Origin of the sequence: Massilia sp. YIM B02443 (assembly GCF_030411955.1) — a bacterium.
Lineage (GTDB): Bacteria > Pseudomonadota > Gammaproteobacteria > Burkholderiales > Burkholderiaceae_D > Telluria.
This window is the reverse complement of record NZ_JASNRA010000012.1, coordinates 110,957-168,039: the sequence shown is the minus strand read 5'-3', so window position 1 is coordinate 168,039 and position 57,083 is coordinate 110,957. Positions and strand designations below refer to the sequence as shown.

The 57,083-nt window shown below is 67.0% G+C and carries 52 protein-coding genes (2 of these 52 running past the window's edge); 11 read left to right on the top strand and 41 right to left on the bottom strand.

The window, feature by feature from the left end; genetic code table 11:
- The 3 genes from QPK27_RS14250 to QPK27_RS14240 all read left to right on the top strand — a co-directional run.
- Positions 1-78, top strand: the end of a protein-coding gene (locus QPK27_RS14250) for a YfiR family protein (RefSeq protein WP_290418911.1). It extends 447 nt beyond the left edge of the window; 78 of the gene's 525 nt are visible here — the last part of the coding sequence; its start codon lies beyond the left edge, outside the window; its stop codon occupies positions 76-78.
- Positions 75-2,060 (top strand): bifunctional diguanylate cyclase/phosphodiesterase, encoded by a 1,986-nt coding sequence (locus QPK27_RS14245; protein ID WP_290418910.1) that lies wholly within the window; start codon positions 75-77, stop codon positions 2,058-2,060. Before QPK27_RS14250 ends, QPK27_RS14245 begins: the two co-directional genes overlap by 4 nt.
- Before the next feature lie 120 nt (positions 2,061-2,180).
- The gene (locus tag QPK27_RS14240) at positions 2,181-3,260 is read left to right on the top strand and encodes an SDR family oxidoreductase (protein ID WP_290418909.1); all 1,080 of its coding nucleotides are present in this window, start codon (positions 2,181-2,183) and stop codon (positions 3,258-3,260) included.
- Positions 3,261-3,288: 28 nt separating this feature from the next.
- Here QPK27_RS14240 and QPK27_RS14235 read toward each other — a convergent pair whose 3' ends face one another.
- The 6 genes from QPK27_RS14235 to QPK27_RS14210 all read right to left on the bottom strand — a co-directional run bounded on the left by QPK27_RS14235 (position 3,289) and on the right by QPK27_RS14210 (position 9,184).
- Complete coding sequence (locus QPK27_RS14235) at positions 3,289-3,783, bottom strand: hypothetical protein (protein WP_290418908.1); 495 nt, start codon at positions 3,781-3,783, stop codon at positions 3,289-3,291.
- Positions 3,784-3,803: 20 nt separating this feature from the next.
- Positions 3,804-4,529 (bottom strand): hypothetical protein, encoded by a 726-nt coding sequence (locus QPK27_RS14230; protein ID WP_290418907.1) that lies wholly within the window; start codon positions 4,527-4,529, stop codon positions 3,804-3,806.
- A 108-nt stretch (positions 4,530-4,637) separates the two neighbouring features.
- A complete protein-coding gene (locus tag QPK27_RS14225; RefSeq protein WP_290418906.1) occupies positions 4,638-5,255 on the bottom strand; it encodes a membrane integrity-associated transporter subunit PqiC in 618 nt (205 codons plus the stop codon).
- A complete protein-coding gene (locus QPK27_RS14220; protein WP_290418905.1) occupies positions 5,252-6,910 on the bottom strand; it encodes an intermembrane transport protein PqiB in 1,659 nt (552 codons plus the stop codon). Before QPK27_RS14220 ends, QPK27_RS14225 begins: the two co-directional genes overlap by 4 nt.
- Positions 6,903-8,234 carry a paraquat-inducible protein A gene (locus QPK27_RS14215; protein ID WP_290418904.1) on the bottom strand — a complete coding sequence of 444 codons (1,332 nt, stop codon included), beginning with the start codon at positions 8,232-8,234 and terminating at the stop codon, positions 6,903-6,905. Before QPK27_RS14215 ends, QPK27_RS14220 begins: the two co-directional genes overlap by 8 nt.
- A 92-nt stretch (positions 8,235-8,326) precedes the next feature.
- Entirely contained in the window at positions 8,327-9,184 is an 858-nt protein-coding gene (locus QPK27_RS14210; RefSeq protein ID WP_290418903.1) for a hypothetical protein, read from the bottom strand.
- Between the two features lie 237 nt (positions 9,185-9,421).
- Between QPK27_RS14210 and QPK27_RS14205 the strand changes: the two genes are divergently transcribed.
- Positions 9,422-10,480 carry an AI-2E family transporter gene (locus QPK27_RS14205; RefSeq protein ID WP_290418902.1) on the top strand — a complete coding sequence of 353 codons (1,059 nt, stop codon included), beginning with the start codon at positions 9,422-9,424 and terminating at the stop codon, positions 10,478-10,480.
- 85 nt (positions 10,481-10,565) lie between these two features.
- On the opposite strand, the gene QPK27_RS14200 is transcribed toward QPK27_RS14205, so the two are convergent.
- From QPK27_RS14200 to QPK27_RS14130, 15 genes are all read right to left on the bottom strand, one after another.
- Entirely contained in the window at positions 10,566-10,778 is a 213-nt protein-coding gene (locus tag QPK27_RS14200; protein ID WP_290418901.1) for a hypothetical protein, read from the bottom strand.
- Positions 10,779-10,911: 133 nt separating this feature from the next.
- Complete coding sequence (locus QPK27_RS14195) at positions 10,912-11,844, bottom strand: type II secretion system F family protein (protein ID WP_290418900.1); 933 nt, start codon at positions 11,842-11,844, stop codon at positions 10,912-10,914.
- A 20-nt stretch (positions 11,845-11,864) separates the two neighbouring features.
- Positions 11,865-12,839, bottom strand: a complete 975-nt coding sequence (locus QPK27_RS14190) for a type II secretion system F family protein (protein WP_290418899.1) — start codon at positions 12,837-12,839, stop codon at positions 11,865-11,867.
- 25 nt (positions 12,840-12,864) lie between these two features.
- Positions 12,865-14,214 carry a CpaF family protein gene (locus QPK27_RS14185; RefSeq protein WP_290418898.1) on the bottom strand — a complete coding sequence of 450 codons (1,350 nt, stop codon included), beginning with the start codon at positions 14,212-14,214 and terminating at the stop codon, positions 12,865-12,867.
- Positions 14,211-15,410: an AAA family ATPase gene (locus QPK27_RS14180; protein WP_290418897.1), complete on the bottom strand. Its 1,200-nt coding sequence runs from the start codon at positions 15,408-15,410 to the stop codon at positions 14,211-14,213. Before QPK27_RS14180 ends, QPK27_RS14185 begins: the two co-directional genes overlap by 4 nt.
- A gap of 20 nt (positions 15,411-15,430) precedes the next feature.
- On the bottom strand, positions 15,431-15,679 hold the full coding sequence (locus tag QPK27_RS14175) for a hypothetical protein (RefSeq protein WP_290418896.1): 249 nt from the start codon (positions 15,677-15,679) through the stop codon (positions 15,431-15,433).
- Positions 15,676-17,181, bottom strand: coding sequence for a type II and III secretion system protein family protein (locus QPK27_RS14170; protein ID WP_290418895.1), 1,506 nt, complete (start codon positions 17,179-17,181; stop codon positions 15,676-15,678). Before QPK27_RS14170 ends, QPK27_RS14175 begins: the two co-directional genes overlap by 4 nt.
- A gap of 29 nt (positions 17,182-17,210) precedes the next feature.
- Positions 17,211-18,056: a Flp pilus assembly protein CpaB gene (gene cpaB, locus QPK27_RS14165; protein ID WP_290418894.1), complete on the bottom strand. Its 846-nt coding sequence runs from the start codon at positions 18,054-18,056 to the stop codon at positions 17,211-17,213.
- Positions 18,049-19,440 (bottom strand): ATP-binding protein, encoded by a 1,392-nt coding sequence (locus tag QPK27_RS14160; protein ID WP_290418893.1) that lies wholly within the window; start codon positions 19,438-19,440, stop codon positions 18,049-18,051. Before QPK27_RS14160 ends, cpaB begins: the two co-directional genes overlap by 8 nt.
- Positions 19,437-20,009, bottom strand: coding sequence for a prepilin peptidase (locus tag QPK27_RS14155; RefSeq protein WP_290418892.1), 573 nt, complete (start codon positions 20,007-20,009; stop codon positions 19,437-19,439). The genes QPK27_RS14160 and QPK27_RS14155 overlap by 4 nt, the downstream gene beginning before the upstream one ends.
- Positions 20,010-20,089: 80 nt before the next feature.
- On the bottom strand, positions 20,090-20,257 hold the full coding sequence (locus QPK27_RS14150) for a Flp family type IVb pilin (protein WP_308633489.1): 168 nt from the start codon (positions 20,255-20,257) through the stop codon (positions 20,090-20,092).
- A gap of 47 nt (positions 20,258-20,304) precedes the next feature.
- Positions 20,305-20,445 (bottom strand): hypothetical protein, encoded by a 141-nt coding sequence (locus QPK27_RS14145; RefSeq protein ID WP_290418891.1) that lies wholly within the window; start codon positions 20,443-20,445, stop codon positions 20,305-20,307.
- Between the two features lie 364 nt (positions 20,446-20,809).
- Entirely contained in the window at positions 20,810-20,977 is a 168-nt protein-coding gene (locus tag QPK27_RS14140) for a Flp family type IVb pilin (RefSeq protein ID WP_290418890.1), read from the bottom strand.
- Positions 20,978-21,349: 372 nt separating this feature from the next.
- On the bottom strand, positions 21,350-22,006 hold the full coding sequence (locus QPK27_RS14135; RefSeq protein ID WP_290418889.1) for a response regulator transcription factor: 657 nt from the start codon (positions 22,004-22,006) through the stop codon (positions 21,350-21,352).
- Between the two features lie 22 nt (positions 22,007-22,028).
- The gene (locus tag QPK27_RS14130) at positions 22,029-23,834 is read right to left on the bottom strand and encodes a sensor histidine kinase (protein WP_290418888.1); all 1,806 of its coding nucleotides are present in this window, start codon (positions 23,832-23,834) and stop codon (positions 22,029-22,031) included.
- A gap of 120 nt (positions 23,835-23,954) precedes the next feature.
- On the opposite strand from QPK27_RS14130, the gene QPK27_RS14125 reads away from it, so the two are divergent.
- From QPK27_RS14125 to QPK27_RS14115, 3 genes are read left to right on the top strand one after another with little or no spacing between them, the layout of a single operon-like run.
- Positions 23,955-24,437, top strand: coding sequence for a TadE/TadG family type IV pilus assembly protein (locus QPK27_RS14125; RefSeq protein WP_290418887.1), 483 nt, complete (start codon positions 23,955-23,957; stop codon positions 24,435-24,437).
- 9 nt (positions 24,438-24,446) lie between these two features.
- Positions 24,447-25,067, top strand: coding sequence for a TadE/TadG family type IV pilus assembly protein (locus QPK27_RS14120; RefSeq protein WP_290418886.1), 621 nt, complete (start codon positions 24,447-24,449; stop codon positions 25,065-25,067).
- Positions 25,068-25,094: 27 nt separating this feature from the next.
- Positions 25,095-26,447: a pilus assembly protein gene (locus tag QPK27_RS14115; protein ID WP_290418885.1), complete on the top strand. Its 1,353-nt coding sequence runs from the start codon at positions 25,095-25,097 to the stop codon at positions 26,445-26,447.
- A 156-nt stretch (positions 26,448-26,603) separates the two neighbouring features.
- On the opposite strand, the gene QPK27_RS14110 is transcribed toward QPK27_RS14115, so the two are convergent.
- From QPK27_RS14110 to QPK27_RS14090, 5 genes are all read right to left on the bottom strand, one after another.
- The gene (locus QPK27_RS14110; RefSeq protein WP_290418884.1) at positions 26,604-28,925 is read right to left on the bottom strand and encodes a xanthine dehydrogenase family protein molybdopterin-binding subunit; all 2,322 of its coding nucleotides are present in this window, start codon (positions 28,923-28,925) and stop codon (positions 26,604-26,606) included.
- Positions 28,926-28,965: 40 nt separating this feature from the next.
- Complete coding sequence (locus QPK27_RS14105; RefSeq protein WP_290418883.1) at positions 28,966-29,958, bottom strand: xanthine dehydrogenase family protein subunit M; 993 nt, start codon at positions 29,956-29,958, stop codon at positions 28,966-28,968.
- Entirely contained in the window at positions 29,955-30,494 is a 540-nt protein-coding gene (locus tag QPK27_RS14100) for a 2Fe-2S iron-sulfur cluster-binding protein (protein ID WP_290418882.1), read from the bottom strand. The genes QPK27_RS14105 and QPK27_RS14100 overlap by 4 nt, the downstream gene beginning before the upstream one ends.
- Positions 30,495-30,730: 236 nt before the next feature.
- Positions 30,731-31,894, bottom strand: a complete 1,164-nt coding sequence (locus tag QPK27_RS14095; protein WP_290418881.1) for a glycerate kinase — start codon at positions 31,892-31,894, stop codon at positions 30,731-30,733.
- Positions 31,895-31,907: 13 nt separating this feature from the next.
- Positions 31,908-33,254, bottom strand: coding sequence for an MFS transporter (locus QPK27_RS14090; RefSeq protein WP_290418880.1), 1,347 nt, complete (start codon positions 33,252-33,254; stop codon positions 31,908-31,910).
- A gap of 201 nt (positions 33,255-33,455) precedes the next feature.
- Here QPK27_RS14090 and QPK27_RS14085 point away from each other — a divergent pair, with 201 nt between their 5' ends.
- The gene (locus QPK27_RS14085) at positions 33,456-34,604 is read left to right on the top strand and encodes a sugar diacid recognition domain-containing protein (protein ID WP_290418879.1); all 1,149 of its coding nucleotides are present in this window, start codon (positions 33,456-33,458) and stop codon (positions 34,602-34,604) included.
- On the opposite strand, the gene QPK27_RS14080 is transcribed toward QPK27_RS14085, so the two are convergent.
- Positions 34,591-35,952, bottom strand: a complete 1,362-nt coding sequence (locus QPK27_RS14080; protein WP_290418878.1) for an MBL fold metallo-hydrolase — start codon at positions 35,950-35,952, stop codon at positions 34,591-34,593. The genes QPK27_RS14085 and QPK27_RS14080 overlap by 14 nt on opposite strands.
- Before the next feature lie 88 nt (positions 35,953-36,040).
- Between QPK27_RS14080 and QPK27_RS14075 the strand changes: the two genes are divergently transcribed.
- The 3 genes from QPK27_RS14075 (at position 36,041) to QPK27_RS14065 (ending at position 39,341) form a co-directional block, all read left to right on the top strand.
- Complete coding sequence (locus QPK27_RS14075; protein WP_290418877.1) at positions 36,041-37,453, top strand: nucleobase:cation symporter-2 family protein; 1,413 nt, start codon at positions 36,041-36,043, stop codon at positions 37,451-37,453.
- Entirely contained in the window at positions 37,453-38,463 is a 1,011-nt protein-coding gene (locus QPK27_RS14070; protein WP_290418876.1) for a DUF4105 domain-containing protein, read from the top strand. The genes QPK27_RS14075 and QPK27_RS14070 overlap by 1 nt, the downstream gene beginning before the upstream one ends.
- A 152-nt stretch (positions 38,464-38,615) precedes the next feature.
- Positions 38,616-39,341 carry a penicillin-insensitive murein endopeptidase gene (locus QPK27_RS14065; RefSeq protein ID WP_290418875.1) on the top strand — a complete coding sequence of 242 codons (726 nt, stop codon included), beginning with the start codon at positions 38,616-38,618 and terminating at the stop codon, positions 39,339-39,341.
- Between the two features lie 24 nt (positions 39,342-39,365).
- On the opposite strand, the gene htpX is transcribed toward QPK27_RS14065, so the two are convergent.
- The 14 genes from htpX to QPK27_RS13995 form a co-directional block, all read right to left on the bottom strand.
- Positions 39,366-40,241 carry a protease HtpX gene (gene htpX, locus QPK27_RS14060; RefSeq protein WP_290418874.1) on the bottom strand — a complete coding sequence of 292 codons (876 nt, stop codon included), beginning with the start codon at positions 40,239-40,241 and terminating at the stop codon, positions 39,366-39,368.
- Between the two features lie 27 nt (positions 40,242-40,268).
- Positions 40,269-41,858: a TerC family protein gene (locus tag QPK27_RS14055; RefSeq protein ID WP_290418873.1), complete on the bottom strand. Its 1,590-nt coding sequence runs from the start codon at positions 41,856-41,858 to the stop codon at positions 40,269-40,271.
- 170 nt (positions 41,859-42,028) lie between these two features.
- Complete coding sequence (locus QPK27_RS14050; protein WP_290418872.1) at positions 42,029-42,373, bottom strand: hypothetical protein; 345 nt, start codon at positions 42,371-42,373, stop codon at positions 42,029-42,031.
- A 69-nt stretch (positions 42,374-42,442) separates the two neighbouring features.
- Positions 42,443-43,396 (bottom strand): glycoside hydrolase family 43 protein, encoded by a 954-nt coding sequence (locus QPK27_RS14045; RefSeq protein WP_290418871.1) that lies wholly within the window; start codon positions 43,394-43,396, stop codon positions 42,443-42,445.
- 93 nt (positions 43,397-43,489) lie between these two features.
- Positions 43,490-46,363, bottom strand: a complete 2,874-nt coding sequence (locus tag QPK27_RS14040; protein WP_290418870.1) for a TonB-dependent receptor — start codon at positions 46,361-46,363, stop codon at positions 43,490-43,492.
- A gap of 120 nt (positions 46,364-46,483) precedes the next feature.
- Positions 46,484-47,647 carry an ABC transporter ATP-binding protein gene (locus QPK27_RS14035; RefSeq protein WP_290418869.1) on the bottom strand — a complete coding sequence of 388 codons (1,164 nt, stop codon included), beginning with the start codon at positions 47,645-47,647 and terminating at the stop codon, positions 46,484-46,486.
- 36 nt (positions 47,648-47,683) lie between these two features.
- On the bottom strand, positions 47,684-48,529 hold the full coding sequence (locus QPK27_RS14030; RefSeq protein ID WP_290418868.1) for a carbohydrate ABC transporter permease: 846 nt from the start codon (positions 48,527-48,529) through the stop codon (positions 47,684-47,686).
- Complete coding sequence (locus tag QPK27_RS14025) at positions 48,526-49,455, bottom strand: carbohydrate ABC transporter permease (RefSeq protein ID WP_290418867.1); 930 nt, start codon at positions 49,453-49,455, stop codon at positions 48,526-48,528. Before QPK27_RS14025 ends, QPK27_RS14030 begins: the two co-directional genes overlap by 4 nt.
- Before the next feature lie 11 nt (positions 49,456-49,466).
- Positions 49,467-50,765: an extracellular solute-binding protein gene (locus tag QPK27_RS14020; RefSeq protein ID WP_290418866.1), complete on the bottom strand. Its 1,299-nt coding sequence runs from the start codon at positions 50,763-50,765 to the stop codon at positions 49,467-49,469.
- A gap of 189 nt (positions 50,766-50,954) precedes the next feature.
- On the bottom strand, positions 50,955-51,977 hold the full coding sequence (locus tag QPK27_RS14015) for a glycoside hydrolase family 43 protein (RefSeq protein ID WP_290418865.1): 1,023 nt from the start codon (positions 51,975-51,977) through the stop codon (positions 50,955-50,957).
- A 98-nt stretch (positions 51,978-52,075) separates the two neighbouring features.
- Positions 52,076-53,059 (bottom strand): LysR substrate-binding domain-containing protein, encoded by a 984-nt coding sequence (locus QPK27_RS14010; protein WP_290418864.1) that lies wholly within the window; start codon positions 53,057-53,059, stop codon positions 52,076-52,078.
- A gap of 261 nt (positions 53,060-53,320) precedes the next feature.
- Positions 53,321-53,908: an Imm26 family immunity protein gene (locus QPK27_RS14005; protein ID WP_290418863.1), complete on the bottom strand. Its 588-nt coding sequence runs from the start codon at positions 53,906-53,908 to the stop codon at positions 53,321-53,323.
- A 35-nt stretch (positions 53,909-53,943) separates the two neighbouring features.
- Entirely contained in the window at positions 53,944-54,645 is a 702-nt protein-coding gene (locus QPK27_RS14000; RefSeq protein WP_290418862.1) for an Imm26 family immunity protein, read from the bottom strand.
- 41 nt (positions 54,646-54,686) lie between these two features.
- Positions 54,687-57,083, bottom strand: partial view of an RHS repeat-associated core domain-containing protein gene (locus tag QPK27_RS13995; RefSeq protein WP_290418861.1) — the 3' portion only. The gene runs 1,854 nt beyond the window's last position; the window shows 2,397 of its 4,251 coding nt (coding positions 1,855-4,251); the start codon falls outside the window, past its right edge; it ends in the stop codon at positions 54,687-54,689.

The window sequence follows — 57,083 nt, the reverse complement described above, 5'->3', positions numbered from 1 at the left end:
ATCGACACCCGCGAAGTGGCGCGCGCGGGATTGCGCATCAGTTCCAAGCTGCTGCGCCTGGCCAGGACCGTAGAATGAATACTCGCATCCCCCATCCGCCGCGCATCGCGCGCACTCTGCGCGCCGGCCAGCTGCTGGCCGCCGCCGCCGGCCTGCTGGTGGTCGGCAGCATCGTGCTGTCGTACCAGTTCGTCACGCTGCGCCAGGGGCTGCAGGCCGATGTCGAGATCCACGCCCGCATGCTCGCAGAAAACGTCGTCGCGCCCCTCATGTTCGGCGACCGCGACGCCGCGCGCGACGTGCTGCGCGCGTTCCAGGCCGATCCGGTGATGGCCGAAGCCGTGGTGTACGACGCCGCCGGGCGCGAGTTCGCGGCGTTTCGCCGACCGATGCGCGCGCCCGGCGCACTGGCGCGCATGGCGCCACGCTGGTTCGGCCCGGCCACGCTGCGCCATCCGGTGGCCTGGCGCGATCGCGCGCTGGGCGGCCTGTTGCTGCGCGCCGAGACCATCGAGATCGACACCGCGCTGCGCAACTACGCCGCCCTGTTCGGGGTGGCGTCGCTCGGCGCCCTGCTGGCCAGCGCGCTGCTGCTGCGGCGCGGCCGCCTGCGCGTGGCGCGCGCCGAAGCCGACCTGGCATACCTGGCCTATACCGACCCGGTCACCGACCTGCCGAACCGGCGCGGCAGCCAGGAGCAGATCGCCGCTGCGCTGCGCCAGGCGCGCGCGGACGGCGCCCAAGCGGGGCTGGTCTTGATCGACCTCGACAACTTCAAGCTGGTCAACGACAGCGCCGGGCACGGCGCCGGCGACGCGCTGCTGCGCCAGGCCGGCGCGCGCCTGCGCGCCGCGGCCGGGGCCGACGACATGGTGGGGCGCTTTGGCGGCGACGAGTTCGTGGTGCTGGTGCGTGCCCCGGACCGCGCCGGCCTGCGCGCCGACGCCGAGCGCCTGATGGCGGCGCTGCGCGCACCGCCGCAAGCGGGCGAGATCGAGGTCGGCGTCACCGCCAGCGCCGGCTGCTGCGTGTTCCCGGACGACGCCGCCGACTGCAACGAGCTGCTGCGCAATGCGGACGCCGCGCTGTACCACGCCAAGGCGGCCGGGCGCGACTGCGTCGGCGTGTTCGCGCCGGCCATGCTGCAGGCCAGCCAGCGCCGCGCGCTGCTCGAACGCGAGCTGCGCCGCGCGCTCGCCGGCGGCGGCCTGGCGCTGCACTACCAGCCCCAGTTCGACCGCGCCGAGCGGCTGGTCGGGGTCGAGTCGCTGCTGCGCTGGACCCATCCGCAGCTGGGCGCGATCGGGCCCGACGAATTCATCCCGATCGCCGAGGAATGCGGGCTGATCGTCGAGATCGGACGCTGGGTGCTGGAACGCGCCTGCGGCGACATCGCCGCGCTCGGCCGCGACACCGGCCTGGCGCTGCACGTGGCGGTCAACGTCTCGGCGCGCCAGCTGCGCGACCCCGACTTCCTGCGCTGCGTCGAACAGGTGCTGGCGTCGAGTGGCCTGGCTCCCGAACTGCTGGAGTTGGAACTGACCGAGAGCATGCTGATGCAGGACCGCGCCGCCGCCATCGGTTTCATGCAGGCGGTGCGCGCGCTCGGCGTGCGGTTGTNACTGCTGGAGTTGGAACTGACCGAGAGCATGCTGATGCAGGACCGCGCCGCCGCCATCGGTTTCATGCAGGCGGTGCGCGCGCTCGGCGTGCGGTTGTCGATCGACGACTTCGGCACCGGCTACTCGTCGCTGGCCTACCTGCAGTCGTTCCCGATCAACCAGCTCAAGATCGACCGCAGTTTCGTGCGCCCGCTGCCCGAGCACGGCAAGACCCTGGCCAGCGCCGTGATCCGGCTGGCCCATGGCTTCGGGCTGACCGTGGTGGCCGAGGGCGTCGAGGAGCGCGGCCAGCTTGAGTGGCTGCAGCAGGCCGGCTGCGAGTATGCGCAAGGCTATCTGCTGGGCCGGCCGGTGCCGCTGGGGGCGCTGCGCGCGCAGGTACTGGACGAGCAGATGCCGGGCGAGCAGGCGCCGGGCGAGCGGCTGGCGGCGGCATAGCATCCATGCCGGTGCCGGCTTGAACCGGATATTGACGCGCGCCATTCACACGCCCGTGCGGGCACGATTCGCGCCCGCCGCCTACAATTGGCCTCCTCTTTTCACACACCGGGAGCACCCATGACACGCACGGCACTCATCGCAGGCATCACCGGCATCGGCGGCAACCACGTCGCGCGCGAACTGCTGGCCAACGGCTGGAACGTGGTCGGCCTGTCGCGCCGTCCGCCGCAAGACCTGCCCGGCGTGCGCCACGTCGCCGCCGACCTGCTCGACGCCGCCGCATTGAAGACTGCGCTCGCCGACGCATTCGTCGACACTGCGCCGACCCACGTCTTCATCACCACCTGGATGCGCCAGGACACCGAAACCGAGAACATCCGCGTCAACGCCGCCCTGGTGCGCAACCTGCTGGACGCCGTGGCGCCGCACAAGAGCGTGCGCCACGTGGCCCTGGTCACGGGCCTCAAGCACTACCTGGGACCGTTCGAAGCCTACGCCAGCTCGGGCACCCTGCCCGACACCCCGCTGCGCGAATCGCAACCCCGCCTGCCGCTCGAGAATTTCTATTATGCGCAGGAAGACGAAGTCTACGCCGCCGCCGAGCGCGACCGCTTCACCTGGAGCATCCACCGTCCGCACACCATCATCGGCCTGGCGGTCGGCAACGCCATGAACCTGGGCACCACCCTCGCCGTGTACGCCACCATCTGCAAGGAGACCGGCCGCCCGTTCCAGTTCCCCGGCTCGGGCGCGCAGTGGAACGGCCTGTCCGACGTGACCGACGCGCGCATGCTGGCCAAACAGCTGGTGTGGGCGGCTGACACCGACGCGGCGCGCAATGAAGCCTTCAACATCGTCAACGGCGACGTGTTCCGCTGGAGCTGGCTGTGGCCGAAACTGGCGGCCTATTTCGGCGTCGAAGCGGCCGGCTTCAACGGCACGATACAGCCACTGGAAGCGGCGATGGCCAACGACCACGCCTTGTGGAAGGAGATCGCGCAGAAGCACGCTCTGGTGGAGGCGGACCTGGACCGCCTGGCCTCGGCCTGGCATACCGACCTCGACCTGGGCCGTCCGCTGGAAGTCATGACCGACATGGCCAACAGCCGCAGGCTGGGCTTCAGCGCCTACCAGGCCACCGACGCGTCGTTCTTCGACCTGTTCGAACGCCTGCGCGCCGAGCGGCTGATTCCCTGATCCGCCCTCTCGCTGTCACGGTCCGGCTTCAGCTGGCCCGGATCCGCTCGGGGATTTGCCCGGGCTCGGTTGCCAGGAACGGTTTCCCGAGCGTGCCGATCATGTCCTCGGGCAGGTGTTCGATGGTGGACGCCTGGCCGACGACCAGCGCCTGATCGCCTGGCCAGAACAGCACTGAATGGGTTGACTGCAGCAGATCCAGCAACGACTTGTAGAACGCTTCATTGGCTGCAGGCCGCGTGATCATGAAGCCGGCCGTCATGGCAGGCCCGCTACCCGGCAGCACGTGAAGATAGATGTCCGAGCCGTCGAACACGACGCTCGGGTAAGTACGTCCATCCATTTCGACAACGTCCGGCAGCGCGGGATCGGGGACGATCGGGTAGTCGACACGCCAAACGACGCCATGGTCGCTGTCTGCGCGCCGTACGATCGCGCTGCCGAACGCGGTTTCGACCACCGACAGCGGCATGCTGGAGAATTCGCCACGCTCGAACACATTGAGAAAGATATCGAAGCTCATCGTGGTCCTTCGTGTCTGTCCTATAGCCGGTCCGGCAGCACCGCATGTACCAGGAACACCTGCAGCGCGGCGGTCATCTGATCGTGCAACGCCAGCAACGACGCTGCCGCTTCCTCGTCGACGACCGGTCTGCCATCATCGTCGAGCGGAAATGGCTGCCCAAGGATGCGCGCCATGTCGAGCTCGACATACGCGCTGGCGCCATAGGGCCGCTTGCCGTCGACATTCGGCAGCGGCCAACATGGCCGCCATAGCAGATCCCTACGCCAGACACAGTAACGCAGCAATAGCGCATGCTCTTGGCGGAAATCGAACATGCCGTCGCCGGTGACGCCGCTCTCGGGCGCCTCGAAATAGGCAAGCATGTCCGCGGGCATCGCGTAGCGCCCGGGCCGCAGCGTCGCCGCGCCGGCAGCCAGCTGCGGGATCACCGCGCTCGCTTCCACGAGCGTTTTCGCCAGCAATGCCTCGTCGCGCTTGCCGATCAGCGCCGCGCCGACGCGCCCGGTCGACTGGCCCCAACCGAAGGGAAACATGGTCAGCAAGCTTGGCGCTCCGGATTCGATCGGCACCCAGGTGACGCGCAGTCTGCGGATCAGCGGGTGGTGCGCCGGGCCGAGCTCGCGCACCGGTGCGGCGGCCAAGGCCCGTTCGATCGTGGCCTCCTGGCGCGCGAGCAGCAGGTGTTCGGCGCGCAGCAGCCAGGCGTAGCGCAGCTGCGACATGAAGCGGCGCAGCGCCTTCATTAGTGCGCCGCCGGCTTTACCGCCCCTTCCGACCTGGCGCGACGCTGCGGATCCAACGCACGGTGCATGGCGTGTCCTCCCGAGGGTCTTGCTCGAATGATCGCGCGATCAGCAGCCGGCGCCCTGACCTGCCGCCTGGCCGCGCACGCCGTCGGCGATGCGCGCCGACAGCTTGGACAATGCCGCGCGGTGCGCGGCGACCAGTCCCGCATGGCCGGCGCCGGCCGTTTCGCGGAACACGCTGCGGCAAGTGAGCACCGCGCGCTCGCCGGTGCGGCGCACGCTCCACACCGTGTCGATCAACGCATAGTCGTCCAGCTTCGATTCGAAGCGCTGCACGCTGGCGCTGATGCGGTACACGGCCGCCGCGGGCGGCGCCGGATTGCTGTACACGTCCACCGCGCCCAGTTGCGCGGCGATGCCGAGCGACAGCGCGCTGCCGATCTGGTCATCGAGCTTGCTGGCCCAGCGATGGTGTTCGAGCAGGTCGACCTGGCCGTCGCCCTTGACCACCACCATCTGGTTGCGCCGCACCTGGTCGGGCACAGTCACCGGACGCATCTCGATATACAGCGGCGCGGCGACCGAAGCGGCTCCGGGAGCGGCCGCGCCGTCGGTCAGCGTATAGAACTGGTCCGGCGGCGCGCTGGCGCAGCCGGCCAGCGCCGCCACGATGGCGGCCACGCTCAGGGCCTGCACCTTGCCGGCAAATGGGAATCCCTTCATTTCTTCTCCTGCGGTTTGCCACGGATGAGCGACTCCGGATGGCGTTCGAGATAATCGGCCAGGTCGTTCAGCTTCTCCATCGTGTCCGTCACTTCCTGCAGCGCGCGGCGCAGGTCGGACTGCAGCGGCGCATCCTGCGACAGCAGGCTTTCGGCGCTGGCGAAGGTCTGCTTGGCGGCGGTCAAGGTGTCCTTCATCTCCGGCAGCACCTGGCCGTCGAGGCGCGCGATCAGGGCGTTGGCCTGGACCAGCGTCTTGTTCAGGTTATTGCCGATCTCGTCGAACGGGATCTTGTCCAGCTTGCGCGCGATGTTGGCCACCTGGGTCTGCAGTTCGTCGAGCTGGCCCGGCACCGTCGGGAACACCAGCTGGCCTTCCCTCATGGTCAACTGCGCCTTGGGCGCGTTGCGGTGGAAGTCGAGCGCCACGTACAGCTGGCCGGTGAGCAGGTTGCCGTTCTTGAGCTGGCCGCGCAGGCCGCGTGCGACCATCTGGCCGAGCGCGTCGCCGCCGGTGGTGCTGTTGAGCGTCTCGAGGAACGACTGGCCCAGGCGGCCCGGGTACAGGTCGACCGTCACCGGCATGCTCAGCTTGCGCCGCGCGCGGTCGAACTCGACGCCGATGCTGCGCACCTCGCCCAGCGCGATGCCGCGGAAGTCCACCGGCGCGCCCACCGCCAGCCCGCGCAGCGAGCCGTCGAAGTACAGCACCGCGCTCACCGCCGGACCATCGGGCGGTCGCAGCGCGGCGGTGCGGTCTTCGGCCAGCACGAAGTGGGCGCCGGCCGGCGCCGGCGCGGCCGGCTTGCCGCCATCGACCGATTCGAAAGCGATGCCGCCGGTGGCCAGGGCCGCCAGCGATTGCGTGTTGAGTTTCAGGCCGTTGGCGTCCAGCCGCAGGTCGACCCCGCTGGCGTGGAACCAGCGCGTGTCGGGGCCGACCAGCGCCGTGTACTTGTCTTCGACAAAGGCCGACATGTCGATCCCCTTGCCGCTGGCGTCGAGCGTGACCGAGGCCACCTGGCCGACGCGCACGCGGCGATAATACACGGGCGAACCCGGCGCCACCGAGCCGAGGCTGTCGGCATGCAGCCGGTATTCGCGGCCCTTCAGGCCATACGGCACGGCGGGCGGGGTCTCCAGGCCGACGAAGGCGTCCCTGGTTTCCTCGCTGGCGCCGGGCGCGGCGCCGATGTAGGCGCCGGACAGCAGCGTGTTCAGGCCCGACACGCCGCCGGCGCCGATCTGCGGGCGCACCACCCAGAAGCGGCTGTCCGCGGCGGTGAAGCGGCGCGCCTCCTTGGCCATCTGGATCTCGGCCACGACGCGGCTGGCGTCTTCGCCGAGCCGCACCGCCACCACCTTGCCGATGTCGACGTCGCGGAACTTGACCTGGGTCTTGCCGGCTTCCAGCCCTTCGCCGGTGGCGAAGGTGACGGTGATGGTCGGGCCGCGGTTGCCCAACCAGACGGCGACCTGCCAGGCGCCGATGATGGCGGCCAGCACCGGGATCATCCAGATCAGGGACGGCAGCCAGCGGCTGGGACGGTCGATCGCCGGCCTGGGCGCGCGCGTGTCGCTTGGACCGGCGGCGGGCGGCAGCGGGCCGGGTGCGGAAGAAGATGCAGGCGGGCGTGCGCCGTCCTGTTCAGACATGTCGGTGTTCTCCATGTGAATCGATCGGGTCCCAGATCAGGCGCGGGTCGAATTGTGCCGAGGCGACCATCGTCAGGATGACGACGCAGCCGAACGCGATCGCGCCGGGACCGGCGGTGATCACCGCCAGCAGGTCGAAGCGCACCAGCGCCACGGTCAGGGTGACCACGAAAATATCGAGCATCGACCAGCGGCCGATGAATTCCACCACGCGGTAGGTGCGGGTGCGCGCCAGCGGCGCCGCGCGCGAACGCAGCTGGGCCGAGCCGTTGAGCCACGCGAGCGCCACCAGCTTCGAGACCGGCACCACCACGCTGGCGATGAAAATGATGATGGCCAGACCGGGCGAACCGGTATTCCAGAACAGCAGCACGCCGCTCATGATGGTGTCGCCTTCGGTGCCGCCGACCGATTCGGTGTACATCACCGGCAGGATGTTGGCGGGAATGTAGAGCAGCGTGGCGGCGGCCAGCATGGCCCAGGTCCAGGCGATGCTGTTCGGGATGCGCCGGTGCAGCGCCGCGCCGCAGCGGCAGCAATGGGCATTCGTATGCGCACCCGAAGCGGGTGCGTCATCGTCGAGGCGGTTGACCAGGCCGCAGGTATCGCAGGCGACCAGCTCCGCCGGTTGGCCATGATGATGGTCGTGATGGTCGTGATGGTCGTGGCGAGCCGCAGCCTGATGGCGGCGCACGTCGTCCGGCTGCGGCACCTGGCGGTCAGCCAGCGCCCACAGCGCGCGCGGTTCGTAGCGCATCACGATCGCGCACAGGATCGTGAGAAAGGCGAACGCGAACAGGCCCGGATGCGGCTCCACCCGCGCCAGGCTGGTCATCTTGATGACGGTGATCAGGATGCCGATCATCAGCACTTCGGTCATCGCCCAATGGCGCGCCCCCTGCACCGTGCGCAGCACCAGGTTGAAGCCCGGCACGCGGCGGCGATGGCGCAGGCCGATGGCGACGTACAGCAAGGCACTCAGTTCGATACCGGGAAACACCACGGCGCACAGCAGCACCATGGTGGCGATCACGCCCATGCCTTCGCCCCACAGCACGCCGATGGCTTGCAGCAGCGTGACGCCGGACGTCATGCCGGCCAGTCGCAGATTGACGATCGGGAAAGCCTGGGCGAGGATGAACACCAGCACCGCCGCCAGCGTCAACGCCACCATGGCGTCGGTCTGGGCGGTCGGGCCGGAAGCATGCCAGCGGTACAGCTCGAGCCGGCAGCGCGTGCAGCGCGCACGCTCGCGCACCGCCAGCGGCTGCCATTGGTACAGGCAGCCGCAGTCGTGACAGCCGATCAGCTCACCAGGTTTCATTCCGCGCGGTCTTTCATCATGCAATAGCACTATGTATCATGACCGGCAGCAACTTGGCGCGCGTTTCAGCGAAGCGCGGATACCTGCGCAGGTCAGAAGCGGACCTTGACGAAGGCCGATGGGCCGGTCAGTTTCAGGTCCATTTCGGCGGCGCGCTCGTTGTTGCGCTTGAGCGCGATCTTCTGGATGCCGTAGTCCAGCACCAGGCCGACGTTCTTGTGCGGGTACCATTCCACGCCGATCGAGCCGCTGTACACGTGGCCTTCGGTGCTGCCGCCGTTCTTCTTGACGCCCGAGGCTTCGGCGACCAGGCGCCACTGGTCGTTGAACTGGTGGCGGTAGCCGAAATCGAGCACTGGTGCGTAGGCGCTGTCGCTGGCCGAGGCCGAGCCGCTCCAGCTTTCGGTCTGGGCCGGGTTGGTGGCGGTGACGGTGGCGCTGGCCGAACCCGAGATCTTGCCGCGCAGGTAAGCCGCGCCCAGGCCGACGCCGAACACGTCGTTGCCGGTGCCGAACCAGTAGCGATAGGTCAGGCGCGCCAGCTCGATGCGCAGCTTGGCGCTGCCGCTGGCGGTGCCGCTGACGTCGCGGCCTTCATAGACGGTGTTGCCGGCGAAGTCGCCGCTGTAGTCGTTGTCGTAACGGAAGTAATCGAGGTGCAGGCCATGATTGGCGCCGAACAGGATGTTGGCCTTCACGCGCGGCAGGGTTTCCTCGTCAATCTTCTCGTCCGGGGTGTCGAGGCGGCCGAATTCTTCGGTGTTGGCGCCCAGATGGATCTTCGGCTCGGCGTAGAACGCGCCGACCGCGATGTCCATGCGGTCGAGTGCAGGCGAAACCGTGGTCTGCGTCTGGGCCTGGGCCGTGCCGGCGGCGGCGGCCATCAGGAAGGCGCCCTTGAGCAGGTTGGCGATCAGGGTCGGACGAGTATGGGAATCAGCGCGGAACATTTTTTATTCTCCAATCATGACAAGGTCAAATCAATATGCCCGCCAGAGGGTCTCTTGGCGCAGCGACAGTTAATTATCGCAAGATGACACAATGATAACCCGCACGATTGGACGGAAAATGTTGTGAAAATGACGCACGGGTCATTAATTTGTTTTATGCGCGTTGGCGTACGGACAGCGCGGGCAGAAGGGGTCGATGGTTTATGATTGTGCAACAACAACGACCAGTGCTAACCAATGAAGCAATACACCCTGCCGCAAAACTCTTTCCTGCTTCTGTTGACGCTGGTGACGATCGCCTTCTTCTGGATCCTGCTGCCCTACTCCGGCGCGGTATTCTGGGGCGTGGTATTCGCGATCGTGTTCGCGCCGCTGCAGTCGCGCCTGCTGCGCGCGACCAAGGGCAAGCCGACCGTGGCGGCGCTGCTGTCGCTGCTGGTGATCCTGCTGATGGTGATCTTCCCGCTGACCATGATCGCCGCTTCGCTGATCGACCAGGCCGCCGCGATCTATGTGCAGGTCGGCTCGGGCCAGGTCAACTTCAACGCCTATTTCCAGCGCATCGTCGCGGTGCTTCCCGACTGGGCCACGTCGCTGCTGGAGCGCTTCGAGCTGACCAACCTGGCCACCCTCGAGGCCAAGATCACCGATGCCGCCGCCGAGATCAGCCAGTCGGCCGCGCGCTACGCCGTCCGATGGGGCAGCAATACGCTCGACTTCGTGGTGAGCACCACGATCATGCTGTACCTGCTGTTCTTCCTGCTGCGCGATGGCCGCATCGTGGCGGCGCGCATCCAGCGCGCGGTGCCGCTCAGCGTCGAGTACAAAGGCCGCCTGTTCCAGAATTTCACCACCGTGATCCGCGCCACCGTGAAAGGCAATGTGCTGGTGGCCATGGCGCAGGGCGCACTGGGCGGCTTGATCTTCTGGATCCTGGATGTGCCGGGAGCGCTGCTGTGGGGCGTGGTGATGGCGATGCTGTCGCTGCTGCCGGCCGTCGGCGCGGCGCTGGTGTGGGGCCCGGTGGCGATCTATTTCCTGGCCACGGGCGCGATCTGGCAAGGGATCGTACTGGCCGCCTACGGCGTGCTGGTGATCGGACTGGTCGACAACATCCTGCGCCCGATCCTGGTCGGCAAGGACACCAAGCTGCCGGATTACGTGATCCTGCTGTCGACGCTGGGCGGGATGGCGCTGTTCGGGCTCAACGGCTTCGTGATCGGGCCGGTGATCGCGGCGCTGTTCATCTCGGCGTGGGATCTGTTTGCCCGGGCCGACGAGTTTCACGCGGACTGAAAAAAACCAAGGCAGGCCACGTGGCCTGCCTTGGTTTATCTTCGCCGAATTACCTCGGCCGATGACGGCTGTTGGCTGTTGGCGATTACTTGGCCTGCGCGTGCCGGGCCAGGCGCTCGGCCACTGCCGGCGACACGGCGTCGGCGCCGCGCGTCATGCGGTACAGGGTCCAGACGTCGGCGCTGCCTGCCGGGGTCGCCGGCGCTGCCTGGAACAGGCGGCGCACGAAGCGGCTGACCGAGGTGGCCATGACGGAAAATTGAACGGCGGCAGATGGGTGCATGGACAGGGTGGACATGATGTTCTCTCTTTCGGTATGTGCGCTGTAATGACGACAGTATGCGCCGATAGAGATAGAAATCAAATTGCGATCCATGATAGTCGCCATTCACAAAACAACTATCTTATGCAAAGCGTGGTGCGCATCCCTTCTACCCCACCGAGACCGACCCCAACGACCGCATGATCTGCAACACCGCCGGCCCCAACAGGACCACCAGCAACGCCGGGAAAATACAAAAAATCAGCGGAAACAACAGCTTGGTCGCGATCTTCCCCGCGTTCTCCTCGATCAACTGGCGCCGCCGCGTACGCAACTGCTCCGACTGCACCCGCAGCGCGGTGCCGACGCTGGTACCGAAGCGGTCGGCCTGGATCAGCATCTTGGCCAGGTTGTCGACGTCCTCGACCCCGGTGCGCAGCGCCAGGTTGCGCAGCGCTTTTTCCTTGGCGCTGCCAGCGCGCAGCTCGAGCGTCACCAGTTGCAGCTCTTCCGCCAGCACCGGGCTTTTCAGGCCGATCTCGGCGCCGACGCGCGCCAGCGCCGCATCCATCGCCAGCCCGGCCTCGACGCACACCGTCATCAGGTCCAGCGCGTCCGGGAAGCTTTCGAAGATCTCGCGCTGGCGCAGGCTGATCTTGCGCTTGAGGATGATGTCCGGCACGTAATAGCCGGCCGCGGCGGCCGCGATCAGGTACAGGAAGGTCACGCTCGTGGCGCGGCTGCCGTCGTGGCGCAGCAGCAACCACACCACCAGCGGCAGGCCGATCGTCAGCGCGGTCTTGCCGGCGTAGAACATGCCCGGGGTCGACGCTGCGCGCCAGCCCGCGTTGATGAAGCGCAGGCGGATCGGCGAAGCTTCCCAGCCTTCGGTCGGGACCGACAACCTGGCCAGCGGCTCGGCCAGGCGCGCCAGGCGCTCGCGCCAGTTGCGCTCGGGCAGGCGCGCGGCGCCGTCGCGGTCGTCGAGCGCCAGCAGGCGCTCCTTGACCGGATCGCGCGTGATCAGCAGCATGGCCAGCGCCACGCCGCCAAAGATCGCCAGGAACAGCACGGCCAGGATCAGAAATTGTACGTTGTTCATTGCAGAGTAAGGTTCAAGGCTTACATGCGGATGCGCACGATCTTGCGGATCGCCAGCACCCCGAAGATCATCATCAGGATCGCCGCGCCGCTCATCTGGCGCCCGACCGGATCGTTGACCAGCACCGCCATGGTGCCGGGATTGGCCATGTACATCATGCCGCCGGCGCCGAACGGCAGCAGGCACAGCACCCAGGCCGAGATGCGGCCCTCGGCCGACAGTACCCGCACCTGGCCGGCCAGCTTGTGGCGGTCGCGGATGATGGCGCTGATCGACCCGAGCAGCTCGGTCAGGTTGCCCCCGCTTTCGCGCTGGATCAGCACCGCCACCACGAAGTACTGCAGGTCTATGCTCGGCACGCGCTGCGCCAGGTTGTTCAGGGCGTCGCCCATCGACACCCCGAAGTTCACCTCATCGAAGGCGATCTTGAATTCCTCGCCCAGCGGCGCCGTCACTTCCTCGGCCACCAGTTTCAGCGCGGTCGGAAAGGCGTGGCCGGCGCGCATCGCGCGGATCATCATGTCCAGCGCTTCCGGCAGCTGGCGCTCGAAGCGGACCAGGCGCGCCTGGCGCGCCCGCGCCAGTTGCAGCAGCGGCAGGCCGGCGCTCGCCAGCGCCGCCAGCGGCACGGCCCAGCCGGGCAAGCGCAGCCACAGCGCCAGCGCCAGGCCCGGCGCCAGGCAGCCGGCGCACAGCGCCACCAGGCGCGACACCAGGTAATGGGCGCCGGCCTGCTGCAGCATGCGGTCCAGGCGCCGGGTAAGAGGCAGGCGGCGCAGCAGCGCGTCCAGCTCCGGGCTGTCGCTCAGGCGCCGTTCCTTGACGATGGTGACGTCCAGCTCGCGCGCCTCGACGCCGATCACGTTGCGCAGGCGGCGCGCAATGCGCTCGCCTTCCGGGTCGCGGTGCGCCTGCCAGCCGACGTACACGCCCCACACCAGCAGCATGACGGCGGCGAACAGGACGACGATGAACAGGATGAAGGTGGTGTTCATGGCTCTTTGAAGGAAATCAGCGCAATCAGCGCGGCTCGAAGATGTGCGGCGCCAGGTTCACGCCGAAGGTGCGCAGGCGTTCGGCGAAGCGCGGACGCACGCCGGTCGCCACCGACTGTCCCTGCACGGTGCCGTCGTCCAGCACCCCGGTCTGCCTGAAGGTGAAGATCTCCTGCATCGTGATCACCTCCCCTTCCATGCCGGTGATCTCGGAGATCGACAGCACCTTGCGCTTGCCGTCGGTCAGGCGCGACACCTGAACGACAACGCCGACGGCGGAGGCGATCTGCTGGCGCATGGCTTTCGGCGGCAGGTTCGGCGCCGCCATGCTGATCATGTTTTCCAGGCGCGTCAGCGCGTCGCGCGGGGTATTCGCGTGGATGGTCGCCATCGAGCCTTCGTGGCCGGTGTTCATCGCGCCCAGCATGTCCATCGCTTCCTCGCCGCGCACTTCGCCCAGGATGATGCGGTCGGGACGCATCCGCAGCGCGTTCTTCACCAGCGCGCGCTGGTTGACTTCGCCGCGGCCCTCGATGTTGGCCGGACGGGTCTCGAGGCGCACCACGTGCGGCTGCTGCAGCTGCAGCTCGGCCGCGTCCTCCACGGTGACGATCCGCTCGCTGTGGTTGATGAAGCCCGAGATCACGTTCAGCATGGTGGTCTTGCCGCTGCCGGTGCCGCCCGAGATCACGATGTTCACCTTGGCCTTGCCCAGGCCCTGCAGCACTTCGGCCATGTCGGCGGTCATGCTGCCGTAGGCGACCAGGTCGGCCAGGCGCAGCGGGTCGGCCGAGAACCGGCGGATCGACATCACCGGGCCGTCGATCGCCAGCGGCGGGATGATGGCGTTCACGCGCGAGCCGTCCGGCAGGCGCGCGTCGACCATCGGGCTCGATTCGTCGATGCGGCGGCCCACGCGCGAGACGATCTTGTCGATGATCTTCATCAGGTGGGCGTCGTCGTTGAAGGTGACGTCGGTGAGTTCCAGTTTGCCGCGCCGTTCGACGTAGACCTGCTTGTGGGTGTTGACCAGGATGTCCGACACCGTCGGGTCTTCCAGCAGCGGCTCGAGCGGGCCGAAGCCGAGCATCTCGTTCTGGATGTCGCGCGTCAGGGTCTTGCGCTCGGCGTCGTTGATGACCACCATCTCTTCTTCGAGCAGGCGCTCGACCAGCAGGCGCAATTCCTGGCGCACCTGGTCGCTACTCAATCGCTGCATGCTTTCCAGATCGACGCGGTCGAGCAGCGCCTCGTGGATGCGGGCCTTCAGTTGGTGGTAAGCCCGATTGTCGATCGGTCCGCGCTGGGCCACCGGGCGCGGCGTGGCGGTGGCGCTGCCGAGACGCTCGCGCAGCGAAATTGCAGAGGTATTCATCGTGCGGCCTTTCTACGGTCAGCGGGGCCGACGCGGCGTTTGAACATGCGCGCCATCAGGCCTTCGGCCTCGACCGGCGCGGCTTCGCCCGTGAGCTGGCGCGCCATCTCCATCAGCGCGGCGCTCAGCGGCGCTTCGGGCGCCAGGCGCGTGACCGGCACGCCCTGGTTGACCGACTTGGCCGCCGCATCGTAGTTGTTCGGCATGGTGACCTGGATCGCGGTGTCGAACGCTTCTTCCAGGTCCTTGAGCTTGATGTCGCCGTTCTTGTCGTAACGGTTGATGACCAGTTCCACCTTGTCGCGGCCGTAGTCCAGGTTGCGGAACACGGTCAACAGGCGCTTGCCGTCGCGGATGTACGGCAGCGTCATCTGCAGCACCGGGTAGATGGTGTCGGCGTGGTCGAGGGCGCGGATGCTGACCGGGTCCAGGCTGCGGCCGACGTCCAGCACCACGAAGTCGTACTGGCGGCGCGCCAGCTTCAGGATCGCGTCGACGTGTTCGGGCTTGACGTCGCTGGCGTGGGCCGGATCGGACGGTGCGGCCAGCACGCTGAAGTTGGGCGTGACGCTGACCATGCTCGAGGCCAGGAACGACGGATCGAGGCGGTGGATCTGGGTGGCCACGTCGGACAGGGTCGCCAGCGGCTTGTTGTCCGAGACGAACAGCGAAGCGTCGCCGAACTGCAGGTTCATGTCGATCAGCGCCACGCGCTTGCTGCCGCCGCTCGACAAGGCATACGCCAGGTTGGTGGCCAGGAAGGTCGAACCGCTGCCGCCCTTGCACGAGATGAAGGCCAGCACCTTGCCTTGCGCGGCGCCGTGGCTGCCCATCTTTTCTGCGGCGCGGTCCAGCGCCTGGCCCAGTGCCGCGATGCCGGGAGCAGCCGGCAGCACTTCGCGCACGCCAGCGCGCATCGCGCGCAGCAGGAAGTCCTGCGACAGGTCCCCGGTCAGGACGATGAAGCCCATGCGCGGGAACAGCTGGCCGATGCTCTCGAGCTGGTCGAGTTCACCCTCGTCGGCGCGCGGCTGGTCGACGATCAGGACGTCGGGCACGGCCTCGTCGGACATGGTGGCCAGGCGCGCCGGCGAGCCGGCGATCATGTCGACTTCATCAAGGCCAGGGCGGTTGCGCAGCTGGCGCGCCAGTTCGATCAGGTGGCGCTCGTCGCGCGAAAGGACTGCGATCTTCACGGGTAGCTCTCGATGCTCGTTTAGTGGCCGAACGCCGAACCGGCCACCTGGGGCTGCGGGTTGGCGTACGAGCCGTGGTAGTTTTTGACGATGTCGACGGCGGCGGCGCCGTCGATAGTGGCCGGCGCGCGCTGCGGCTGCGGGTCGGCGATCTGGCGCGCGACCATGGTGCGCACGCTGGCGCCGTTGGTCGTCGGGCCGTCGGTGGCGCAGCCGCCGGCGGCGAGCAGGCAGGCGAGCAGCGCGGTCAGTCGGAAGTGGTTCATCATGGCTTGTCCTTTGCGGCGCTCGGGTTGTTCTTCGGCGCGCCTTCGTGTTGTCCGCCGAGCAGGAATTCGGCGCGGGTCGGCTGCACATAGGCGTCGGTCGGCAGCGCCGGCACCGCTTCCATCGGCTTGACCAGGTGCGGCGTGACGATGAACACCAGCTCGCTGCGGTCGTTCTGGAAGTCGCTGCTGCGGAACAGCGACCCCAGCACCGGCACTTCGCCCAGGAACGGGTAGCGGCGGATGTTGCTGGTCACGTTGTTACGGATCAGGCCACCGATGGCGAAGCTCTGGCCGTCCTGCAGCTGCACCGTGGTCGACGCGCGGCGGGTGGTGAACGCCGGCAGGATCGCGCTGGCGGTCGACGAGCCGTTCAGGCTCACGCCGATGCCGTCGCGGTTCAGCTCCGACACTTCCGGCGCCACGCGCAGGTTGATGCGGCCGCCGCCCAGCACGGTCGGGGTGAAGCGAACCGCCACGCCGTACTCTTTCTCTTCGAGCGTGATGTTGTTGGTGCCGCTGGCGTTGTTCTGCGCCACCGGGATAAAGATCTTGCCGCCGGCGAGGAAGCTGGCTTCCTGGCCGCTGATCGCCATCACGTTCGGCTCGGCCAGGATCTTGACCAGGCCGTCGCGGTTCTCGCCGTCGATGGTCAAGCGTTTGGCGCCGTCGCCGATCGCATTCAGGCGGCCGGCGCCCCCACTGAGCAGGTTGGACAGGATGCCGTAGGTCCAGCTGCCGTTGCTCTTCGAGTAGCCGGCCTGGGCGCCGAGCTGGTCGACCAGCGACTTCGACACTTCGGCGATCTTTACCTCCAGCATGACCTGCTGCGGCGCGGCCACGCTCAGCATGTTGATTACCTTGCTGGTCGGGGCCTTGACGTCGGGCGCGCTGGCCTTGGTTGGCGCAGTCGCCGCGCCGCTGCCGGCGGCGCCGGCCGCCGCGGCATTGCCGGCGTCGCCGGCGCCCGAGACCAGCAGCGAACCTTCGTTGAAGGCATTCGCCAGTTCCACCAGCTGGCTTGCCACCATGCTGTCGCTCACGGTGCCGGACAGGATCAGCGTGTTGCCGCTGTTGCCGATGCGGATCTCTTTCTCCTGCGGGAACAGCGCGTCGAACTGGGCGCGCAAGGCGCCGGTGTCGATGCCGACCTCGATATCGATCACGGTCGAGCGCTTGTCCCTGCCGGAGACGATCAGGTTGGTGCTGCCGACGCTGCGCGGCACGATCACCACTTCGCTGGCGCTTGGCACCACCACGTCGGCCACTTCCGGCGCGCCGACGGTCACTTGCGCGGCCGGGGTGCAGAAGCGCTTGATCTGGGACTTGCCGCGCACCAGGGCGATGCGCTGGCCGCTGGCGGCGTGCAGGTCGATGCAGTCGCCCGACTGCACCGGGGCGGCAACCGGCGCCGCTGCGGGTGTCTTGGCGCCGGCGGCAAAGCTGGCGTCCATCGCCAGGGCCAGCCCGCAGGCCAGCAGGGTCTTGTTGAAAGCAGGAGTCATGACGTTCTTCATTCGGATCATTGCGTGCATCATTGCGAAGCGGCGCCCAGGCCGCGGATAACCATCACGCCGTCGGCCTGTCGGGCTGGGGCCGGACGTTCGGCGCGCGCCGGGGCGGGAGCCGGCGCAGGCGCTGCGGCGGCCATGGGCGCCGCAGCGGCCTTCGCCGGCGGCAGACCGAGCACCGACTCGCGGGTGGCGCCGCCGGTATTCGCCGGCTGCGGGTCGACCTGGTTGCGCAGCACCAGCGACAGCGAGCCGATCGAGCGCGCCAGGTCGAGCTTCTCGACCTGGTCCGGCGCCAGTTCCAGCGTCACGGCATTCACCACGCGCGGCTTGGTGTCGTCGACCACCGAGTCCTGGGCCACGGCCAGCACCAGGATCCGCTCCAGCACGATCTTCGAGATCGAGGTGTCGCGCTGGTTGAAGTCCGTGGAGGGCTGGTTCAGGTTGACCAGGATGTCGACGTAGTTGCCCGGCAGCGCGAAGCCGGCCACGCCGACCACGTCGTTGACGCGCACCGTCATGGCGCGCTTGCCGGCCGAGACCACCGCCGACAGGCCGCCCAGCGTGCCCGCCGGGGCCAGCTTCGATTCCAGCACCGGTTCGCCGCGTGCGATGTCGGTGCGCGCCACCCGGCCTTCGAGCAGCTTGGGGTCAAGGATTGCGCCCGGCGGCATGGCGCCCGCCGGCCATTCGGCCAGCTGCACGCTGGCCGTGGCCAGGCGCGAGCCCTGGCCGATGTCGGCGGCGGCCACCACCACGTGGGCGCCGGCGGCGCCCTGCTCGCCCATCCACTTCGCGGCCAGCACCACGGCGCCCAGCGCCAGCACCAGCGCCACGCCGATGATCACGAATGCCCTCGAATTACGCATCTTTCTTTCTCCAGTCTTTCACCAGGGTGCCGCGCTCGCGGCGTTCCATGTCGGCGGCGCGGCCCGGGACGCCGGCCGCGAAATAGTTGTCCCAGGCCCAATCCAGCGTATGCTGGTTCAGGGCCGGCGCGCGCTCCTCGAAGCGCGCCAGGTCGCGCAGCTGGCGCACCAGGTCGCGCGGGTAGCAGGCCAGCAGCGGCACGCCGTGGCGGCGGTGGCGTTCGAGCAGGTAATCGAACATCTGCGCGAACATCCCGTCCTCGACCGTCACGCCGATCCGCGCGCATGCCTGCTGGAACAGCTGCGCGTATTCCGTGGTGCTGGCCGGCGGCACCTCGATCTTGTAGCCCAGGCGGCGCAGGAAGGCGCCGTCCGACAGGCGCTGCGGCACGAAGTTCGACGAGAACGTCACGATCACGTCGAACGGCACCTGGAAGGTGTGGCCGGTGTGCAGCGTCAGGTAGTCGACGTTGCGGTCCATCGGCACGATCCATCGGTTCATCAGCGCTTCCGGGGTGCAGCGCTGGCGCCCCAGGTCGTCGATGATGAAGATGCCGCCGTTCGACTTCAGGTGCGGCGGCGCCTGGTACAGGCGGGTGTGCGGGTCGAAGCGCAGGTCGAGCATGTCGAGCGTGAGTTCGCCGCCGGCCAGCGCCGCCGGACGGCGCACGCAGCGCACCCAGCGCGCGTCCGGCGCCGCGCCGCGATCCAGGCCGCCGACGGCGCCCGCACGCGCCTCGCACTCGCCTTCGACCACGTGCTGCACGCTGTCGAAGAAGGGAATCACTTCGCCGTCGACCATCAGCGCGTGCGGCACAGAGATAGTCCCGTGCAGCAGGTCGCGCAGGCGTTCGGCCAGGTAGGTCTTGCCGCTGCCGGCCAGGCCGTGCAGGAACAGCGCGCGGCCCGAGTTCATCGCCGCGCCCAGCTGCGCCAGCACGTGCTGGTTGACCACCACGCCGTCGAAGGTGGCGTTCATGGCGGCGCGCGTGACGTGCACCTCGGCCACGCTCTGCGCCGCCACCTGCGCGGTGTAGGCGGCCAGGGTCACCGGCGCCGCGCCGGCATAGGCGTTGCGGCCCACGGCGGCGCCGGCGCGCGCGCGGCCGGCCTCGGTCAGCACGTACGACAGGTCGGCGTCGGTGCCGCTGGCGCCGACGCGCGCCACTTCGCACAGCTTCTCGGTGCGCAGGAAGGCCACCAGCGGGTCGATCACGCCGACGCTCAGCTTCAGGTGCGCGGCCAGTTCCGGCAGGCGCATCTGGCCGCGCTGGAACAGCACTTTCGAGAGCAGCTCGGCCAGGAACAGAAACGGCAGGCCGGTCTCTTCGACTGTGCGCGGCGCGCGCATTTCCGACGGCAGGACCTGGATCGGTGCGTTCACAGCGGCAGCTCTCCGAAGGTGCGCAGCCACACGACGCAGCCGACGGTGGCGACCGCGATCGCGACCGCGTACGGCAAACGTCCGCTGGCGGCGGCCGGCGCATCCACCTGCAGCGATCCGCCGGACAAGCCCGACAGGCCGCTGTGCAGCACCATCTGCAGCGCATTGCCGAGCAGCTGGCGCAGGCTGCGCTGCCATAGCGCCCAGCCCAGGGCCAGCACGCCGCCGGCCAGCAGGGTCGCCACCGCCAGCGCCAGGATGTCGCCGGCGCCGACAAAGGCGCCGACCATCGCCAGCAGCTTGACGTCGCCGGCGCCCATCAGGCGCAGCATGTACATCGGCATCAGCACCGCCAGGCCCAGGGCCAGGCCGCCGAGCGCGGACAGGACGCCGAGGCCGCCCATCGGCACCCCGAACAAACCCTGCCCGGCCGGCAGCAGCGCATGCAGCGCCAGCGCGGCCAGCGCGCCCGGGAACACGATCGCATTCGGAATGCGGCGCGCGCGCACGTCGTGCATCACGGCGGCGGCGAGCAGCGCGAACAGCAGCAGGAGTGGAAGAGATGACAAGGAAAGCTCCGGGTAAAAAAAAATCCGGAACGATGGGACGTTCCGGATCGTCGGCGCCGGTGCGGCGCCAGGGAAGTGAATCAGGTACCTTTGATCTTGTTGGCCAGGTTGGTGAACAGGGTGTTCACGTTGGTGCCCAGCAGGCCGGCGCCTACGGCGATGACGCCGGCGATCAGTGCGGCGATCAGTGCGTATTCGATTGCGGTGACGCCGTCTTCTTCTTTGATGAAGTTCTTGATGAAGGTCATGATAGTTCCTTGGTATAAAAATATAGATGTTTAAAAACTGCTTGGCTTTATGCGCTCGTCCATGCGGCCATTGCCGCAATGAAGCAGACGACTGCGATCAGGGTCGTCAGCACGACGTACGGCATGACCGGGATCGGGTTTTCACTCCGCTCGTACTGCTGTTCCGGTTGATCCTGGTTGTCGTACACACTTGCTCCTGTCCTGTTGCCGCCGTACCGCATGATCCGATACGCAGCGCATGAGTTGAATCTTACGCAGCCGCGTAAAGGTTGCCATCCGTCAAAACTCCCTTTTTGCACAGTACCTTGTGCCAGGGCCGCCTGGTACTTTGGTACTAGGGCGCGGTAAAGCGCGCAACATGGATGAGAATGGGCCCCACTACCTGGGCTGGCACTGGCCTCTGGATGCTGGGCGGGCCAATTCCGTCGAACAATTGCGGTGCATCGCAATCGGAGTCATCCATCGGTGACAGCGCCCCAAAAAAAAATCCGGAACGGGCAAGCGTTCCGGATTCGGGGGCGCCGGTCCGGCGCTGCGGCGGCGTTACGAAGATCAGGTGGCTTTGATCTTGGCGGCCAGGGTATTGAACAGCGCGTTGACGTTGGTGCCCAGCAGGCCGGCACCGACGGCGATGACGCCGGCGATCAGTGCTGCGATCAGCGCGTATTCGATCGCGGTGACGCCGTCTTCGTCTTTGATGAAGTTTTTGATGAAGGTCATGGGAGGTTCCTGGAAAATAAATATAGAGAGATAACTGCCTGGCTTATGCGCTCGTCCATGCGGCCGATGCCGCGATGAAGCAGACGACTGCGATCAGGGTCGTGAGAACGACGTACGCCATCAGCGGGCTTTCACCACGCTCATACTGCTGTTCCGGCTGGTATCGATGGTCGTACACGTTTGCTCCCGTCCTGTTGGCGCCGTACCGCATGATCCGATACGCAGCGCATGAAGAGCATCTTACGCAGCCGGATGAGTGTTGCCATCCGACAAAACTCCCTTTTTGAACAGTACCTTGCGCCCGGGACGGCTGGTACTTTGGTACTAGCGCCCGGTAGGAACGGTCCTTCGAGACATGCGGCGGGCGTCCCGTCAGGACAGACCGTGCTTGGTGGCGTAGACGTACAGCTCGAGCCGGTTGGCCACGTCCAGCTTCTGGTAAATGGTGGTGAGATGGTTGCGCAGCGTGCGCTCGGAGATGAAGGCGCGCTCGGCCAGGTCCTTGTTGAGGGCGCCATTACCCTGCACGATCAGTTTCACCACTTCGCGTTCGCGCGCCGTCAGCGAGCCGATCCGCTCGGCTTCCGGATCGACTTTCGGCGCGGCCGGCGCCACCAGCTGGCCCAGCAGCGCTTGCATCAGCGACTGATCCAGCCACAGTTCGCCGCCGTACACCTTCTTCACCGCCAGCAGCACATCCTCGGTCGGCGCTTCTTTACTGACCACGCCGCGCGCGCCCAGCTTGACGGCCGAGGCCAGCGTCGCCTGGTCGCGGTTGGCGCTCAGGATCACCACTTTGCTCACGCCGTTCTCGAGCAGCGCCGGCAGGAATTCGAGCGAGCTGCTGCCCTTCAGGTCGAGGTCGAGCAGCACGATATCGGGCTTGAGCGAGGCGCACAGGGTGCGCGCCTCGATGCCATCGCTGGCGCTGCCGACCAGCTCGAAGCCGGGGCCTTCGGCCTGGATCAGGCGCTCCAGGCCCCACAGCATGGTCTTGTGATCGTCGACCAGCAGGATGCGGATCGTCATGGATTCTCCTTGCGTTCTTGTTTCAGGTAGGGATGCGGATGCGCAGCAGGGTCTGCTTGGCGTCGGACTCGATCTCGAGCGTGCCGCCGAGCGCCGCCGCGCGCTCCGAGATCGAGCGCGGCCGGAACGGTGCGGTCGTGTGGCCCTGGGCGTCGGCAGCCGGATTGAAGATGTCGATCGCCAACTGGCCATCGGCCTGAGACACGAACACGCCCGCGGTGCGGGCGCGGGTGTGCTTGCAGATATTGCTGATGCCTTCGGTGACGATCTGGAACACCTCGGCCGCCATGCGGTCGTTGATCGCGGCCGCCGCATCGACTTCGAGCATCACGTCCAGACCGTAGAACGTCTGCACCTGGCGCAGCTGGCGCCGCAGCGCGATCAACAGTTCCGGCTCTTCCTGGCGCCCGCTCTTGAAGCGGTGCGCGAAATCGCGCATGTCGCCGATCACGCCACTGCACATCGCCAGCAAGCGGTCCAGCTCGGGCGCCACGGTGCTGTCGTCGCCGGCCTGGTTGCGGATCGCCGCCACCGCGTGACGCAGGCCGATATACGGCTGGATGGTGCTGTCGTGCAGGTCGCGCGCGATGGTCTGGCGCTCGCGGAACGCCGCCTCCGAAGCCAGGCGGTCGAGCAGGTCGATCGTTTCGATCACCGGGAACGCCTGCTGCACGATGTGCTTGAGGAAGGTGGCGTCGCCACGGCGCAGGCCGTGGCCGGTGACGAAGATCCGCCCCGCCCCCTTGCGCAGCGGCAGTGAGGCGCTGATGAAGGCGTCACTGTCGAGCAGGTCGGCGACCTGGGCGCAGTCATCCGGGTCGAGGTCGCGCCATTCGCGCTCCTCAATCGCATAGCGCAGCGCGGTCGGACGCGCCGGCAGCCAGCGCGCCAGCAGGTCGGCCACGCGCTCGGGCAGCCAGCGCGGCGCCAGCTCGGCCAGGCTGGCGCGGTACAGGACGGCGCCCTTGCCGAGCGCCATCAATGGCTCGACCGCGGCTTCGCTGGCGCGGTTGTGCCTGATAGCGCGGCCGCTGTTCGGGTGGTGCACGGTATTGAGTATCCAGCGCTCGTGGCTGTCCTGCATCAGCAGCACGCAGGTGCGGCCGCCATAGAAGCGCAGGATCTTCTGCATCAGCGAGTCCAGGGTGTGCTGCACGCCGAAGCGCGGATTCGACAGCCGGCTGACGTCGCGCAGCAGCGCGAGGCGGCGCCGCTGGTCCACCGCCAGCCCACCCCAGAACGCGATCATGTAGCCCAGCGCCAGCACAAAGGTCGCGCGCAGCAGCAGGATTTGCAGGGCCAGCGCGCCCTGGATGGCAAGCACCGCCAGCGACATCACCGCCACCGTGCCCAGCGTCAAACGCGCTCCGGGATCGAAGCCATGGCGGAAGGAGGCGGCCAGGATGGCGAAGAAGAAGAACGAGAAGAACGGGCTGACCGCGCCGCCGCTGGCATACACCATCAGGCCATACCAGCCGACGTCGACCCAGTACACCAGCGGCCCGTGCCAGAAGCCGGCGCGGCGACGCGCGACCAGCAGCAATACGAGGCTGTGCACGGTGTACGCGGCGAATACCAGCCAGCTGGCGGGATGATCGAGCGCCACATTGGCCGGGCCGATGTACAGCGTCAGCAGGGCCGACACCGCCAGTAGCAGGCGCATGCCGAACACCATCCAGACTTCGGTGTCAGGGGCGGCGGCGCGCGGTGACGCTTCGGTGGCGTCGAGCGGAGCATTGATTGCCGCATCAATCGCGGGGTCGTTGGAACGCCCCAATGGACGGCGCTCTTCGGAAAGGAAGGTGACGATGTGTTGATACCAAGTCATGTTGCTCGGCGCCGACAGCGGCGTGTTTCATCCTGGAAAAATACGAAAATTCGGAAATTGCCCTGTAGAATCACGAAGCTTACCGCATGATGCGTGCATACCCAACCGAAAATTACCTGAATGCCGATGTTTCCATCCCTTCGCCGTCAGTCTGGCGCCACAGTTGTCGAAATGGCGATCATCGCGCCGGTATTCCTGCTGGTCATGCTGGCGCTTGTCGAGCTCAGCCTGATGTTCTTCGCCACGCTCACCATGCAGTACGCGGTGCGCGAGGGCGCGCGCTACGCCATCACTGGCCGGTGCGACCGCGACCCTGCGGCCACGAACCAGCAGCGCTTCAACGCCGTCATCCAGAGCATGCGCGACAACTCGCTTGGCTTCTACGACCGCCTGCCGCCGAGAATCACGGTCAACGGCACCAGCTATGCAAGCAGCGGCTACAACAACACTATGTTCGGCGCCGCCGGGAGCATCGTGGTCATCCAGCTGACCTCGGATTGGCCGGTGACGACGCCGTTGCTGTCGCAGTTCTTCAAGGACGGCAAGTACACCTTCGTTGTCGCGACCACCATGCGCAACGAATATTTCCCTTCAACGTGCTGACACTTCATCATGCAGCTCTATCCTAACCGCAAGCGCCAGCGCGGCGTCGCCGCCGTCGAAGCCGCCCTGCTGCTGCCAATCCTGATGCTGCTGCTGTTCGGCATGATCGACGCCGCGCGCGCGTTGCAGGCCAATATCATCATGACCAATATCGGGCGCGAAGGGGCCAACCTGGTGGCCCGCAGCAATACCGACCTCGACACCGGCAGTCAGGACCTGATCTTCGCCCTGATGTCGAGCGCGCCGCCGCTGGACGTCAACAACCAGGCCATGGTCTACATCACGCGCGTGATGGGCGTGGCCAGCAACGGCGCCACCCGCAGCGTGGTGCTGGACCAGTACCGCTGGGACGACGCCGCCCGCGCGCTGGGCGTGCGCAAGAGCGGCTACCGCCCGGTCAGCAAGGTGTACAACTGTGGCAGCTGGAGCGCCACCACCGCCAAGTGCACCGCCTTTACCAGCAGCAACCGTCCCACGGTGGCGGTCATGAGCGGCAAGCTCGACGACGGTGAAGTGGTGTACGTGGTGGAAACCTTCTATCGCTACGACATGCTGTTCAGCGGCTTCGCCAGCGGCTCCCTCAGCCTGCAGGACTTCGGTCCCGACCTGTATTCGTTCACCGTGTTCTGACCGCCCTCATCTTTTGTCCGACATCACATGACTCCACTTCTTCATCGCCAGCGCGGCGCCGTCGCCATCATGACCGCCCTGGCCATGCTCGTCCTGCTGGCCGTGGTCGGCCTGGTGATCGACGGCGGCCTGGCCTACCTGGTCAAGGCGCGCCTGAACGCGGCGGTCGACTCGGCCGCACTGGCCGGCGCGCGCGCGGTCACCACCGGCAATAACCAGACCGAGCAGACCGCCAGCGCCCAGGGCGCGGCGGCCGATTTCTTCAACGCCAACATGCCGACCAGCTTCCTGCTGTCCAGCCCGAAGCTGCTCGCCACCAAGGTCAGCTTCGACCAGGGCCAGGCCACCATCGACGTCAGCGCCGAAGCGCCGATGCCGGTGTCGGTGATGCAGGTGGTGGGATTCTCGTCATTGAAGCCGGTTGCCGCGGCACAAACGATCCGGCGCGACCTCGACATGGCGTTCGTGATCGACACTTCCGGTTCGCTGCAGACCCAGGCGGCAACGGTACGCTCTTCCGCCAAGACGTTCCTGAACAAGTTCAACGTCACCCAGGACCGCGTCAGCCTGATCCATTTCGCCTCCGGCGCGGAAGTCGATTTTCCCATCAACCAGTCGGCGCGCGGCTTCAACCGCGCCTCGATGCTCAAGAAAATCGATGCCTACGTGTTCGCCGACGGCACTGCATCGGTCGAAGGCATGTGGAATGCGCGCGATCAGCTGAACGCGATACCGACCGCTAACCGTTCGACGATGCGCGTCATCGTCTTTTTTTCGGACGGCGACCCAAGCGCGCTTGGATCGGTCGTCACGTTCGCCACCGCAGCCGACTGCACGGTTCCGGGCGTTATCGACAAAACGGTGGACGACCAGTCGAGGACCTGGGTTGGCTACGGCATGAGTGATCTGGACAGCAGCCAATTTTCTTACATCAGCGACCGCTGCCGCACAATCCGCAACAACAAGGTCATGACGCGCAGCCTGCCGGCGTGGTACAACGCCCACGATAACAAACGCGAATTTCCGATCGTAACCGACCGGCCGCGTAGAGTCACCGCCGACCTGAGCACGGTCGACGCGACCAAGCGCAACATCGAACTGGCAGCGCGCAATCTGGCGGAAGCGGTGGCGGACAAGGCGCGCGACGAAGGCATCGTCGTCTTTACGCTCGGCATGGGCGCCCAGCTCAAAAAAGGCGGCGCCTACGACACGGACACTGGCGAAATGATCCTGAAATGCATGGCCAACGTGCCGGATGCTCCGTCGCGCTGCTACAACGCGGCCAAGCCGGAAGGCATGTACTGCTACGCCGCGACCGAGGCCGACCTGACGCCGTGCTTCTCGCGCCTGGCGTCGGCGATCCTGCGCATCACCAAGTAATCCAGGCGCAAGCGACAGCGGGCCGGCGTGCATCCGCACCCGGCGCGCTATTGCATCCATGCTGTCTCGACGTTGCGCGTCCGCCCCGCCCGTATTGTGGGTGCCGCCTTCCTTATGCAGCCCACGCTCCGCGCTGCAGGCCCGGCGCCGTCAGACTCAGAGCAGCTTGTCGAGCGTGATCGGCAAGTCGCGCACCCGCTTGCCGCAGGCGTTATAGACCGCGTTGGCCACCGCCGCCGCGGTACCGGTGATGCCGATCTCACCGATGCCGCGCGCGCCGGCCGGAGCGTGCGGGTCGGCGATGTCGGTCCACAGCACCTCGATCTCGGGCACGTCCAGATGGGCCGGCACGTGGTATTCGGCCAGGCTCGGGTTCATGATGCGGCCGTTGCGTTGGTCCCACACGGTTTCTTCCATCAGCGCCAGGCCCAGCCCCATGATCATGCCGCCACGGAACTGGCTGGCGGCGGTCTTGGCGTTCAGGATGCGGCCGCAATCGAAGGAACCGAGCAGCCGGCTGACGCGCGGCTCGCCGGTGACGGCGTTCACCCGCACCTCGCAGAAGATGGCGCCGTACGAATGCATCGACCAGTGCTGGGTCTCGAGCGGCAGCGGCGCCTTGGCCATCACCTCGATCCGGTCGCGCCCGGCGCGCGCCAGCAGCGCCGCATAGCTTTCGTAGCGCGAGGCATCGTCCAGCTTGCACAGGCCGCCCTCGTGGCCGCGCACTTCCTCGGGCTTCAGGCCGCTCAATGGCGAGTCGCGCCCGGCCAGCGCCAGCAGCTCGGCCAGCAGGGCCTTGTGCGCGGCGTGGATCGAGATGCCGATCGATGCGCTCTGCTGCGAGCCGCCGGCCAGGATCACGCCCGGCAGGGTCGAGTCGCCGTACGAAAACGTCACCATCCCGAGCGGCACCCCGAGGCGCGCGGCGACCACCTGCGACTGGGCGGTGGCGGTGCCCATCCCCATCTCGTGCGCCGCCACCTCGACCCGCACCCGGCCGTCGCGCTCGAGCGTGATGCGGGCGGCGCCGCCGGGCATGCGGTAATACGGATAGGTGGCGGTGGCGCAGCCCATGCCGACCAGCCATTCGCCTTCGCGCCGCATCCCCGGCTTGCCATGACGCGCGTGCCAGCCGAAGCGCTCGGCGCCCAGGCGATAGGCTTCGATCAGGTGGCGCGACGAGAACGGCGTGCCCTTGGTCGGGTCCTGCACCGGCTCGTTGCGCCGGCGCAGCACGATCGGGTCGAGCCCCATGCGCTCGGCCAGTTCGTCCACCGCGCACTCGAGCGCGAACGAGCCCACCGACTCGCCGGGCGCGCGCATGAAGGTGTTGGCCACCATGTCCATCGTGGTGGTGCTGACACCCAGTTTCATGGTGCGCGCCGCGTACAGGCAGCGCGCCGGCATGATGAACGGTTCCGGCATATTGTTATGCTCGGTCATGACGGCCAGGCCGGTGTGGATCAGGGCGGCGAAGCGGCCATCGTCGCCGGCGCCGATCGCCACCCGCTGCTCGGTCAGGGTGCGCCCGCCGACCACCCGGTACACGCCCTCGCGCGAGAGCATGATGCGCACCGGCCGTGCGGCCAGTTTCGACGCGGCTGCCGCCAGCACCTGGTGCTGCCACAGCGCCTTGCCGCCGAAGCCGCCGCCGACGAATGGCGACGTGACGTGGACCTGGCTTTCCTGGATGCCGAACACTTCCGCCATCGACCACGCCGTGTGCGCCACCGCCTGGGTGGCGTCGTGGATCCGCAACTGGTCGCCGTCCCAGGCCACGGTGGCGGCGTGCAGCTCGATCGCGTTGTGGTTCTGGCGCGGGGTGGTGTACACCGCGTCGACCTGGTAGGCGGCGGCCGCCAGCTCGGCTTCGGCGTCGCCGCTGATGTCTGCCAAAGGCTCGCCCTGGAAGTTGCCGGTGCGGGTGCCGCGCGCCTTGGCTTCGTCGAGCGTGGTCACGGCGTGCGCGCTCTCGTAGGTGACCCGCAGCAGGTCGCGCGCGTGGTCGGCCTGTTCCTGGGTCTCGGCCAGCACCAGCGCCACCGGCTGGCCGTTCCAGTGCACCATCTCGTCCTGGAACACCGGCAGGCCGGCGCCGCCGGCCGCCTTGGGCTTGCTCATGAACAGCGGCACCTGCTTCATCTTCGGCGCGTTGCGGTAGCTCATCACCAGCACCACGCCGGGTGCGGCTTCGGCCAGCGTGGTGTCGAGGCTGGCGATGCGCCCTTTGGCGATCGTGCTGTAGGCCAGCGCCGCATACGCCATGCGATCGAGCGGGATCTCGGCCGCGAACGGGGCCGCCCCCTGCACCTTGAGCGCGCCGTCCACGCGCGACACCGGGGCGCCGACCAGGGCATGGTCCTGGGCGATCAGCGGATCGGGCCGGCCGCCGGGGATCAGGACGTCGGGCGCATGCTCGACCGCCTTCTGCATGATCGCCTGCCCGGCTTTCTGGACGTTCTGGATGATGTTCATCGTGTTCTCCTGATAGGTCGGCTGCCGGCTCAGGCCCAAATCAGCTGCGCACGGCCCCGGCCGCCAGTGCGCCCAGCACCGCCACCATGGTGCGCTGCGCCAGCTCGATCTTGAACCCGTTATCGCGCAATGGCCGTGCCGCCAGCATCTCGCCTGCGGCGGCGCTCTCGAACGCGGCGAAGGCGGCGCGCTGCCCGCGCAGCATGTTCTCCAGGGTGTGGGCGCGCCACGGCTTGTGCGCGACCCCGCCCAGCGCCAGCCGCACATCCTTGACCATGCCGTCCTCGACCTCGAGCGCAGCCGCCACCGAGACCAGCGCGAACGCATAGCTGGCGCGGTCGCGCACCTTGCGGTAAGTGGAATGCGCCGCCATCGGCAGCGGCCGCAATTCGATCGCCGTGATCAGCTCGCCCGGCAGCAACGCGGTTTCGCGCTCGGGATGGTCTTCGGGCAGCAGGTGGAAGTCGGTGAAAGGCACGCTGCGCGCGCCGCCGTTGCCTTCCAGGTGCACCACGGCGTCGAGCGCGGCCAGCGCCACGCACATGTCGGACGGGTGAGTCGCGACGCAGGCGCTGGAAGCGCCCAGCACCGCATGGTTGCGGTTGATGCCGTCGAGGGCGTCGCAGCCCTGCCCCGGCTGGCGCTTGTTGCAGCGCGACCCCGAGTGATCGTAGAAATAGGTGCAGCGGGTGCGCTGCAGCATGTTGCCGGCGACGGTGGCCATATTCCGGATCTGGCCCGAGGCGCCGGCGGCAATGGCGCGCGCCAGCATCGGAAAGCGTTCGCGCACGGCGCGGTGCTCGGCCAGCGCGGTGTTGGTGGCGGCGGCGCCGATCAGCAGGCCGCCGCCGGGCCGCTCCTCAATGGCGCACGACAAGCCGGTGACGTCGACCAGCGCCGAGGGCTGCTCGACGTGCTCGCGCATCAGGTCGACCAGGTTGGTGCCGCCGCCTAGGTATTTGCTGCCGGCGGGCGCGCCCAGGCGCACCGCTTCGGCGGCGTCGTGGGCGCGGGCGAAGGTGAACGGCGTCATGCGTCCTCCTGCGCGGTCGATCGGCGCGGCTGCCCGCCATTGTGCTCGGTGACGGCGGCGACGATCCCGTTGTAGGCGCCGCAGCGGCACAGGTTGCCGCTCATGCGTTCGCGCACCTCGTCGTGCGAGAATTCGATGGTATCGGTGCCGATGTCGTCGGTGACGTAGCTCGGCACACCGCGGCGCAGCTCGGCGGCCATGCCAACCGCCGAACACAGCTGGCCGGGGGTGCAGTAGCCGCACTGGAAACCGTCGTGCTCGATGAAAGCCTGTTGCAGCGGGTGCAACGCGCCCTCTTGCGCCAGGCCCTCGACCGAGGTGATCTTGCGGCCCTGGTACTGCACCGCCAGCGCCAGACACGAGAGGATGCGCCGTTCGCCGTCGACCAGCACGGTGCAGGCGCCGCAGGCGCCCTGGTCGCAACCCTTCTTGGTGCCGCTCAGGTATAAATGTTCGCGCAGGAAGTCGAGCAGGGAGACGCGAGGATCGCCCGGCAACTCGACCTCTGCTCCATTGATGGTGACCGTCGATTGCATGGCAATGCCTCCTGGTCTGGAAAGAAATGCGCCGGCGCGGCGTCAAAGACCGGTTGGAGCGCTCGACGAGTTTATAGTTCACCAATTCATATCGGCGCACGGTTGAGCGACTGTGGGTATTTTGCAAAAATCTCCCGCCGGTGATGTGGCGCCAGACCATCGCAGAAGGATGAGCGCACGGGAGTGCATGCAGCGGGCCCGGCAGTGCGGGCCGCTGCATGCGCCAGGGGTCACGCTCAGCCGGCCTTGGCCGACAATGCCATGCCCAGCTTGAGCGTGGCGCCGACGTTGCGCGCCGCCGAGCGCAGGTTGAAGGCGGCGTCCGCCATCGCCTCGGCCGCGGTGCAGGCCTTGCGCACGGTGCTGAAGGTGGCGTCGATACCGTGCGCGTGCACGGCCGCCGCGTCCGGCGCCAGGCAGCCGCCGATGGCGATCACCGGCTTGCCGTGGCGCCCGGCCACGCGCGCCACCCCGATCGGAGTCTTGCCGTTGACGGTCTGGCTGTCGATGCGCCCTTCTCCGGTGAACACCAGGTCGGCATCACGCAGTGCCTTGTCCAGCCCGACGGCGTCGGCCACGATCTCGCTACCCGGCCGCAGGCGTCCGCCCAGGAACACCATCATCGCCGCCGCGATGCCGCCGCCGGCGCCGGCGCCGGGCACCTCGGCCACGTCCTGGCCGGTGTCGCGCGCGACGATGGCGCCATAGTGGCGCAGGTTGGCGTCCAGCTGCGCCACCATGTCCGGCGTGGCGCCCTTCTGCGGTCCGAAGATGGCGGACGCGCCCTGCGGCCCGACCAGTGGATTGCTGACGTCGCAGGCCACCTCGAACACGCAGTCGCGGATGCGCGGATCGAAGCCGGACAGGTCGATGCGCGCCAGCGCCGCCAGCGCGCCCCCGCCCGGCCCGAGCGCCTGCCCATCCGCATCGAACAGGCCGGCGCCGAGCGCCTGCAGCATGCCGGCGCCGCCGTCGTTGGTGGCGCTGCCGCCCACGCCCAGGATGAAACGGCGCGCGCCGGCGTCGAGCGCGGCGCGGATCAGTTCACCGGTGCCGCGGCTGGTGGTGATCAAGGGATCGCGCAGCGCCGGCGCCACCAGTTCCAGGCCGCTGGCGGCGGCCATCTCGATCACCGCGATGCGCTCGCCGTTGGCGTCTCCGCTCAGGCCATAGAAGGCTTCGACCGGCGTGCCCAACGGCCCGGTGGCCTGCAACACCACGCGCCGGCCGTTGGTGGCCGCGGTCAATGCATCCACCGTGCCCTCGCCGCCGTCGGCGACCGGCACTTTGACGTACTCGGCGTGCGGAAAGATCTCGCGCAGGCCGGCCTCGATGGCGCTGGCCGCCTCCATGGCGGACAGGCTTTCCTTGAACGAATCGGGTGCGATTACGATTTTCATGAGGGATTCCCCGTTAGCGGTTGACCAGGCGCGCCGGCACCACCAGCACCAGCATGGCGCCGACGAACAGCACACTCGACAGCAGATACAGCGCCACATCGGTACTGCCGGTGGCGTCCTTGATCCAGCCCACCAGGAACGGGCTGAGGAAACCGGCGATCTGGCCCATCGAATTGATCAGGGCCAGGCCGGCGGCAGCGGCCGCGCTGCCCAGGAAAGCCGCCGGCAGCGGCCAGAACATCGGCAGGCCGGTGAGCGCGCCCATCGTCGCCAGGCTCAGGCCGACCATCACGATCACGGTATTGCTCGAGAAGTTGGCGGCCAGCAGCAGGCCGCCCAGCGCCATCAGGAGCGGCACTGTCAGGTGCCAGCGCCGTTCGCGCCGGCGGTCGGCCGAGCGTCCCACCAGCACCATGAACACGCCGGCGAACAGGTAGGGAATCGCGCTCAGCCAGCCGACCGTGGTGGCGTTCTCGAAGCCGAGCGCCTTGATGATCGAGGGCAGCCAGAAGTTGATCGCGTACACGCCCATCTGGATGCTGAAGTAGATGAAGCCGAGCATCCACACGTGCCAGTCGCGCAGCACCTGGCCGAACGAGTGCACCGCGTGCACGCCGGCGGCGCGCTGCGCTTCGTCGTTGTCGAGGGCGGTCTGCATCGCCGCCTTTTCGTCGTTCGACAGCCAGCCGGCGGCCTTGATGCCGTCGTTCAGGTAGAACCAGACCCCGACGCCGAGCAGCACGGTCGGCACGCCCTGCAGCAGGAACAGCCACTGCCAGCCGTCCATGCCGCCCTGGCCGTGCGCGAAGTGGCTCAGCATCCAGCCCGACAGCGGCCCGCCGATCAGGCCCGAGACCGGAATCGCGGACATGAACAGCGCCATCACCTGGCCGCGCTTGTGCGACGGGAACCACTTGGTGAAGTACAGCACCATGCCCGGGAAGAAGCCGGCTTCGGCCACGCCGGTGAAGAAGCGCAGCACATAGAACTCGAACGGCGTGGTGACGAACAGCATGCAGGCCGACAGTGAACCCCAGGCCACCATCATCACCGCGATCCAGCGCCGCGCGCCGAAGCGGTGCAGGATCAGGTTGCTCGGCACGCCGAAGGCGACGTAGCCGAGGAAGAAGATACCGGCGCCCAGGCCGTAGACGGTTTCGCTCAGCTGCAGCGCGTCGAGCATCTCGAGCTTGGCGAAGCCGACGTTGACGCGGTCCAGGTAATTGAACAGGTAACAGATGAAGATGAAGGGGATCAGGCGCCAGGTGGCCTTGCGATAGGCGCCGTCCAGCAAGTCCGCGTGCGGGCCGGACGCCGGATCCGTTCCCTTGATGCCGGGAACGTTTGAAGCATTGCTCATGGTGTCTCCGAGTTTGTTTTGTACAAAATATCGTGCATGACTATCTACAATTATCGGTCAAGTCGCCGGATTGCCGCGTCGGCGCTTCGCACGAATCCGGCGCGTCCGCTTGCGGCTTTTTTTATGCATTTGCACAACAGCCTTCCAATCACGCAATGCCTGCCTGTTGCGCAATCCCTTGTGCAAAGTCACAATCGCACGATGCACTCACTCGATACCGCCTTGGCCCGGGACATCGTCACCCGTACGATGCAGATCATTCCCTTCAACGTCAACGTCATGGACGTCAATGGTGTGATCCTGGCCAGTGGCCAGCCGGAGCGGATCGGCGAAGTCCATGCCGGCGCCCTGCTGGCGCTGGCGCGCAAGGTGACCGTGGAGATCGACGCCGCGTCTGCGCCCGGCTTGCACGGGGCCCAGCCCGGCATCAACCTGCCCTTGAGCGCCGACGGCCAGCTGTGCGGTGCGATCGACCTGAGCGGCGAACCGGGCCAGGTGCGTCAGTTCGGCGAACTGGTGCGCCTGAGCGCCGAGATGATCCTGGAGCAGGCGGCGCTGACTCAGGAACTGCAGGGCAATGCGCGCTACCGCGAAGCTTTCGTGCTGAACCTGATTCGGTACGAAGCCGGCGCACGCACCGAACTCGAAGGCTGGGCGCGCCGCCTCGGCTTTGGCGTCGAGCGCGTGCACGTGGCCTTTTTGCTGGAGCTGCTGCCGGGACACGAGGACGCCGGCCGCTCGCTGGTCGAACTGCAGCGCCTCCAGATGCGGCTGCAGGCGCGGCGCGAAGAGGCGCTGACGGCGACCGTGGGGCCGGGCGAGATGGTGCTGCTGGAGTCGATGGACCCGGGCCGCAAGGGCCTGGAAGGCTTGCCGCAGCGGCGCCTGCAGGCATTGTCGAACGTCATCCGCGAAGAATGCGCGCTGCCGTTCACGCTGTCGATGGGCATTGCCCACAGCGGCATCGAGGGCGCGGCAGTATCATACGGTAGCGCGCGCACGGCGGCGCGCCTGGGCCGCGCGCGCTTGCCCGGGCAGCAGACCTTCAGCTACTACGAGCTGGCGCTGCCGGTGCTTCTCGCGAGCCTGGGCAGCGGCTGGCAGGCGACCGAGCTGCGCCAGCCGATGGCGCGCCTGGCGCAAGACCGCAGCGGCGCGATGCTGCGTCTGACCCTCGACACCTGGTTCGCGCGCGACGAAAATCTGGCCGCCACCGCCGCCGCCCTCGGCATCCACCGTAACACGCTCGACTACCGGCTGCGCCGCATCGGCGAACTGACCGGGCTGGTGCTGGCGCGCAGCGAAGACAAACTGCTGCTGTACGTGTCGGCGCTGCTCAGTCCACATTGAGCAGGCGCCGCAACTGGGCCGCCTGGTAGGCGCCAAAGGTGTCGCTGAACAGGCAGCGCACCAGCGGGTCATCGACCACGTCGGCGTCCGGCAGGTCTTGTTCGGTGGCGGCGTCGAACCTGGTCGCGTTGATGCGCACGTACATCGAGGTCAGCGACTCGCCCAGTGCCAGTGCGGCGTACAGCTTCACCATCGGCACTTCAGTGATCCAGCCGAGCGGGCCGGCGTCCGGGCCGACCGGGGTTGCCGTGTCGCCGTCGAGGCGGTAGCGCCAGTGGGTCGCGCTACCCACGTGGTCGAACAGCGTCAATTGCCAGATGCGCGGCCGGTCGAAGTAGCCGCAGGCGGCGGGTACGTCGCCGTATTTCTGGGCCAGTCCCGCGCGGCAGTAATCCAGCACGCGTTCTTGCTGTTCTGCGTTCAGCTGCGCGCCGTCGCGCGCCAGCAGGCGGGCGATCTCGCTCGTGGGCGGCGGCGCGGCATTGCCTTCATAGACGTAGTCGACGTCCTGCTCGCCCACGGGCGTGATCCAGCCGAGCGATGGCGCCGCATGGATGCCGGCATCGTCGAGCCGCACCGACACGCCCGGATTCAGGCGCACGATCTGCGCATCCGGCAGTGCGGCGCCGACTTCGCGCGTGAACCGGGCGTAGGTGATCGGGAAGAAGGCGCGGTTGTACCACGACCACGGCTCCTGCACGAACTGGCAGGAACTCGGCACCACGTAGCGCGGCGCCAGCGCCTGCAGCTGCGCGATCCATTCCTGGGGCAGCTCGGGCGGCGCGGCGGCGGCGCGCGTCGGCGCCAGCACTTCCAGTTCGCGCATGGTCTGGAACGGCCACAGCACCATGTCCCACGGCCCCTCATCCACCAGCTGCGCCAGCGTGCCGTCGTCGATCCACGAGTCGACCACGTTCAGCACGTTCATCCCGGCCGCCCGCACCTGGAACATCGAGTCGACGTCGGCGTCCATCGCTTCGCGCGGGGTCACCGCGAACGGACCGACATTGATCGCTTCGTTCAGGCGCAGCGGCCGCACGTCGGTGAAGCCGAGCCGGCGCACCATCCCGAACAATTCGTCGAAGATGCAGTAGATGAGGATCGGCGTGTCGCGCGCCAGCAGGTCCAGGCTCTCGAGCGAGCAGTGGTCGTCGTGGAAATGCGAGATGAACACCGCGTCGAAACGCTGGGCGCGGATCGCGTCCCGGTCGAAGCGCAGGTCGGGAAACGCATGGCAGTTGCGGCTGAAGGGATTCTCGAAGATCGTGTCGAAGGCGATGCGCACGCCCTCGCACTCGAACACATAGCCCGCATGCAGAATGCGTGAAACGGTCAATCCTGGGCTCATGTGGGTCCTTTCTTCGTGAAGGCGGCATTCTACAACGGTGTTCATGGCCCGGCAGCCTGTAGAATCGCGGTTTTGCCCGACCAATCTCATGCGCCCACACGACACGCCGCCCGCCGCCGACCCGTCCTATCACGCCAACGAGAAGCATTCGGAACTGATCCTCGGCCTGGACGACCGCCCCGCTCCCCTGCTCGGCATGCTCGCGGCGTTGCAGCACCTGCTGGCGATCATCGTCCCGATCGTGACGCCGGGCCTGCTGATCTGCCAGGCGCTGGGCGTCTCAAGCCGCGACACCAACCTGATCGTCTCGATGTCGCTGGTGATCTCGGGCATCGCCACGTTCGTCCAGTGCCGCCGCTTCGGGCCGTTCGGCGCGGGCCTGCTGATCGTGCAGGGCACCAGCTTCAACTTCGTCGGTCCGCTGATCGCGGGCGGCGCGCTGATGGTGAAACAGGGCACGCCGGTGGAAGCGGTGATGGCCGCGATCTTCGGCGTGGTGGTGGCCGGCTCCTTCGTCGAGATGGGCGTGTCGCGCATCCTGCCCTTCGTCAAACGCCTGATCACGCCGCTGGTGACAGGCATCGTGGTCCTGATGATCGGCCTCACGCTGATCAAGGTCGGCCTGATCAGCATGGGCGGCGGCTACACGGCCATGGCCAACGGCAGCTTCGCCAACGGCGAAAACCTGATGCTGTCCGGCGTGGTGCTGGCCATCATCGTCGCCATCAACCGCGTGCCGGTGGTGTGGATGCGCAGCGCCGCCATCGTGATTGCGCTGGCGGTCGGCTATGCGCTGGCGGCCTGGCTCGGAAGGCTCGACTTCACCGGCATGCACCAGGCGCCGGCCTTCCAGGTGCCGCTGCCGCTGCACTTCGGCCTGGGCTTTTCGTGGGCGCTGTTCGTGCCGATGCTGGTGATCTACCTGGTCACCTCGCTCGAAGCGATCGGCGACGTCACCGCCACCAGCAAGGTCTCGCGCCAGCCGGTCTCCGGTCCGCTGTGGATGGAGCGCATCAAAGGCGGGGTGCTGGTCAACGGCGCCAACTCGCTGCTGGCCGGGATCTTCAACACCTTCCCCAGCTCGATCTTCGCCCAGAACAACGGCGTGATCCAGCTGACCGGCATCGCCAGCCGCTACGTCGGCATGTGGATCGCGCTGTTCCTGGTGATCCTGGGCCTGTTCCCGGCCGTGGCCGGGGTAATCCAGGCGGTGCCGGAGCCGGTGCTGGGCGGCGCGGCGATGGTGATGTTCGGCGCGGTGGCGGCGGCCGGCATCAACATCCTGGCCAGCGTCCACCTCGACCGGCGCGCCCTGCTGATCATCGCGGTGTCGCTGGCGCTGGGCCTGGGCGTGTCGCAGGTGCCCGAGTTCCTGGTGCACATGCCGGCCGCGGTGCGCAACGTGCTGGAATCGGGTGTCGCCACCGGCGGCCTGTGCGCGCTGGTGCTGAACTGGTTTTTACCTGAGACGCCGAACGCCAACCCTGCGGGAGAACACTGATGTGGGCGCGCGGTCTTGTGGCCGGACTCCTGTCGCTGGTCGTCCTCCTGGTCACCGGCTGGGGCGTGCTGGCGCTGTGGTTCCAGCTGTCGCGCCCATGGGCGCTGGCCTTCGGCGCCGTCTGGTGCCTGCTGGGATCGGCCGTGCTGGCGGTGATGCTGCTCGCACCCGCGCGCCGCTACTGGCGCCAGGCGCTGCTGGCCTGCGCGGTCGGCGTGGTGGCCATGGGCGCCTGGTATCAGGGCTTGACGCCCTCGCATGACCGCGTGTGGGCCGACGATGTCGCCCGGATGCTCGAAGCGCACGTCGACGGCGACATCGTCACCATCGACAACGTGCGCAACTTCGACTGGCGCAGCGAGACCGACTACACGCCGCGCTGGGAGACCCGCCAGTACGACCTGCGCAAGCTGGAGTCGGCCGACCTGATCTTGTCGTACTGGATGGGGCCGCACATCGCGCACACCCTGATCGCGTTCGAGTTCAGGGACGGGAAGAAGCTGGTGTTCTCGCTCGAGATCCGCAAGGAGCGCCAGGAATCGTTCTCCGCCATCGGCGGGTTCTTCCGCAACTTCGAGCAAGTGATCGTCGCCGCCGACGAGCGCGACATCGTGCGCACGCGCAGCAATGTGCGCGGCGAGCAGGTCTACCTGTACCGCCTGCGGGCAAAACCGGAACACCTGCGCGCGGTGCTGCTCGACTATCTGGAGCGGGCCGAGAAGCTGCGTCACCACCCCGAGTGGTACAACACCCTGACCAGCAATTGCACCACCATCCTGTTCGAACTGGCGCGCCGCATCTCGCCCGGGCTGCCGCTCGACTGGCGCCTGCTGGCCTCCGGCCACTTCGCCGAATACGCCTACGACCAGGGCGCGCTGACGCCGGACCATCCGTTCGCCGAACTGCACGAGCGCGGCTACATCAACCAGCGCGCGCTGGCGACCGACCGCGATGGATCCGATTTTTCGCGCGCGATCCGGGTTGGAGTGCCGGGCATTGCGCGGCCATAATGAATGAGGCTGGAGAAGCGCGGCTGGAATGCGACAGCACGACGAATGAATGATGTGGGTCTTGCGGACGATCAAACGAACGGCGGAGGTATGATTGCTGCAAGGCAGTTTCTCGGATAGAACTAAATGTTTCTGACGAACCCGGACACCACATGAACCAGCATTCGGCACGCATACACCGCGCGGCATCGCGCATCCTGGCGCAGTTGTCGGCCGCCGCGGCCTGCGCCGCTTTGCTGGCGCCGACAAGCGCCACGGCCAGCACCTGCTTCGGCACCACGGACAGCGGCCGCATCGAAGGCGCCGTGACTCTGCCGGCGTCCGGGCGCAACTTCTCGGCCTATTCGGCCCTGGGTGTGCACTTGGGCCGCACCTACGTGCACACGACGGTGCGCGACATCGTCGCCGCCAGCTACCGCGAGCTGGAAGCGATCCAGCCCGGCGTCACCTACGTGTACGGCGAGACCGGCCTGCGCAACGGCGGCCCGATGCCGCCGCACCGCACCCACGAGACCGGGACCTCGGTCGACTTCATGGTGCCGGTGCGCGCCAGCGACGGCAGCCCGGCCACCCTGCCCGCCTCGGCCGCCAACCGTTTCGGCTACGACCTCGAATTCGACAGCAAGGGCGTGCTGGGCAAGCTGCGCATCGACTACGCCGCGCTGGCCGCGCACCTGGACCAGCTGAACCAGCAGGCGCGCAAGCACAATGCCGCCATCAAGCGCGTGATCTTCGATCCGGCGCTGGCCCGGCACCTGTTCGATACGCCGGCCGGGCCGCGCATCAAGTCGCTGCCGTTCATGGCGACCAAGCCGTGGGTGCGCCACGACGAGCATTACCACGTCGATTTCGCGATCCGCTGCGCGCCGAAGCGTTAGCGGACCGCACGATCGCTCAGGCGCTCAGCGCGACTGCAGCGCCGCGATACGCTCTTCGATCGGCGGATGGCTCGAGAACAGCGCCAGCGCGCCGCCCTTGCCCGAGATGCCGAAGGCGCTCATGTTCTTCGGCAGTTCGCCCTCGGCGATGCCGCCCAGGCGGCGCAGCGCGGCGACCATCGGCTGGGCGCGGCCCATGATGGTGGCGGCGCCGCGGTCGGCGCGGAATTCGCGCTGGCGCGAGAACCAGGCCACGATGATGCTGGCCAGGATGCCGAACACGATCTCGCACACGACCACGGTGACCATGTAGCCGATGCCGGGGCCGGACGACTCTTCGTCGTTCTTGCGCAGCATGCTGTCGACAAAATAGCCGACGATGCGCGCCAGGAAGATGACGAAGGTGTTGACCACGCCCTGGATCAGGGTCAGCGTCACCATGTCGCCGTTGGCGATGTGGGCCACTTCGTGCGCCAGCACCGCCTCGACCTCGTCCTGGTTCATCGACTGCAGCAGGCCGGTCGACACCGCAACCAGTGAGCTGTTCTTGGTGGCGCCGGTGGCGAAGGCGTTCGGCTCACCCTCGTAGATCGCCACTTCCGGTATGCCGATACCGGCCTTCTGCGCCTGCGCGGCGACGGTATTAAGCAGCCACTGCTCGGTGCTGTTGGACGGCTGCTCGATCACGCGCGCGCCGGTCGACCACTTGGCGATCGGCTTCGAGATCAGGAGCGAGATGAAGGCGCCGCCAAAACCCATCAGGGCGGCGAAGGCCAGCAGCATGCCCAGGTTCAGGCCATTACTGGTGAGGAAGCGGTTCACGCCCAGCAGGCTGGCGCTCACGCTCAGCACGAGCATGATGGCCACGTTGGTGGCGAGGAACAAAATAACGCGTTTCATGGATTTCCTTTCGGGTTCAAAAATAATTCAGGGTTTTGCTTCGGTCTCGGCATCCGCCGAGTCCTGCTCTGCGGTCGGATCCAGGCGGCGCACCGCGACGCGCGCGATGCGGCGCTCCTCGATGGCCAGCACCTCGAAGCGCAGGCCGTCCAGTTCCAGCGCCTGGCCGACCTGCGGCATGGTCTCGAAGCGCGCCAGCAGCAGGCCCGCCAGCGAGGTGTAGTCGGCGTCGTCGCTGACCAGGACATCGGTTTCCAGCACCTGCTCCAGCAGGTGCAGGTCGGCGCTGCCGTCGACTTCCCAGCTGCCATCGGCCTGCGGCCGGATCGCCGGCTGCTCGTCCTCGTCGGGGAATTCGCCGGCGATCGCTTCCAGGATGTCGACCGGCGTCAGGAGGCCCTGGACCACGCCGAATTCGTCCAGCACCAGCACCAGCTGGCCGTGGGCGCGCTTGAGCGTGTCGATCGCTTTCAGGACGCCGGCGGTATCGGGCAGCACGATCGGCGCACGGATGGTATTGCCGGCCGTGGCGTCGATCCAGCCGTGCATGGCCAGGGTGCCCATCAGGTCCTTGGTGCGGGCGATGCCGACCACGTTATCGAGCTGTCCGCGGGACACCGGCAGCAGGCCATGCGGGGTTTCCTGCAACTGGCGCAGGATGTCTTCGGGCGCGGCTTCGAGGTCGATCCACGACATGTCGGCGCGCGGCGTCATGATCGAGCGGATCGAGCGGTCGGCCAGCGTCAGCACGCCGCTGACCATATTGCGCTCTTCGACCGCGAACGCGTCTTGCGCCGCTGCTTCGCCCTCTTCCGGGGCCTCCACCGTTTCGGACCGCTTGCGGCTGCCCATCAGGCGCAGCACGCTTTCGGCGGTGCGCTCGCGCAGCGGCACACGCGCCTCATTCTTGAGGAAGTTACGGCGCGCGAACTGGTTCAGGGCCTCGATCAGGATCGAGAAGCCGATCGCGGCGTACAGGTAACCCTTGGGAATGTGGAAGCCCAGGCCTTCGGCCACCAGGCTCAGGCCGATCATGAGCAGGAAGCTCAGGCACAGCACCACCACCGTCGGGTGCGCGTTGACGAAGCGCGTCAGCGGCTTGGAGGCCAGGATCATGACGCCGATCGAGATCACCACCGCCGCCATCATCACGCCCAGCTCGTCGACCATGCCCACGGCGGTGATCACCGCGTCGAGCGAGAACACGGCGTCCAGCACCACGATCTGCGCCACCACGGCGGCGAAGCCGGCGTACACCTTGGACTGGGTGGCGACGTGGGTCACGCCTTCCAGACGTTCGTGCAGCTCGACCGTCGCCTTGAACAGCAGGAACACGCCGCCGATCAGCAAAATCAGGTCGCGCCCGGAGAACGACAGCGGACCGACCGAGAACAAGGGCGTGGTGAGCGTGACCAGCCATGAGACGATCGTCAGCAGGCCAAGGCGCATCGCCATCGCCAGCGACAGGCCGATCAGGCGCGCTTTGTCGCGCTGGTGCGGCGGCAGCTTGTCGGCCAGGATCGCGATGAAAATCAGGTTGTCGATCCCGAGCACGATCTCCAGGACCACCAGTGTCAACAGGCCCGCCCAGATGGTCGGGTCGAATAGCCATTCCATGTCATTGCCTCATTTGATAAGTTCACGTTACTCCCGGCCGCTGCACATGCGGCGGGACGATGCAAGACGTCGTTCGCGCGGCGCGGCGGGAAAAAAAGTCGGGCCCGGGCATGGCCGGCGGCGTGCGCGTCACGAAGGACACACGCGGCGGCGCCATGCCGGGCAGCGGCTTACAGCGTGGGAGGCGGTTTCAGCGGAGGGAAGGCAGACTGCGCGCGCGGTAGCGGCGCGCTGGCCGCGATGCTGCTGCCGGGTAGCAGCACCAGTTGCAGCTTGTCTTCTTCATTGACCTGGTCATGCAGGTCGGCCACGGCGGGCGGCTCGTCGGAATCGAGGTCGCCGCCGTTCTGGGTGTCGAACAGATGGGAGAACAAGGTGTCGGCGACGGGCGTCGCCGGCTCGACGTGTTGCAGCGCGCTGGGCTGGTCGTGCTGGAACGCGGCGACCGACATCGACATCGCCAGGACATTCAGGGGAAACAGCAGGATCAGCCAGATGACGAATAATCGTCGCATACACACGTCAGAGATGATAACGGTGCCAGTATAACATGCGGGCGCGGTGCGACCCGCCGTGTCCCGGTGTCAGGGCGCCGGCTGCCGTTCGTGACTCGGCCCGCTAGTCAGCGGCACGCCGCCCTTCCACTGCAGCCGGTCGATGCACATGCGGCGCGTGGTCTGCGCCACGTCCCAGGCGTGGTAGACGATCCAGGTCTGGCTGCCGTCGGGTGACGTGGTAAAACTGTTGTGGCCCGGCCCGATCGCGGCGCCGGCGCGGCTGCGCATCAGGAGCGCCTCGTGCCCGCCCTCGGGCCGGCGATAGGGTCCGAGCGGATGATCGGCCACCACGTAGCTGACGCCATAGTTGTCCTTCTCCCAGGCGCCGCCGCTGTAAAAGCAGTAGTACTTGCCGTCGTGATGCAACACCGACGCGCCCTCCACCGTGTGCCAGTCGAATACCCGGCCGTACATGGTGCGGCCCTTGCGGAACACGTGCCAGTCGTGGTGCGGGCGCACCACCACCTGCGGGTCGCCCGCCAGCGTGGTCATGTCGAGCAGGCGGTCGGCCACGATGCCGGTGCCGACCCGATGGTCGTCTTCCAGCTCGAGGAAGTCGACGCAGTAGAACAGGTACCACTGGCCGTCCGTGTCACGGAAAGGATGGGCGTCGATCGAGAACGGTTGATCCGGGACCAGGATATGGCCGGTATCGGTGAACGGCCCGGCCGGATGGTCGGCTACCGCCACCCGCAGCTGCTGGTCGGTGCCCTCCGGCGCCGAGCCGGACGAGTAGTACATATAGAAGCTCCCGCCGTGCGTCGCCACTTCGGGCGCCCAGTAATGCGCGCCGCCGTTCGGCTGCAGGCAATGGCCGAGCGGCTCCCATTCGACCAGGTCGGTCGAGCGCAGCACCGGAATCTGGCGTCCGTCGGCGCCGCCGGGCGCGGTGCCGTAGGCGTAGTACACGCCCTCGTGTTTCAGCACGAAGGGATCGGCCATGGTGTCGGGATAGACCGGGTTCTGGTAGGTTCGCTGCATTGCGGCTCCTGCTGCTGGGTGGATTCCATGAAAAAGCCGCCAGGGTCCTGGTGGACGCTGGCGGCGTGCTTACGTTTTACCCGACATCGTGCATTACATCCGGAAGCGCAGGCTCACGCCATACGTGGTCGGGTTGTAGCGGATGTCGCGCGGCTGGTAGGGACCCAGCTCGCTTTCGAACTTGGCGCGGGTCAGGTTGATCGCATCGAATTGCAGCGACACCTTGTCGTTGATCTCGTAGCCGATGCTCAGGTCGACGAAGGTGTTGGCCTTGACGATGCGGTCCTGGTTGTACGGCGCCTCGGCGATCTGCTCGACGAAGTCGCCGCGGCGGGTTGCCGCCAGGCGCGCGGTAAAGCCGCTGCCTTCGTACAGCAGCGCCACGTTGTAGTTCTGCTTGGCCACGCCCACCAGCGGCGTCTTGGTGAACGTGTCGCTGCCGAAGCTGGTCTTGGACTCGTTCTCGCCGTCGATCCAGGTGTAGTTGAACTGCGCACCCAGTCCGCTCCAGGCGCCCGGCAGGAAGTCGAAGAACTTCTGGATGCCGAATTCGGCGCCCTTCAAGGTGCCCTTGCCCGAGTTCTGCGGGCGCGTCACGCGGTAGGTCTGGCCGTCGATGACTTCATCGTTGGTGAAGCTTTGCAGGTAGCCGTCGATGTCGCGGTGGAACAGCGCGATCTGGGCGTAGCCGTTCTTCTGGAAGTAGTACTCGAGCGTGGCGTCGATGTTGGTCGAGCGGGTCGGGTCGAGTTCCGGATTGCCGGCGCCGCCGCTGCCGGGTGCGTTGACGGTCGGCGGAATCAGCGACAGGGCCGGGTTGAGCTGGCCGAAGTCGGGACGGGTGATGGTCTTGCCGACCGAGAGGTGCGACTGCCAGGCGTCGGTCCAGGCCACCACCGCCGAGGCGCTCGGCAGGAAGTTGGTTTCATAGGTCGACAGGTCGACATCGGACACCACGTCGCCGATGCGGCTCTGGCCCTGCAGCTTGCGGTTCAGGCGGATCGCGCGCGCGCCGACTTCACCGCTGACCTCCACGCCTGCAACGTCGGTCTTGAAGCGGCCCGCCAGGTACAGCGTGGCGCTGCGCTCGCGCTGGTCGAACAGGCGCGCCGGATCGTCCGGCACCCGGCCCGTTCCCGCGCCATACGCCTCGCGCACGGCGTCGGCATTGTCGATCAGGTAGTCGCTCGACGGCGTGGCCCAGGGGCCACCCAGGCGGTCCAGGCCCGGCACGATCTGCTGGAAGTCGCTGCCGAACAGGCCCAGTGGGGTCGGACGCACCGCGCCGGTGAAGTCGGAATGGCCTTCGGCGCCGTGGTAGCTGGCCTTGCGCGAGGACAGGCGCACGCCGCCCAGGATCGCGTTGAAGAAGCCGTCGCCGCCCAGGCGATAGATGGCGTCGCTGCGCCATTGCAGCTGGTCGCCGGCCTGCTCGTTCCAGTTCTGCACCAGGCCGCGCAGCACGTACTGGCTCGGGTCGCGCATGGCGTTGGCGCTGCCCGGGGTGGTGATGCTGTTGAAGCCGCCGTGGCCGTCGCGGCCATAGGCGTAGACGCTGGCGCTGGCGCCAGGCACCTGCTGGTCGACGATCAGGGTGTCGTTGACGAATTTCGACTTGGTGTAGCCCAGCTGCGAATCGACCGAGAGCGGTCCGTTGGCGTACTTCAGGCCCAGGTTCAGGTAGTGGGTGGTGGTGCGTTCGTTCTGGCCCCAGGTGCTGGTGGCGCTGTACGGATCCCAGTCGTACGCCCCGCCGAACTGGGCGCCCGGGGCATTGGCCGACAGGATCGGGCACACGGTGCCGCCCAGCGCGCAGTTGCCGCTACCACCGGGCGCCATCACGACGTCGGTCAGGCGCGGCGCCCAGGTGACGTTGCTCATGATGTAGTTGACCGCGTTGCGGCCCTGGTAGCCCATGCCCAGGTACTGGGCGCTGGCTTGCCAGTTGGGGTTGATCTTCCACTGGAAGGCGCCGTGGATGCTCTGACGTTCGCGCTCGCCGCTGTTGTAGATGCCGCCGATGTTGGGCAGCTGGCCCAGCACGTCGCCGGCGCGCGCCGGCGTGAAGGGACCGGTTTCGCCCAGGCGCACGGCGGTGCCGTCCGGGTTCACCGAGAACACATTGGTCGGGCGGTCGTTGTACTGCACCGGATAGGCCCAGTTCTCGCGGTTGACGGCGACGTCGAACAGCGCGCCCATCTCGCCGAAGTCGGTGTCCCAGCGGTTGCTGACCAGGAAGCCGCCGCCCGGATTGTGCTTGTTCTTGGTGGCGCTGCTGCCGTTGGTCTTGTTCAGGCGGTCCTCGACGTAGCCGGTGGCGGTGAAGCCCTTGTTGTCGAACGGGTTGCGCAGGCGGATGTTGACCGCGCCGGCGATGCCGCCCTCGAACTGGTTGGCGGTGGCCGATTTATACACTTCCATGCCGCCGATCGACTGCACCGGCAAGTCCTGGTAGGCCAGGCGGCGCCCGGCCGCGGTGAAGATCTCGTTGCCGTCCAGCGTGGTGGCCACGTCCGGCAGGCCGCGGATGATCACGGTGCTGGTCTGGCCGCGATCGCGCCCCACCTGCACGCCGGCGACGCGCTGCAGTGCGTCGCCGGCTGCGCGGTCGGGGAACTTGCCGATGTCGTCGGCGTTGATGGCGTCGACCACCTGCACCGCGTCCCGCTTGATCGTCTCGGCCGAGCGCAGGCTCTGGCGCAGGCCGGTCACCTGGACCACGGCCGCATTGGCCGGAGCCGGCGCTGCGACTGGCGCTGGCGCCGCCGCATCTTGCGCGGTCGGCGCTGCCTGGGCAGCCTGCGCAGACGCCGCGGCAGGCGCTACCTGGACGGCCGCCGGCGCGCTGGCCGGGGCTGCGGTAGTTGCGCCTTCGCTCGCGGGAGCGGTCTGCGCCAGCGCGGGCGCGCCGTACGCCGACATCAACATGATGGCGGCGCAGATCGGCTTGACTTTCAATCGGGACATGCTTTCTCCTTGTTTCTGTATGAAGTCCCCCAGGCCGGTCTGGCCGGCGCGGGGCCGCGTAGCATATCAACATCTCAACAATGACGTCGCCCGCGACCGAATCGGCCGCGGACCGCAGCGTCAGCGCGCCTGCAACAGGGGCGCTTCTTCGCGCTCGGTCCAGCCGGGCGCGAACACGATGCCGTCGGCATCGAACAAAAAGGCGCGGCTGGCCGGGAACACCAGTTCCACCCGGCTGCCCGGCGCCGGCGGCGCGATGTCGGCGTCGCATTTCACTGCCACCATCTCGCTCTGGGCACCGGCTCCGCCTTCGACGTGGGCGTACACCAGCGTCACGTCGCCCAGGTATTCGACCAGCGCCACGGTGGCCTTGACGCCGCCGTCCTGGCGCCCTTCGCCGGCGTTGGGACGGACGATCTGCAAGTGCTCGGGGCGCACGCCGAGCGTGACGCGCGCGCCGGGTTGCGCACGCGCGACGTCGGCCGCCACCTGTACCCTGGCCCCGCCGGCCAGCGACACGCTGGCGCCGTGCCCCGCTTCCCCCACCAGCGTGGCCTCGAAGAAGTTCATGCGCGGCGAGCCGAGAAAGCCGGCCACGAACTTGTTGGCGGGCCGCTCGTACAGGTCGACCGGGGTGCCGACCTGCTCGATGCGCCCGCCGTTCAGGACCACGATCTTCTGGCCCAGCGTCATCGCTTCGACCTGGTCGTGGGTCACGTAGATCATGGTCGCCTGCAGTTCGCGGTGCAGGCGCGCCAGCTCGACCCGGGTCTGGCCGCGCAGCGCGGCGTCCAGGTTGGACAACGGTTCGTCGAACAGGAATACCTGGGGTTTGCGCACGATGGCGCGTCCGATCGCCACCCGCTGGCGCTGGCCGCCCGACAGCGCCTTGGGTTTGCGCTCCAGCAGGTGCTCGATCTGCAGGATCTGCGCCGCGCGCCCGACCCGCTCCGCGATCTCGGCTTTCGGCACCTTGGCCAACTTGAGCGCGAAGCCCATGTTCTCAGCCACGCTCATGTGCGGATACAGCGCATAGCTCTGGAACACCATGGCGATGCCGCGCCGGCTCGGCTCCACCGTGTTGCTGACCTGGCCGCCGATTTCCAGCGTGCCCTCGGTGATGTCTTCCAGGCCGGCGATGATGCGCAGCAGGGTCGACTTGCCGCAGCCGGACGGGCCGACGAACACCACGAATTCGCCATCCGCGATCGACAGGTCGATGCCCTTGATGACCTGGTTATTGTCGTACTGCTTCCTGATGCCGCGAAGGCTGACCGATGCCATGATGCGTTCCTGTCTCTCTATTCTTTGCTTACCCTGTCAGCCTTTGAGCCCGCTCGCGGCCAGGAAGCCCTGGGTCACGCGACGCTGGAACAGCGCATACGCCAGACCCACCGGCAAGGCCCCGAGCAGGGCCGACGCCATCAGCTGGGCGTAGCGCACCCCGAAGGCGTCGTAGGTCTGGGTCAGGCCGAGCGGGATGGTCATCATGTCGTTCGAGGTGACGATGATGAACGGCCACAGGAAGTTGTTCCAGGCCCCGATGAAGGTCACGATCGCCATCGCCCACACGATGTTGCCGGAGATCGGCAGGTACACGCTCCACAGCACGCGCAAGGGGCCGGCGCCATCCATCACCGCCGCTTCGCGAAAGTCGGCCGGAATCTGATCAAAAAACTGTTTGAAGACGTAGATCACGACCGGCGAGACCACCTGCGGCAGCACCAGGCCGGCATAGCTGTTGATCAGGCCGAGCTGGTTCATGGTGCGAAACAGCGGCACCAAGAGCGCCTCGAACGGCAGCAGGAAGGCCAGCATCGCCACCCCGAACAGCAGCGAGCGGCCGCGAAAGCGCAGCTGCGAAAACGCGTAGGCGGCCATCAGGCTGATCGCCATCGTCACCACCGTCACGAGCAAGGCCACCAGCGCGCTGTTGAACAACCAGCGCGGCAGGTTGCCGGCGCCGAGCGTGATGCGGAAGGCATCCAGTGTCCAGTCCTGCGGCAGCCAGTGGAACACGGCCGACACGGTCTCGTGCTCCGGGCGCAGCGCGGTGGACATGGCCCACAGCAGCGGGAAGGTCCATAGCGCGGCCAGCACCAGGCAGGCGATGGCGCCGGCGACCGTCCAGCCGAGTTGCGAACGTTGCTGCATCGCTCCGTTCATGCGCCTCTCCTCGCCAGCGAGCGCACCAGCCACGCGTGCAGCAGCGACAGCGCGATCACCACGAACACGAAGGCCATCGCGATCGCCGCCGCGTAGCCGGCATCGCTGTAGGTGAATGCGGTTTCGTACATGTAGTGCAGCGTGACGCGGGTGGTGTTGAACGGCCCGCCCACGGTGAGGATGTAGGTCTGGCCGAAGATCTTGAGCGAGGCGATCAGCTGCAGCAGCAGCGCGGTGCCGACCACCGGCCGCAGCTGCGGCCAGGTGATGGTGCGGAACAGCGTGAAGCCGCGCGCGCCGTCCAGCGCCGCCGCCTCGTACAGCTCGGCCGGGATGTTGCGCAGGCCGGCCAGCAGCATCAGCATGTTGAAGCCGACCGTCCACCAGATGGTGCCCAGCGCCACCGCCGGCATGGCCCAGTCGACGTCGGCCAGCCAGGCGCGCTGGCCGCCGACGATGTAATTGATCACGCCCGACGACGGCTGCAGCATCCAGTCGGCGATCAAGGCCATCACCGAGATCGGCAGCACGTAGGGCAGGAAGAACGCGCCCTGCAGCCAGGCTTGATAACGCGTGAAGCGGTGCACCAGCAGCGCCATCAACAGACCCAGGCCGACCAGCGGGATCACGGTCAGCAGCGAGAAATAGAAGGTGTTGCCGAGCGACGACCAGAAGCCCGGGTCCTGCACCAGGGTCGCGTAGTTGTCCAGGCCGACGAAGCCGCTGGTGCGGGTCAGGCTGCTCTCGGTAAGGCTGAGCCAAAAGGTCTGAAGCGCCGGCGCCAGGAAGAACAGCAGGAAGGCGGCGACAAAGGGCGCCAGCAGCAGCGTGGCGGACAGGCCTTCGCGGCGCGCACCGCCCTGCTCCCTGGTGGCGGTGGTGGCAGCTGGTGTCGTGCGCTGCACGGCGGCGGATGGCGTCGTCATTCGGTTCTCCATCAATAGCGCGGCGGCGCCTTGCGCAGCAGGCGCGCGGCGTCGGTCTCGAACATGCGCATCGCTTCGAACGGCGTCAATTGGCCCATCAGCGCGCCCGGCATGAACTTGGACGCCATCGACTCGACCGGCCCGGCCGCGCCCATGTACCAGCCGTCCGGATCGTAGACCACGTTCCGCGCGGCGGCAGCGTATTCGGCGTTCGGCATCAAGACGCGCGCCTGCGCCGACTCGGCCACCGGGCGGTAGGCCGGCACGTGGCCGCCTTCGGCCCAGCCCATCGAGTTGCGGCTGACGTAGGCGACGAAGGCCAGCGCCGCGCGCAGCTTCTCGGGCGACAGTGGCCGGCCCTCGTTGGCCGGCAGCGCAAAGGCGTGCGAGTCGGTCCAGACGCTGGCGTCCTGGTACAGGCGCGGCAGCGGCGCGATGCCGTAGTCGAAGCCGAGCGTGCGCTGGCGCGTGGTGCGCACCATTTCCGGCACTTCCCACACGCCGTTGATCATGAAGGCGGCGCCGCCGCCCATGAACTGGCTGGTCGAGGCCGGGTAGTTCAGCCCGGCCTGGGCGTAGCCGCGGCTGAACCAGGCACTGATTTTGGCCAGTTCCTCGACCCCGGCCGAGCCGTAGGCAAAGCGGCCGTTCTCGATCAGCGGAACCTTGCGCTGGGCCAGCAGCGAGAGCCACAGGCGCCAGATCGCGAACGAGCTCTGGTTCGCCTCCATCGCCAGCCCGGCCCGGCCGGTGCGCTCGCGCGCCACCCGGAACGCCGCCGTCAGCGCCTCGTAGCCTTCGATCGGCGCCAGGCGTCCGGCGCCATCGAGCAGACCAGCCTTTCCGGCCAGGGTCTTGTTGTAGTACAGGACCAGCGGGTGCATGTCGAGTGGGATCGCATAGTTGCGGCCCGCATGGCGCGACTTGTTCCACTGGCGCGGAAAGTAATCCTCGCCCTTCAGGCCGGCCGTGGCCAGCTCGGCGTCCGCAATCGGGCGCAGCACGCCGCCGCCGGCCAGGTTGGGCAGGCGCGACAGGTGGATGGTGGCGATCTCGGGGCCCGCCCCCACCACCGACGAAGTGATCAGCTTGGTGTAGAACGGCTCGCCCCATTTCAGGGTGGTGCTGACCACGCGCACCGCGCGCTGGCCGGCGTTGAAGGCGTCCACCAGCGCCTGCATGCGGGCGCCGTCGCCGCCGCTGAGCAGGGTCCACATCCGGATCTCGACCGGCGTCCGGGGCTGCGCCGGCACGGGCGCGCCCGGCAGGCCGAGCAGCGTGGAAGCGGCGAGAAAGCGTCTGCGTTGCACTACGTGGTCTCCGTATCTTTTCTGGTCCAGCGGACCTGTGCCGGTCCGTTCGGACTGCGCTGATGCACTGCGCATATCCTGTGTGATCGCGCGGCGCCGTGGTGCGGTGCCGACATTGCAACCTTGCTATTGTCTTCGTTCTTGCCGCGGCGTGGCGCACGAGCGCGCGCAAAGCGCCCGTCAATACCGCTACTTGACCAGCGTCGTGCCCTTCACCACCGGCTGTCCATCCACCCAGTCGAGACGGTCGATATACAGGAAGCGGCGATTGGCGCGGGTGCCGTCGGCCTTCATCTCCCAGGCGTGATAGGCGATGTAGTCCTGGCCGTTGGCACGGAACACACCCTGGTGGCCCGGCCCCATCAGATAAACCTCGGTTCGGCTCTTGAGGAAGGGGCCGTCGCCCACCGGCTGGCACGGTCCGGTGGGACCGGCGCAACTGGCATGGCCGACGGCGTACGAGCCGGCGCCGAAATCATTGGCCGAATACAGCAGCGTGTATTGTCCATCGCGCACCACCATGGTCGGCGCCTCGATCACCTTGCCCTCCCACGGCCGCCCGTTGGTGAGCAGCATGGTGGGCTGGCCGACGGTGGCCAGGCCGTCGGGCCGCAGCTCCTGCACGAACAGGTGGGTCGGCTTGTTGCAGCAGTTGCCGTCGCTCTTGAAGTACAGGTACAGGCGCCCGCCTTCGAGCAAGGGACTGGCGTCGATGGTGCCGCCCAGCGCCGCCTGGCATACCAGCGGCGCGTTCGACTTGTCGACGAAGGGGCCGGTCGGCGCACGCGCCTCGGCCACGCCGAGGCACTGGCGATCGGACGCGCGATCGTGCGCGGTGTAGTACAAAACATAGCGCTCGCCCAGCTTGATCACTTCGGGCGCCCACACGTGCGGCACAGGCTGGCGCACCCAGCGCGCCAGGATCGGCATCGCGTCCGGCAGCGCGCGCCAGGTGCGCAGGTCGGTCGAATGCAGCAGCTGAACATGGCGCTCGTTGGCGTTGGTGCCGTAGGCGTAGTAGCCGCCGCCGTCGGGCAACACGAAGGGATCGGGGAAGTCGCCGAGCGAGCTGGCGACCGGCTGTGCGTTGGCCGGTGCGGCGCACAGGGCGACCAGTGCGGCCAGTCCGATGCCGGCGATGCGCCGGCGTCCGGTATGGGCGGCAAGGCGCGCACGCGCGCCGCCGGTGGCGCGTGACAGGTGGTGGTTCATGTGCAGTCGTCTCCTCTGCTGGCGTGTCGTGCACGCTCGTTATGGCAGAGATAATACGGACCGCGGCGGCCGCTGTTGTATAACGAAATGCGCGCGAGCTATACCATATCCGTATGCATGAGCGCGGCCGCCGGTGTGCCCGCGCCCGGCGCCAGGCCGGCCGCTTCGCGCAGCGCGGCCAGCATCGCCTCGGCCGACGGCGACAGGTGATGGCGCTTGCGCGTGATGATGCCGTACACCCCGGCGTGCAGCCGAACGTCGAGCGGCAGCAGCGCCAGCGCGCCGGCGTCCAGTGAGGTCTGGACCAGCTCGGGCGGGAGCGCCACCACCCGGTCACTATCGAGCAGCAGGCGTGGCACCAGCGGCAGCGAGACGGTTTCGATGATGTCGACCGGCTGCGCCAGGCCCCTGCCCACGAACAACGCCATCAGCTGCTCTCGCAGGCGTCCCGGTGGCGGCATGATCCAGGCCGCGCCGGCCAGTTCCTCGATACTCAGGTCGGGGCGTTGCAACCAGGGATGGCCGGCGCGCACGATCAGGCGATGCGGTTCGTCAGCGAGCGGTTCGAAATCGAGTTCTGCGGCGGCGGACGGATCGAGGATGCGGCCGACCACGATATCGAGTTCGCCGGCGCGCAACTGCTCGACCATCGTCTTGCTGGTGTCGACCGCCACCGCCACTTCGACCTTCGGATCGCGTGCCTTGAGCAGCTTGAGCGCGCGCGGCAGCAGCGTGGCGGCCGGGGCGCGCACGCTGCCAACGCTGACGCGTCCGCCGGAACCGGCCTGGCCCTGCATGATCTCCTGGTGCGCGGCGTCCATCTCGGCCAGCGCCGCGCCGGCGCGCCGGATCAGCACCTTGCCGTACCAGGTCGGGGCGACGCCGCGCGGCAGGCGTTCGAACAGCGGGACGCCAAGGGCGTGCTCGAGTTCCCCGATCAGCTTGGATGCCCCGGGCTGGGTCAGGCCGGCGGCTTCGGCGGCGTGCAGAATGGAGGCGTGACGGCCCAATTCGACCAGCAGCACCAGGTGCCGGGTCTTGAGGTGGAAGCGGATGAATCGGGCCGAAGACGAATCGCGCATGCCGCATTGCGAGGTTGAGGTCGTTTAATCTTAAAGTAACTGGCGAGCATGCGTCAAACGCGGGGCTTTCTGCAGAACGGGGCAGCCGAGCAGGTTTCGTACCGCTACCACCCCATCCACGCGCCCTATTTCTTAGAGAATTTCGGATCTGATGTATGACCTTTCTCGGCAAGACGCGCAAGGATCATTTTTTTGAATCGGAAATCATTATATGCAGAATACTCGGGCAAGCCCTTTGCTTCTGCAACGTCGATAGGTCTATTATTTCCGAAAATGTCCGTAGCGACGAGCGCATATGGCGGAACTCCATATACATATCTCAACGAGCTGGAAATGCTCTCCTGGCACGAAGCCGGGCTGACGCTCGATGATGCGCCAATCTCCCATATCGCCTATTTCAAGCAGGGAATAGCAGTCGATTGGTACCGGTGGAATCAGCCACTCTTTTTTAGTACCATGATCAAGTACAGGCTGGCTTGAGAAATGATCGAATATTTCAGCGATTGCGCCAATCGACACCTTGGCAATAATGCGACCGAATCCATAGCGGCGATCATCCAGCTTGTAGGCGAAGACGTCTCCTGGCATGACCTTTTGTCTTTTTTTTCGCTTCGCTGTTTTAATGAGAACCTCTTTCACCTCCAATCCGTCGAAACCAGAGACCACATCACTATCGACGTTCACCTTGAACGCCAAGTTCAACGCATACCCGAGTTCTTGTAATGTCGGCTTGCTGGAAAGATCTTCCTGAAATTCCGAGCTGAAGTCGCGCAAAAAATGACGCACTGTATCCAGTACGGCATCACCTACCATTATTTCAGGATTTTCCGGCGCGTTCCACCAACCCATCGTTCTTCTCCAATCGCAAGTAAAAATCATATCTTCTAAAAACTATCCGCTGCCACCGGACAAAGCTGCATTATGAGCTCCTTGAATCGGAAATCATCATAAGGCGAAAACTCTGGCAACCCTTCCGCTTCCTGGGCACTAATCGGGCGGCTATTTTCGAAGATATCGGTGACGGTCAGGGCAAACGGCGCTGCGCCGTACACATATCGTAAAGCGTGGAATCGTTCGTCTGGGACATAGCCTGGCTGGTGATCAACGATACGCCAATCGCCCAATGCGCCGACTTCGAGTAGGGGATAACTCTCAATAGGCACCGGAGGAATCAGCCATTTCTCTTCCCAGCTGTGATCAAAGATAGGCTGACTCGAAAAAAAGTCGAAGATTTCCGCAATTGCTCCGATCGAAACATTGGCGACTATTCGACCGAAGCCGAAACGGTTATCGTCTAACCGGTATGCAAATATATCTCCCGGACTAACTTTCTGCCTTTTTTTTCTTTTTGCGGTTTTGATGATCACCTCTTTAACCTCAAGCTCATCAAAACCGGAAACAATCTGGTTATCAACATTCACTTTGAATGCAAGGCCCAGGGCGTACGCGAGCTCTTGCAAAGTTGGCTTCCTTGAGAGGTCTTCCTCGAACTCGGCTGTGAAGTCTTTGAGAAAATGGCGTACCGTGTCCAATACGGCGTCGCCGACCATGATTTCTGAATTTTCCGGTGCACTCCACCAACCCATTTGTAGCCTCCTGTCTCGATAGTTATCGATATCTGCCTGATCTAGGCACATCCGCCGTTCAATCGCGTCATTTCGTTACGATAAGCTGATTCGAAATAGGCTTGACGTGCCGCTGGCCTGGTCGTATTCGCATGATCGAAAGAAGCAACCTTATTACCGCGTTGCTCGAAGGTGACCGCCTGTTTCAGGTCAGATCCTATGACCCCAGTTTTCGTGTCCGCAAATTCGATATGTGCCTGCTCGATTCCGCGTGCCGTTCCGTAGGTAACGTTGCTGGCAATTGTCCGGATTCTTACGCCGTCCACCCTTCTTCCACTCATGATATGCTCCAGCCCACGCCGGTGAATGTCATCGGTCACGCCGACGTAATAGGGCGTTGTACTTCCCGGCGCATACAGACCATAGACAAAATAGCCAGTCGCATGCTCCGATATCCACCCCCAGGGATCGGTCCACCCGGCCGGATTCGGAACATATGCATACAGATTCAGTCCACCCGACAACCCGGTCGGATCCTGGCTGATATACCTTCCCACATCCGGGTCGTAATACCTGAAGGTGTTGTAGTGCAGCCCGGTCGCATCGTCCGCGTACTGCCCCGCGAAGCGCAGCGGCTGCCCGGTGCGCTCGTGCGGCAGCGCATCCTCGCTCTGTTCGACCTTGCCCCACGCCGTGTATTTGCCGGCCCACGCAAGACCGCCTGCTTCGTCGGTCAACTCGAGCGGCGTTCCCGCCGCATCGGTCTGGAAATGGTAGATGGCCGCTGCAAGCGCCACCTTGTGGCAATTCGCCTCGGGCGTCGCGCTGTCGAATACGGCGTCGATCCGGGCCAGCGGCGCGACCATCTGGTCCGGACTGTAGACGTAGCTGCTGACACTGCCTGCGCGCACCTCCTGCGCCAGGCGCATGCCTTGCCATACGAAGCGTCTGGACGCGCTGCGGCTGGTTCCCGCTGTGTCGCGCCTTGTCTCGCGGCTGGCGATGCGGCGTCCGATCGGATCGTAGTCGAAGCGCGATTCGGTCACCCCATGCACGTCTTCGCTCGTGACCGCGATCAGCCGGTCGTCCGCATCGAACGTGAAGCGCTGATCGAGGCGCGAACCCTTGCGCCTGTGGCTGACGTTGCCCCACGGGTCGTAGTCGAAGCGGATGTCGCGCCAGACCTTGAGCCGGTTGCCTTCGACCAGGCCTGCGCTCTTGTCCGCACCGCCGGCCAACAGGTTGCCGGCCGCGTCCCATGCGAAGCGCTCTTCGCCGCCGTCGAGGTTGCGCGTCTGGCGCAGCAGGTGGCCGGCCGGATCGTAGCGGTTGTCGATACGCCCGCGGACACCATCTTCCTGGGTCGCCAGTTCTCCCATCCGGTCGTAGCGATAGCTGCGCCACGATTGCCCGGCGCCCGGTCCCAGCGCATCCGGATCGGCGCCGGCCGCCTGCCAGCTGCGCCGTCCGAGCGCGTCGTAGCCGGTGCGATGGGTCAGCCTGCCCTGCGTGCGCAGCACTTCGCGGTGCAGGTCGTCGCGCTCGAAGTCGCAGACGATGCGCTCGCCCATGCGGATCTGGTGCACGTGGCCCGAGCCATAGGACAGCAGGTCGACACGCTGCCCGTACGGCAGAAGCAAAGCCGTGATGTTGTCGAGCGCGTCCTGTTCATAGGCGACCGTGCCTTCGGCGCCGTGTTCGGCGAGCAGCCTGCCCGCGATGTCATAGTCGAAAGTCACGCTGCTGGCCGTCACCCCGAGCGCGATGCCCGCCGCGGTCGGCGTACGCTGCGCCGCCGCCAGGCAATCGGCCTCGTCCCAGGCGTAGCCCGTGACTGCAGTCGCCGTCGACCGCGCCAGCAGTCGCCCCAGCTGGTCGTACTCGAAGCAGGTGCTGCGGCGCGGCCGTTCGCGCGCTGGCGCGCCGCCAGCGCCGAGCGTCTCGATGCCGGCCAGGCGGCCGGCGGCGTCGTAGCGCAGCAGCCGCTCCACGCCATCCGGCCGCACTTCGCGCGCCAGCCGGTCGCCGGCATCATGTTCGAAAGTGTAGCGGATCGTGGGGCCGGCCTTCAGTTCCACCAGCCGGCCCTGCGGATCGTAGCGGCACCAGATCTGGCGCCCGGCCGGATCAAGCGCTTCCAGCACCTGGCCGCGCGCATTGCGGCGCCAGCGGCTGACCGCTTCGCGATAGCGCAGTTCGACCAAGTGGCCGGCCGCATCGTAGCTGCGTCCCTCGGCGCTGCCATCCGGCAGCGTGATCTTCACCGGCTCTCCGGTCGGCAGGCGCTCGTAGCGCGTGCTCCGGCCCAGCGCATCGGTCACCGCTGCGAGTTGCCCGTGCTCGTCGTAGTCGTAGCGGGTGGTCTTGCCCGAGCAGTCGGTGCAGGCGGTCATCTGCCCGAAATCGTTCCAGGCCATCGACTGGCGAGCGCCGCGCGCGTCGATCCGCGCCAACGGCAA

Coding starts and splice junctions, on each gene's coding strand:
- QPK27_RS14240 (WP_290418909.1), top strand. CDS start 2,181: ATGACACGCACGGCACTCATCGCAGGCATCACCGGCATCGGCGGCAAC.
- QPK27_RS14235 (WP_290418908.1), bottom strand. CDS start 3,783: ATGAGCTTCGATATCTTTCTCAATGTGTTCGAGCGTGGCGAATTCTCC.
- QPK27_RS14230 (WP_290418907.1), bottom strand. CDS start 4,529: ATGAAGGCGCTGCGCCGCTTCATGTCGCAGCTGCGCTACGCCTGGCTG.
- QPK27_RS14225 (WP_290418906.1), bottom strand. CDS start 5,255: ATGAAGGGATTCCCATTTGCCGGCAAGGTGCAGGCCCTGAGCGTGGCC.
- QPK27_RS14220 (WP_290418905.1), bottom strand. CDS start 6,910: ATGTCTGAACAGGACGGCGCACGCCCGCCTGCATCTTCTTCCGCACCC.
- QPK27_RS14215 (WP_290418904.1), bottom strand. CDS start 8,234: ATGAAACCTGGTGAGCTGATCGGCTGTCACGACTGCGGCTGCCTGTAC.
- QPK27_RS14210 (WP_290418903.1), bottom strand. CDS start 9,184: ATGTTCCGCGCTGATTCCCATACTCGTCCGACCCTGATCGCCAACCTG.
- QPK27_RS14205 (WP_290418902.1), top strand. CDS start 9,422: ATGAAGCAATACACCCTGCCGCAAAACTCTTTCCTGCTTCTGTTGACG.
- QPK27_RS14200 (WP_290418901.1), bottom strand. CDS start 10,778: ATGTCCACCCTGTCCATGCACCCATCTGCCGCCGTTCAATTTTCCGTC.
- QPK27_RS14195 (WP_290418900.1), bottom strand. CDS start 11,844: ATGAACAACGTACAATTTCTGATCCTGGCCGTGCTGTTCCTGGCGATC.
- QPK27_RS14190 (WP_290418899.1), bottom strand. CDS start 12,839: ATGAACACCACCTTCATCCTGTTCATCGTCGTCCTGTTCGCCGCCGTC.
- QPK27_RS14185 (WP_290418898.1), bottom strand. CDS start 14,214: ATGAATACCTCTGCAATTTCGCTGCGCGAGCGTCTCGGCAGCGCCACC.
- QPK27_RS14175 (WP_290418896.1), bottom strand. CDS start 15,679: ATGATGAACCACTTCCGACTGACCGCGCTGCTCGCCTGCCTGCTCGCC.
- QPK27_RS14170 (WP_290418895.1), bottom strand. CDS start 17,181: ATGACTCCTGCTTTCAACAAGACCCTGCTGGCCTGCGGGCTGGCCCTG.
- cpaB (WP_290418894.1), bottom strand. CDS start 18,056: ATGCGTAATTCGAGGGCATTCGTGATCATCGGCGTGGCGCTGGTGCTG.
- QPK27_RS14150 (WP_308633489.1), bottom strand. CDS start 20,257: ATGACCTTCATCAAGAACTTCATCAAAGAAGAAGACGGCGTCACCGCA.
- QPK27_RS14140 (WP_290418890.1), bottom strand. CDS start 20,977: ATGACCTTCATCAAAAACTTCATCAAAGACGAAGACGGCGTCACCGCG.
- QPK27_RS14135 (WP_290418889.1), bottom strand. CDS start 22,006: ATGACGATCCGCATCCTGCTGGTCGACGATCACAAGACCATGCTGTGG.
- QPK27_RS14130 (WP_290418888.1), bottom strand. CDS start 23,834: ATGACTTGGTATCAACACATCGTCACCTTCCTTTCCGAAGAGCGCCGT.
- QPK27_RS14125 (WP_290418887.1), top strand. CDS start 23,955: ATGCCGATGTTTCCATCCCTTCGCCGTCAGTCTGGCGCCACAGTTGTC.
- QPK27_RS14120 (WP_290418886.1), top strand. CDS start 24,447: ATGCAGCTCTATCCTAACCGCAAGCGCCAGCGCGGCGTCGCCGCCGTC.
- QPK27_RS14115 (WP_290418885.1), top strand. CDS start 25,095: ATGACTCCACTTCTTCATCGCCAGCGCGGCGCCGTCGCCATCATGACC.
- QPK27_RS14110 (WP_290418884.1), bottom strand. CDS start 28,925: ATGAACATCATCCAGAACGTCCAGAAAGCCGGGCAGGCGATCATGCAG.
- QPK27_RS14105 (WP_290418883.1), bottom strand. CDS start 29,958: ATGACGCCGTTCACCTTCGCCCGCGCCCACGACGCCGCCGAAGCGGTG.
- QPK27_RS14100 (WP_290418882.1), bottom strand. CDS start 30,494: ATGCAATCGACGGTCACCATCAATGGAGCAGAGGTCGAGTTGCCGGGC.
- QPK27_RS14095 (WP_290418881.1), bottom strand. CDS start 31,894: ATGAAAATCGTAATCGCACCCGATTCGTTCAAGGAAAGCCTGTCCGCC.
- QPK27_RS14090 (WP_290418880.1), bottom strand. CDS start 33,254: ATGAGCAATGCTTCAAACGTTCCCGGCATCAAGGGAACGGATCCGGCG.
- QPK27_RS14085 (WP_290418879.1), top strand. CDS start 33,456: ATGCACTCACTCGATACCGCCTTGGCCCGGGACATCGTCACCCGTACG.
- QPK27_RS14080 (WP_290418878.1), bottom strand. CDS start 35,952: ATGAGCCCAGGATTGACCGTTTCACGCATTCTGCATGCGGGCTATGTG.
- QPK27_RS14075 (WP_290418877.1), top strand. CDS start 36,041: ATGCGCCCACACGACACGCCGCCCGCCGCCGACCCGTCCTATCACGCC.
- QPK27_RS14070 (WP_290418876.1), top strand. CDS start 37,453: ATGTGGGCGCGCGGTCTTGTGGCCGGACTCCTGTCGCTGGTCGTCCTC.
- QPK27_RS14065 (WP_290418875.1), top strand. CDS start 38,616: ATGAACCAGCATTCGGCACGCATACACCGCGCGGCATCGCGCATCCTG.
- htpX (WP_290418874.1), bottom strand. CDS start 40,241: ATGAAACGCGTTATTTTGTTCCTCGCCACCAACGTGGCCATCATGCTC.
- QPK27_RS14055 (WP_290418873.1), bottom strand. CDS start 41,858: ATGGAATGGCTATTCGACCCGACCATCTGGGCGGGCCTGTTGACACTG.
- QPK27_RS14050 (WP_290418872.1), bottom strand. CDS start 42,373: ATGCGACGATTATTCGTCATCTGGCTGATCCTGCTGTTTCCCCTGAAT.
- QPK27_RS14045 (WP_290418871.1), bottom strand. CDS start 43,396: ATGCAGCGAACCTACCAGAACCCGGTCTATCCCGACACCATGGCCGAT.
- QPK27_RS14040 (WP_290418870.1), bottom strand. CDS start 46,363: ATGTCCCGATTGAAAGTCAAGCCGATCTGCGCCGCCATCATGTTGATG.
- QPK27_RS14035 (WP_290418869.1), bottom strand. CDS start 47,647: ATGGCATCGGTCAGCCTTCGCGGCATCAGGAAGCAGTACGACAATAAC.
- QPK27_RS14030 (WP_290418868.1), bottom strand. CDS start 48,529: ATGAACGGAGCGATGCAGCAACGTTCGCAACTCGGCTGGACGGTCGCC.
- QPK27_RS14025 (WP_290418867.1), bottom strand. CDS start 49,455: ATGACGACGCCATCCGCCGCCGTGCAGCGCACGACACCAGCTGCCACC.
- QPK27_RS14015 (WP_290418865.1), bottom strand. CDS start 51,977: ATGAACCACCACCTGTCACGCGCCACCGGCGGCGCGCGTGCGCGCCTT.
- QPK27_RS14010 (WP_290418864.1), bottom strand. CDS start 53,059: ATGCGCGATTCGTCTTCGGCCCGATTCATCCGCTTCCACCTCAAGACC.
- QPK27_RS14005 (WP_290418863.1), bottom strand. CDS start 53,908: ATGGGTTGGTGGAACGCGCCGGAAAATCCTGAAATAATGGTAGGTGAT.
- QPK27_RS14000 (WP_290418862.1), bottom strand. CDS start 54,645: ATGGGTTGGTGGAGTGCACCGGAAAATTCAGAAATCATGGTCGGCGAC.